This is a genomic window from Cohnella laeviribosi DSM 21336, assembly GCF_000378425.1.
In the GTDB taxonomy this organism is placed as follows: domain Bacteria; phylum Bacillota; class Bacilli; order Paenibacillales; family Paenibacillaceae; genus Cohnella; species Cohnella laeviribosi.
In genome coordinates, this window is record NZ_KB899837.1 from 1 (window position 1) to 52,305 (window position 52,305).

Sequence of the window (52,305 nt, forward strand, 5' to 3'; positions counted from 1 at the left end):
CGTCTTCTCACTTTTACATTTACAGTAAGATTTGTGGATGAAGTTTTTATTTGTCGACACTTTCGTTCCATGTCAGGTTTGAGCGAAGTGTTGTGCCGCTATAGCAATTAAAACGAAGGTTTGCGCGAAATCAAGCTTTGCAGTTGCCGTTGTAGCAACTACAGCGCCGGCTTTCCCCTCCGACGAGCCGGATTAAAAAACAAACCTCCAAACCCGCTTTTTGCAGCGGATTTTGGAGGTTTCATTGTTCTTGGGGCCGGCCGGGGATTACCCTTTGAGACAGCCCCTTAAGCGCAGCGAATTAAAGCTGGCTTTGGATTTTCGCTTTGAGCGATTCTTTGCTTTGCAGGCCGACCAGCTTGTCGACCGGTTGGCCGTCCTTGAACAGAATCAGCGTCGGAATGCTCATTACGCCGAATTTCGAAGCCAGTTCGGGCTCTTCGTCCACGTTTACCTTCGCGATCGTGGCTTGGCCTTTCAGTTCTTCGGACAGTTCCTCAACAATCGGAAGCTGCATTTTACAAGGGCCGCACCAAGGCGCCCAGAAGTCCAACAGGGATACGCCTTCAGCAACGGTAGCATCGAAGTTGTCTTTCGTGACCGCGATTGCCATTGATCTCCACTCCTCCTCGGAATAATGGGTGATGGTTAAATCAAGTATAGATAAACCGGAAGCTTGAGCTTCCGTTTCACCTCAAGCGTCGAAAGCGGGCCAAAGCTCGCTACGCCATCTGGCGTTCTTTGATGCGGGTCAGCATTTGCCCGATCGTGATTCCGGCAAAATAGTTCTCTAGCTGACGTTCCGCGCCGCAAAACACCGAATTCATGACATCCTGCATGTTCGATCCGACCATGCAGTCCATCTCCGGATTGCCGCTGCACCAGCTCGGCATGAGCGATCCGGCCGCCATAGCCCGGTAGACATCGGCAAGCGTCACCTCGGACGGCTCGCTGCATATCCGGTAACCGCCGCCGGAGCCTTCCCGCGTCGAAACGAACCCCGCCTTGCGCAGGCAGCCGAGCACCTTGCGAATCCGGGCCGGGTGCGTGCACACGTTCGCGGCAATCTCCTCGCTGGAAGCCATGCCATCCGGCCGATGCGCCAGCAGCACGAGACTGTGAACCGCTATAATAAATTCGCTGTTCATATTTAGCAGCCTCCCCGGTGATTACTGTAATAATATCAATTACAGTTGATGTTGTCAACAGGGTCCGCCGGAGCGCGGCCATGCCGACAAACCGTTCAGAACACAAAATGATCCGGGTCCTGTCCGTACCGCTTGTCCTCGTTCATGCCGTCGATGCGGAGCATGTCCTCGTGCGACAGCCTAAAGTCGAACACGTCGGCATTCTCGGCGATCCGCTCCGCCCGGACCGACTTCGGAATGGTAACCAGACCGAGCTGGAGATGCCAGCGGATGACGATTTGCGCCGGCGTCTTGCCGTACTTGTCCGCCAGCTCCTTCAAGAGCGGCGAATCCAGCCTGCCCTGCATGAGCGGACGCCACGATTCGACCTGAATCCCTTCCCGATTGCAGAAGGCAAGAAGCGGCTTTTGCGTAAGCTGGGGATGCAGCTCCACCTGATTGACCATCGGCTTGATTTTGCAGGAGCCCATAAGGTCCTCCAGATGGTGAATGTGGAAATTGCTGACCCCGATCGCCCGTACCTTCCCCATCTCGTACAACGTTTCCAGAGCGCGGTACGTTTCCTTGTATTTGTCCTTGACGGGCCAATGCACCAAATACAAATCGACATAATCCAAGCCCAGCCGGCTCAGGCTGTTTTCGAACGCCTCGAGCGTCCGGTCGTACCCTTGCTCGGTATTCCACACCTTGGTCGTGACAAAGATTTGCTCGCGCGGAATGCCCGAAGACCGGATGGCCCGGCCGACGTCGGCCTCGTTGCCGTACAGGGAAGCGGTGTCGATGCTGCGATAACCGGCCGCGAGCGCTGCCCGGACCGCCCGCTCCGTATCCTCGCCCGCAGGCGTCCTCCAAACGCCCAACCCGAGCCGCGGCATTTCAACGCCGTTAAGCAATTCCACGGTGGAGTCGACGGCTAGTTTCATGATGAACCTCCCTTTGCTCCCTTATGCATTGTATTTTACCATCGCGCAACCATCGCGCGCACGAAGCCGCACATTGTCATCCGGAATGCAGTCTGTCATACTGGGTGAAAAAACACTGCGATTGTCGGGGTGAGTCATGTGCATATTCAGATGTATTCCGATATGGTGTGCCCCTGGTGCCGTATCGGCAAAAAGAACTTGAAAGACGCCATCCTCGAGTGGTCGCAATCCCCGGGCGACGGCGTAACCGTCAGCTACCACGCCTTTCTGCTCGATCCGACGCTGCCGCCGGAAGGGCTTCCGTTCAAACCGTTGATGGAGAAAAAATTCGGCGGTCCCGATCGGCTCGCGCCGATGCTGGAACGAGTGACGCAAGCGGGCGCAGACGTCGGGGTCGCGTTCCGGTTCGACCGCGTCACCCGCATGCCGAACACGGTGCTGGCTCACCGCTTGACGTATCTTGTGCCCGAGAACCGGCGGGAAGAATGGATCGATGCGGTCATGACCGCCTATTTCGAATTCGGCAAGGACATCGCCGATCGGGACGTGCTGCTGGAAATCGCGGGGGATCTTGGCCTGGAAGCCGGCGATCTGGCCGGCAGACTGGCGAAAGGCGAAGGAGAGGCGGAAGTGAACGCCGATTTGCAGCGGGCGCAGAAGATGGGCATTACCGGCGTTCCGTTTTTTGTGATCGACGGCAAATATGCCTTGTCAGGCGCGTACCCCGCCGCCGACTTGGTGCGCGCCTTCGCCAAAATTTCCGGATCGGATTGAGCGTCCCGGCATTCCGTCCCGCCTTTCCAAAGCCGGAGCGGGCGCCGCCGCTACCGCTTGTCCGCACCGGCTTTGGAGACCGGGTACAGCCCCGCTTCCTTTGCCGTTCGCATATAGTTCCGCACCATCGCCAGCCTCCAGGGCAGTATCATCCCGAACGCCAGCAAGAAGAACAGCGCGCCCGTTTGCGGAATCGTGACGTAATGCTCCACGACGTCGTGAAGCAAAATCCGCACCGCAAGCAAAGCGACGATCAGGACGATGAACAACCGGGATCTTTTTAAATAGATCGCGCCGTTCGACACCTCGAAACGCGAAGTCGCGATCAGCGGGTACGAAAACAGCAGCGCCCCGGCCGCGAAGGCGGCAAATCCCCATGTCCACGGCACCCTCGCGGCGGGGAACAGAAACATGAGAAAACCGGTCGCCATCCCGAGCGGAGGCGCGATGATTTTTCGCAGCGTGGCCGGCTTGCGCGAAGAGCGCAGCCGGATGGCGATAATCGCGCAGCCTCCGATCAGCGAAGCCAGCAGAGACGCTCCCTGCATCCATGCGGCAGAATGCATTCGCTCGCACACTCCTTTCCGCCCGAACCCCATTTGTCTCTCTCCTATTGTAAAACGCAAACCGGAACGGAGCAAACGCGCAGCCCGGCCGCATGGACAAGGCACACAAAGAAAGCCGCCCGTTCATCCGGCTGTGGATGAGCGGACGGCGCCCGTTTTTTCTCAGTATGTGACCTGGTTGTTCAGCATAATCCAGATGGAGCCGACGACGATGATCAACACAATCATCAGGCCGAGCAGAAGCGTCATCAGGTTCCAGCGCGGCTTCGACTCTTCGCGAAGATGCATGAAGAAGAAGAGCTGCACGACGAACTGCAAGATGGCGGTGACGAACAGCAGCACGACCGCCGCGGTCCCCTCCACGATGTCGTTCAGGACGAAAACGATCGGGATAATCGTTAGAATAAGAGACAGCACATAACCGATGACGTAAGACTTCAGCGAGCCGTGCGCCTCGTGCGATTCGCCGTGCGCACCGTGGCTTCCGTGCGAATGCGGATGTTGCTGCGCCATCTTACATCACCTCCAGCATATATACGACGGTAAAGACGAAGATCCAGACGACGTCAAGGAAGTGCCAGTACAGGCCGATCACGTTGACCTTGCGCCGGGTGACGGGCGTGATGCCGTGCCGTCCCAGCTGGATCATGATCGCAATCATCCAGAACAGGCCGATCGTGACGTGAATTCCGTGCGTGCTGACCAGCGTATAGAACGCCGACCAGTAAGCGCTCGTCGAAATCGTGACGCCTTCGTGCACCAGGTGGACGAATTCGTTCAACTCAAGACCGATAAAGCAGGCGCCGAGCGCCGCCGTGACGGCCAGCCAGCCGATCAGGCCCTTTTTGTCGCCGCGGTTCATGGACAACAGCGCCAAGCCGCTCGTGAAGCTGCTGGTCAAAAGGATAAACGTCTCCGCGATAATGCCGGCCATCTCGAACATTTCGCTTCCGGTCGGACCGGCGGCCGTATTTTCCCGCAGCACGGCGAAAGTCGCAAACAGCGTGCCGAACAGGATACAGTCGGTGATCAGGAAAATCCAGAAGCCCATCAGGCGCAGGGATTCCAGATCGTGATGCCCGTCGTGCCCGTGATTTCCGGCGTGGGCATGCGCCGCTGCGTGATTGTTGTTGTTTGCCATCAGACTGCCCCCCTCGCCGCGGCTTCCGTACGTTCGATCTCTTCGACCGGAATGTAATAGTCCGTATCGTAGTTAAAGGAATGCGCCAGCATGCAGACCGCTACGCCGATGAAGCCCGGAATCGCCATCCACAGCCAGTCGAACACGAGGCCGAAGCCGGCCACGAACCAGCAGAACGACTTGATGAACGGGATGCCCGAATTTTTCGGCATGTGGATCGGTTCAAGCGGCGGAAGCGGCTTGGGTGCAACCCCGTTTTCTCTGCGTTTCTTTTGCTCCCACCAATCGTCCATTTCCTCCACATGCGGAATGCGCGCGAAGTTGTAAACCGGCGCAGGCGACGGAATCGACCATTCCAGCGTGCGGCCGTTCCAGGGATCGCCCGTCGTGTCGCGCTCCATGAATTTGATGCTGTGCAGAATTTGCCATACCTGCAGGAGGAAGCCGGCTCCCATCAGGAAGGCCCCGATCGTCGACACGAAGTTCAGTTCCCACCAGCCGGTATCCCAGCCGTACGTGCTGAGGCGCCGCGTCATGCCCATCAGGCCCACGACGTATTGCGGCATGAAGCAGACGTAAAAACCGATGTTCCAGAACCAGAACGACCATTTCCCCAGGCGTTCGTTGAGCTTGAAGCCGAATACTTTCGGCCACCAGTAAATCAGGCCCGCGATGTAGCCGAACACAACGCCGCCGATCAGCGTCTGGTGGAAGTGCGCGATCAGGAAGTAGCTGTTGTGGAACTGGAAGTCCGCAGGCGCGACGGACAGCATGACGCCGGTCATCCCGCCGACGACAAAGCAGGGAATAAAGCCCAGGACCGTCCACAGCATCGGGGTTTCAAACGATACTTTCCCCTTGTACATCGTAAATATCCAGTTGAACACCTTGACGCCCGTCGGGATCGCGATAATCATCGTCGAGATCGCGAAGAAGGCGTTGACGTCCCCGCCGGAACCCATCGTAAAGAAGTGGTGAGCCCAGGTGATAAAGGACACGACGCTGATGGCCATAATCGCGAATACCATCGATTTGTAGCCGAACAGCTTTTTCCTGGAGAATGTCGCGACAACCTCCGAGTAAATCCCGAATGCGGGGAGAATGACGATATAAACCTCGGGGTGTCCCCACATCCAGATCAGGTTGATATACATCATCGGATTGCCGCCGCCGTCGAGGGTAAAGAAGTGCGCCCCGAAGTAGCGGTCGACAAACAGCAGCGCGATCGTAACGGTCAAAATCGGGAAAGCCAGAATGATCGCCAGAGAGCTGCCGAGAACCGACCAGGTGAACATCGGCATCTTCATCAGCTTCATGCCGGGCGCGCGCATTTTCAGAATCGTCACGATAAAGTTGATCCCGGTCATCAAGCTGCCGATACCCGATATCTGAATGCCCCAAATGTAGAAATCTTGCCCGACGCCCGGATTGAACATCGTTCCCGACAGCGGCGGATAAGCGAGCCAGCCGGAATTCGGCGAACCGCCGATGACGAACGAGATGTTGAACAGCATCGCGCCCCAGAAGAACAGCCAGAAGCTAAGGGCGTTCAGGAACGGGAACGCGACGTCGCGCGCGCCGATCTGCAGCGGCACGACGAGGTTAAACAAGCCGAACATGAGCGGCATGGCCATAAACAGAATCATGATGACGCCGTGCGTCGTAAAAATTTCGTTATAGTGCTCCGGCGACAAAAACTCGTTGTTCGGAAACGCGAGCTGGGTCCGCATGAGCAGCGCGTCGACGCCGCCGCGGAACAGCATCAGCAGCGCGGCGATGACATACATGATCCCGATGCGCTTGTGGTCGACCGTCGTCAGCCACTCGGTCCACAGCCATTTCCACTTTTTGAAATACGTAAGCACGAACACGATCGCGGCCATCGTCAGCACAATGGCAACGTCGGCTCCGTAAATGAGCGGGTCCCCCGTCACGAAAAAGTCCGCGGCGAAGTCCTTAATATTTTGCCACATGGGATTCCCTCCTTTGCTTAGTCATGATGATGCGCATGTTCTTCGGAAGCCGTTGCCGTCCGGACCATCGCTTCCGAATGCTCCGAATGCCCGTGGCTTTCGCCCTTTTCGGACGAGGAGTCGGCGTGACCGCCGTGTCCGCCCGATCCGTACTTGACGACGATCCAATCGAACAGGCCGTCCGGGAACGAGGAGAAGAATTGCTTGTCGGAAACGCCCGGAAGCGCGAGCTTGTCGTAGCCTTCTTTGGTCAACGCGGGCGAGCTGTTTTTCACTTCTTGCACCCACTTGTCGAATTCGTCCTGCGAGGTCGCCTTCGCCACGAACCGCATCGCTCCGAAGTGCTCGCCGCTGAAGTTGGCGCCCGATCCGAAATATTCCCCGGGTTCGTCCGCGATCAGATGCAGCTTCATCTTCATGCCCGACATCGTATAAATTTGTCCGCCGAGCTGCGGAATCCAGAACGAGTTCATCGGCGCGTCGGACGTCAATTCGAAACGCACCGGCACGTTATCGGGAAACTGCAAATAGTTGACGGTAGCGATGCCCTGCTCCGGATAGAGGAACAGCCATTTCCAGTCGAGCGAAGCGACCTGGATCGTGATCGGCTCGGCCTCCGCCTTAAGCGGCTTGGAAGGCTCCAGCTTGTAAGTATAATGCGCGGTTATGCTTGCCAGCGCGATAATGACGACGAGCGGAATCCCCCACATGAACGCTTCGGCTTTCGTGTTGTGGGACCATTCCGGTTGGTAGTCGGTTTTTTGCTTGCGTTTGATCCGGTATTTCCAAGCGATCCAGAATGCCATGACGAGCGTAGGCACGACGACGATCAGGCACAGAACCGTTGAAATGATAATGAGATCAAGCTGTTCCTTGCCGACAGCCCCTTTCGGGTTGAGCACCCCCATCTTGTCGCCGCAGCCCGCCAGCATGAAAGCCATCGCAGCCAGCGATATCGTAGCGGCGAGGCGCCGATACCCTCTCTTCATATTAAACTCCCCTTTCCTCGCTGCCACTTTGACCGCCGACGGCAAAGATGGCCGTGTTTCTGATCGATCATCTCTGTTATACCAAAAAGTCTTGTGAAGTAGCGCACAGTTAACAAAGGCGTCATGGAACCGTCTCAATTTCGCAATAATTTGTTCACCGATTTGCCGTATGTCGAATTTTGGCCAAAAAAAGGGGTGAAGCCAGGCTTCAACCCCGATTGCCATGCCAATATATGCCGGTTTCCATCCGCCTTTTTTCACCGTTCAGCCGTTCGTCCTCCGTTCCGCGATTGCCTCCGCAAACCAAAAACGGCTCGCGCCGGGGGTTCTCCCGGCGCGAGCCGCCACTTCTCCGCCCAGGCGCAGCCGCGCCCGGCTTAAGCCAATTTCTTGGTCGGATCCGCGGAATTCTCCTTCGTCTCCTGCTTCTTCTGCATCAGAGGAGCCGCGACTCCGAAAATCAAAATCTGCAGGCCGCCGATCATAAAGCCGATCCCGATCATCAGGCCCAGATTCTTATCGTTGAATTCCGCAATGTTGATCGCAGAGCAAACGATGCCTAACGCAATGACCACCGCCGCAATCCATTTCAGCATTCTGGACATATCACGGTTATGCATGCGTATTCCTCCTCCCGTGCAAACGCTATCTGTGAATATTATATCACAAAAATGTGACAAAAACATGGAGTTGTGAATTTTTTTTGAACGGAAGGAGCCCGTTTTTTTGAATGCCGCAACTGGACGAATTCGAAGCCATCCGAGATTTCCCAGGCACCCCCTACTAAAGTCCAGGTCGCCTCTCCTTCCCCCGCAGGTTCGTGGAATGTCTTTTCTTGTGTACAATGGCAACATGAATACATGGATCGGGGGATTGGCACGTATGATGAAGAGAAGGTTGTACACCGCGTTCGGACTTATCCTGATCGCCATCGGCTGCGCGGCTTTATTTTATTTGTATTCCGGCACGACGTCGGAGGATTACCGCCACGAATGGAAGCTCGGCCCGGGCGAGCTCCGCGAACTTGCGATCCGAAGCCGGTCACAAGGCCTGAACGTGGAATTCGAAGCCGCCGGGCAAGGAGCCGACTCGATCGTGATGGAAGGCAAGGCCGAGCCGGAAACGGTTAAGCGGCTCTCCGAAGCGCAGATTCGGGACGGCCGGCTGGAACTCGACCTCGATCCGCGCGAGAGCTTTCGCTTCTTCGACTGGGGGAGTTGGAACGAGCGCCATCACGTAACCGTCCGGCTGTCCGATCCCGAAACGCTGGAAAAGCTTCAGCTGCGGGCCGATTCCGGCTCCATCCGGCTTACAGGCGCCTCCGCCGGCTCCGCAGAGCTTTCGACCGATTCCGGAAGCATCCGGATTCAAAATTACAAAGGCGGACGGCTCGTTCTGAAATCGGATTCGGGAAGCGTCGAGGCGGAACGGATCGAGGCGGAGCTTGCGGTCTCCTCCGATTCCGGCAGCATCCGCGTTCAGCAGCTGACAGGCGAAAGCACGCTGTCCTCCGATTCCGGCAGCATCCAGCTGCGCAAGGCGGACACGTCGAGCGCCGAAATCCATTCGGATTCGGGAAGCGTGAAAGTATACTTGCCTGCAGCCTTTGACGGCTTCTACGAGCTGCAGTCCGATACCGGCTCCATTCGCGCGCCGGAACAGAAGGGCATCAGCCCTGAAGTCATCAAGGTGAAAACCGATACCGGAAGCATTCGCATCGAGCAGACCTAAATCTTTGGCGAAATCGGACAAACATCCGGAGGGATTCGATCATGAGCTCAGCGTGGAGCTATGCAGGAAGCGTCTGGTTGGCGATCATCGCGCTGGCCGGCTGGCTGGCCGCTTCGGGCGCGGCCGGGCTGCGGCACGGCGGGAGCGCCGGGCGCTTGCGGCGCAAAGCCCGAAAACCGTTGACCTGGAGCTTTTGGCTGCTGTTTGCCGTCTTCGGCATGACCGTCACGGCGATTGGGACCTGGAGATCTTCCGGATGGTCCGAAGCGCGGGACGCGATCGCGCTGCAACTGCTGCCGGTGCTGCTTCCCGTCATGTTCATTCTCGCCTTTTCCCTTCCGCGCATCGCCGCCCTGCGAAACGGCCCGTTGAAAGCCGCGAAGCAGGCGGACCGCGAGGTACGGGAACCCAGCCCCCAATCGCCCGCGGTGCACTCTCTCATCGTCTTCCCTTATCAGGCAGCCGTATTGGGCGCTTTGGCCTCGCTTTTCAATTCCATCTTGGCGCGTTCCGGCATTCGGCCGGACTGGACCCCCGTACTTGCCGCCGCTTGCCTGGCCGCCGCGCTGTACGCGGTCCAGCTGCGCAAACCGTACCGGTTCAGGCTCTCCGAAGTCCGCCTTGCCGAGCTTACGCCGCCGCTCCGGCGCGCGCTCGGGATTTTAACCGTTGCCGGCGCCACGATCGCCATGTGCGTATTGTACGGAGCCCGGTCGAGCCTTCTCCCGCCGCATTCGGCCGTCTCGAACGGGAGCGCGAAAAATTCGGAAATTTCATCCTCTCATTCCCCAATAATTCGCGATTTTTCACGATTTTACTGGCGATAATGGGCAATATATGAGAAAATCGGGCTATATCGTCGAATTGGGGGCACAATCGTGGCAACGAGGCAGGAAGAAGTCATCGAGCTGTTCAACATGCTGCGGCGGTACAGCCGGATGTGGAAGCAGGAATGGTCTAAAGACAATCCGAAGGAGCTCTCTTTAAGCCAGGTTCAAACGTTGGACATTCTCGTTGCGGAAGGCCCGAAATCGAGCACCTATTTGTCCCAGACGCTGGGCGTGACTTCGGGCGGCATGACGGTGATTTCCGACAAGCTCGTCAAGATGGGCTTTGTAAGGCGGGTGGGCGACAGGAACGACCGCAGGGTCGTGCTGCTGGAAATTACCGAGGCGGGCGAAGCCGCGCTGAAAGAACTGCAGGAGAAAAGAGTCGCGCTGATGGAAAAGATGTTCGCTCCGCTGGACGCGGAGGAGATCCATCAGATGGTGGTGATTTACCGCAAGCTGTTGCGCACATGGGAAACGCGCGACAAATAAAAGAGGATTCGTCCCGGCGCGCCGGAACCGAATCCTCTTTATTTGCTTATAGGCTACCACATGACATATCCGGGCGATTCCGAGCCGCCCGCGATCATGCCGATCAACGGGACGGTGTACGCCACCACGATCAGCACGGCCGACACCGCGATCCACAGGCCCCAGCGCTCGAACAGTCTGGGCGTTTTTTCGGCGTTGTCGTACACTTCTCCGATCGGATACTCCGTTTTCCCCTTCGGCGATCTCAAAAGTCCGACGACGATCCGGATCAGCACCAGCAGACTGATGAACAAAATGATGCCGCCGACCGCCATCGCCGTATGATACGGCATCCACAGCACGGATTCCGGGCTGTCGTTGTACGTCGTATAATCCGTCCGCCGCGGGTTGCCAAGCAGGCCGGAGACGTGCATCGCACCGGACATGAACAGCATGCCGAGGCACCAAAGCACGGTTTGCGCGATGCCCAGCCGGTTCATGGCCGCCGTCAGGACGCGCCCCGTTACGGCCGGGATAAGCCAGTAGCCGATGCCGAAGAAGGTCAGCGCGACGCTTGTCGCCACCGTCAGGTGAAAATGGCCCGTCACCCATAGCGTATTGTGAACGACGGCGTTCATCTGGTTGCTGGCGTTGATGAGCCCGCCGGCTCCCGCCGGGATGAACACGAGCATGCCCATAAACGGGGCGAAGAAGCGGACGTCCTTCCAGGGCAGCTTGCGCACCCAGCCGAACAGGCCCCTCGCTCCCTTCGCCCGTCCGTTCAGCTCGAAGGTGGCGAACAGCGAGAACGCCGTAATGAGCGTCGGAACGACGACCATAAAGGTCAGCACCACCTGCAGGAATTTCCAGAAGGGCGAAATGCCCGGTTCCATGAGCTGATGGTGGAAGCCGACCGGAATCGAGAACAGCAGCAGCAGAATGAACGACAGCCGGGCAAGGGCGTCGCTGTAAATTTTGCCGCCGATGATTTTCGGAATGATCACATACCAGCACATGTAAGCCGGCATCAGCCAGAAGTAAACGAGCGGATGCCCGAAATACCAGAACAGCGTGCGGCTGAGCAAGACGTTGATCGTATCGGTCCATCCGAACGACCACGGAATGAATTGAAGCAGCACGGTCGCCGCCACGCCGAGCGTCGCGATCTGCCACATCAGCATCGTGACGACCGCCATGAAGCCGAGCAGCGGCGTCAGCTTGCCTCCGTTCTCCTTTCTCCATTTGCGGTACTGAGCGAATACCCCGTAGCCGCTGATCCAGCTGCCGACCACGAGGAGCACGAGCGCGATATAAAAATACGGCGAGGCTTTGAGCGGAGCGTAGAACGTATAAAGCACGGTCGCTTTGTTCAGCAAAATCAGGATCGTGCCGAGAACCGTTCCGGCCCCCATGAGCGCGAAGCCGATCCAGCCCATGCTCCGGGAGGCTTCGCCGAGCTTTCCGCCCATCGTCCGGCTGATTGCCGAATACAGAAAACCGATAATGAAAAACGTCGTAAAGACCAGCGCCATCAGCACGCCGTGCGCCGTCAGCAGCTGGTAGTAGCCGATGCCGCCCGGCAGCGTGATCGAGCCGCTCCTCACCATGCCCTGCAGCATGCCGCAGACGCCCCCGAGCAAAAGCGCTCCGTAGGCGAACAGCAAATGGGCAAGCACGAGTTTGCCGTCTTTCCGGTCAAATGTCGAGTGCATAGTTTTCGTCCTTTCGGCCTGTTAAGTGACGATCAGCTTCGCGAACATCGACTGATGTCCGACGCCGCAATATTCATTGCACAAGATTAGATACTCTCCCGGCTTGTCGAACGTGTAGGACAGATGGCTGACTTCCCCGGGAAGAACCATGAAGTTGACGGTCGTGCCCGGAATTTCGAAGCCGTGCACGACGTCGGAACTGGTCGCGGTGAATTTCACGGTCGAGCCGGCGGGAATCTCGATCTTATCCGGATTGAAGCCGAACCCGTACGCGATCAGGACGGCTTCATACTCTTTGTCCCCGGTTTGCGTCACGCCGGGCTTGTCGAAAGGCGCCGTTTCCTCGAGCCGGGTCGGATCGAGCGCATGCGCATGCGCGCTGCCCGGCGTTTGCATGCCCATCGCGAAAGCGGATACGCCGAGCATGATCAGAAACACCGCCAGCATCGACATGCCGAAAACAAGCCATATTTTTTCCAACCGATGTATGTGCATAGTGCGCTCCTCTCGCTTCCTCGCGATAGTCGGTTAACTTCTGTGAACGTACAGAATAAAAACGGACACCCAGGCCAGCGCGAGAAAGGCGCCGAGCAGCATGACGGAGACGAACGCTCCCTTGAGCGACGCCGGTTCCGGATTCGGAACGCCCGTCTCGGAACCGGCCGGTTGCGGTTTGTTGTCCGTTGTTGCAGGTTGCGCCATGTTCCTGCCTCCCTTCCCGATCGCGGATCATTCCACGATCAGCTTGCCGACCATGTCCGCATGGCCGGAACCGCACATCACGTCGCAATAAAACTTGAATTCTCCCGTCCGGTCGGCCGTGAACGTCACCGTCTTGCCGCCTTTGACGGTCTTGTCGTAGCCGTCGATTTTGAGCGAATGGTTGCCCTGCTCGTTCTCCAGCGTCAAAGCGATCGTTTCGCCCTTCGCGACCTTGATCTCCGTTTGGTCGAACTTGAAGTTGCTGGCCTTGACGGTGATCGCCTTCGTCGATCCGGCCGCGGCCGAAGACGCGGAAGACGCCGGTTGCGAGGAGGACGCCCCGCCCGTCTGGCCGCCTGCGTCACCTCCGCCGCAGGCGGTCAGCGCCAGCGCCGCCGCGATCATCCACCCTGTAAGCACACCCCAGCCTTTGGTCATTCCAATTCCCTCCAACATTGGATTGAATCGATTTCTGACCTCATCTTAAAAGCAACAAAGCCTCACCACTGTGACCGAAATCACAGCGGGAGGCCGGGAACGTGAACGTTTTGTGAAAAGCTGCACAAATTGGGTGTTGCCGTCCGGCTGCCGCAGGCCGCAACGGGGGATTTCAAAGCACGGGAGCGGCGTTGAAGCGCATTGTGAGCCCGCTTTTGAACAAATGCCGAACATGGCGCCGTAAAGCTTGATTTTCCTTGAAAAAACGGCCGCGAGCACCGAATCTTTCCCCTGATTCCGATATGGCTGCCGCAAGGCTCCTTTGACATTGCTCTCCAGGCGTCGCATAATGTTAATGCATGATTTCGGGAACGTAAACATTGGCGTTGAAAAAAGCAGGCGATTCACCCGTACGTCGGCCTGTTTTTTGGTTTGAGTTGGAATTGCCTTGCGGCTTACGCCCGATTCGGAAAGGAGAAAGGAAGGGTTTTTCATGTCGCTGCTTCCGCCTCACAAGCTGCTGCGGAACAAGCCGTTCGTTTTTTTTACGATTATCTTATTGCTGAAAAGCTGTTTGGCCTGGTTCGTCATCTTTGACGACGGCCCGTCCTGGCGGACGGTGCTTACCGAAATTCCGTTTTTCTGGATTCTGTTCTGCCTGATCGAATGGTTTTCCCGCAAGCATAAGCTGGCCTGGTATTTGCTGGTCAACCTGTTCATTACGGCGATCTTGTTTTCCGTCTTTATGTACTATAAATACTACGGCGTAATCGCCACCTACCACGCGCTCGAACAGGTCAACCAGGTGACGGCCGTCAGCAACAGCGTATTTTCCTTGATGGATCCTTATTACGTGCTGATTTTCATCGACGTCGTCATTTTGGGCATCATGCTGTTTTCCAGCAAAAAGGTTCAGAACTGGAAACGGATGAGCGCCCGCCGGGAAAACCGGAAAGTGATCGGCGCCTTGTTCACGCTGTCGGTCATTCTGTGCCTGTTCAACATTCTCCCGAACCGCGCCAGCATGAATGAACGGACGAAGGCCGAGGAGATGGGCATTCTTAACTACGAGCTGTACTCGATTCTCGACCAGTCCGAGGAAGAGATCGTGGACAAGAAGGAGATTACCCAAGCGGCCATCGATAAGCTGAAAGGCGTGCAGCCGGTTCAGCATCCGTCCTTCTGGCAGGCGGCCAAGGGCAAAAACCTGATTATCATCCAGCTGGAATCGTTCCAGAACTTCCTGATCGGCCTGAAGATCGACGGTCAGGAAGTTACGCCGAACATGAACAAGCTGGCGAAGGAAAACTTCTATTTCTCGAATTTCTATCAAATGGTCGGCCAGGGCAATACGTCCGATGCCGAATATGTCGTGAACACTTCACTTTATATTCCGCCGCACGGCGCGGCCACGATGAATTACGTGAAGAAGGCGCTGCCGAGCTTGCCGAAGCTGCTTGCCTCGCACGGTTACGATACGGCGACGTTCCATACCAACGTGGTGGAGTTCTGGAACCGCGGCGAACTGTACAAAGCGGTCGGCTTCGACCGGTACTACGACAAGGACTTTTTCGGAACGGAAGACGCCGTGTTCTTCGGCGCGTCGGATGAAGTGCTGTACCGGAAAACGGCTCCGGAGCTGAAGAAGATGGACGATGCGGACCGGCCGTTCTACGCCCACGTCATTTCCATGACCGCGCATCATCCGTTTACGATTCCGGAAGACAAATATTACATGAAGCTGCCCGAACGGTTCGAAGGAACGTTTGTCGGCGACTACATCCGGGCGCAAAACTATGCCGACCATGCACTGGGCGAATTTATCGACGAACTGAAGGCGAACGGCGTTTGGGACAACAGCGTAATCGTCATCTACGGGGACCATCTCGGTTTGCCGATTTACTCCCTGGACAACAACGAGAAGGCGCTGATGGAGGAAATTTACGGACGCCCTTACGGCTACACCGATATGATCAACATCCCGCTTATTGTGGCTTCGACGGGCATTACGTATCCGTCCGAATTCAAGCAAACGGGCGGTCAGGTCGACATTCTGCCGACGGTCGCCAACCTGCTGGGCGTCCCGCTGGACCAGCAAATTCACTTCGGCCAGGATCTGCTCAACTCGACGCAGAACCTGCTTCCGGAACGGTATTACTTGCCTTCCGGTTCGGTGATCGACGACAGCCACCTGTTCATTCCGGGCAGCGGCTACGACGACGGCGTGCACTACTCGCTTGAGGACAACTCCACCAGCGAAAGCGGCATTACCGAAGACCAGTTCGAGCGCGCGCTGGAGCTTCTGCGGCTGTCCGACAGCTACGTGAAGCAGTTGCCGGACAAAGATCCTCCGGAACAATAACTTGCGCAGATAAGAAAACGGTTGGTCAGAACGAACAATGCGTTCTGACCAACCGTTTTTGTTGCCTTTTGCTCCGTTTCGCACCGCCCGTCAAGCGTTGTAGAACGTCTCCAGCTCGCGCGCCACTTCTTCCAGGGACGCGTTGACGACCTTTTGACGCTGCGGCTTGTCGAACAGCTTCGCGATCGCGTCGGGGAACGTCTGCTCGATCCCGCACAGCCGGATCGCCTCGTCGAATTTCGCAGGGTGCGCGGTGGCCAGCGAGATGCATACGACGCCGTCGCCGCCGCAGCGCTCCGCCGCGGCGACGCCGCAGGACGAATGGGGATCAAGCAGGTAGCCTTGCCCTTGCGCGTAATACTTTTTGATCGTCGCCAGGCACTCGTCTCCGTCTACGCCATAGGCGTCGAACTCGCTTTGCGCCCGGGAGAGAATATCGGAGCCGACCTCGATTTTCCCTTCGCGTTTGAACCCTTCCATCAGTTCCGCCACTTTGGCCGGATTTTCGCCGAAAAGGTAATACAGGTAGCGTTCGAAGTTGCTGGCCACCTGAATGTCCATCGACGGGCTGTACGTGGTCTTGAAATCGCCCGGCTTGTAGAGGCCGCCGCGAATGAAGCGTTCCAGAATATTGTTCTCGTTGGTCGCGATAATCAGCTTGCGCACCGGCAGTCCCATCCGTTTGGCCAGATAGCCCGCGAAAATGTCGCCGAAGTTGCCCGTCGGCACGCTGAAATCGACCGTTTCCGCGCCCGTTTGTTTTTTCACTTGGAAATAAGCATAGAAATAATAGACCGTTTGGGCCAAAATCCGGACGAAATTGATCGAGTTGATCGCGCACAGGCGGTTTCTCGCTTTGAAGTCCAGGTCCGCAAACAGCTCCTTGATCAAGCCCTGGCAATCGTCGAAGTTACCGTGGACGGACAGGTTGAGCACATTGTCGTCCTGAACGGTCGTCATCTGCAGCTCCTGCACTTTGCTGACCTTCTGATGCGGATGCAAAATGCAGATTTTGATGCCTTCCTTGCCCCGCACGCCCTCGATGGCGGACGCCCCGGTGTCGCCCGAAGTCGCCCCGAGAATATGGATTTGCAAATTGCGCTTGGCCGCTACATATGCGTACAACTGGCCCATAAACTGCAGGGCGATGTCCTTGAACGCAAAGGTCGGACCGTGGAACAGCTCCAGCAGATACAAGCTGTCGCTCAGCTTGCGCACCGGCGTGACTTCCGGATCGCGGAACGTGGAGTAGCTTGCTTCCGCCATCGCCTTCAGGTCGTCCTGCGGAATTTCGTCATTCGTATAATAGGAAAAAATATTCAACATGAGTTCCTTATAGCTCAGCGTTTCCCATTCCTTCAGCTTCGCTGCGGGAACGACGGGGATTTCCTCCGGAACGAGCAGGCCTCCGTCATCGCCGAGCCCCATCAGAAACGCGTCGACGAACCCGATCTTCCCGACTTTGCCGCGGGTACTGATATAGCGCATGATTGGTCCTCCTTATATGCATAAACAAAGCCGGCTCTGCCGTTCGCTTTGCCGTAAAATCATGGGGGAATCCACTTTATTATCGCTTAACGGCGGGCTTGAATCAATGATTTTCAGCGCCATTGCGCAAGATATCCAGGCTGATGTCCGCCATCGTCACCTTGGCCAGTTCGCCTTCCATAGCGGCTTGCGCCCGGCGGAACGCGGTCTCCAGCGCGCCCTGGATATTGCGGCCGACCGGACATTCCGGGTTCGGATTCTCGTGCATGGCGAACAAGCCCTCCTGCTCCCCCTGGACGGCCCTGTAGACGTCGAGCAGCGTGATCTCGCTCATGGGCCGCGCCAGCTTCGCTCCCGCCACGCCCGCGCTCGTGCGGACCAGGCCGGCTTTGTTCAGCATGCCCATAATACGCCGGATCACCACCGGATTGGTGTTGACGCTGCCCGCGATCATCTCCGACGTCAGCCGGCTATCCTTGAACATATCGAGCAGCGACAAAATATGAGCCGCGACGGCAAAACGGCTGCTGATCGTCATCGTTGCCACCTCCAGTTGCCGCAGCTTTAGCGCGCCTTATGTCGCGTAAGCCGCGCTTCGGGTCGGTCAGGCTTCCTCGACCGACAGCTTTGCGTGCGCGGCGCCGGCGCGCTCGCGCGCTTTCTCCACCGTCTCCGCCGTCGCCAGCGCGACAGCCATGCGGCGGCCTGCTTTCGTGACGGGCTTGCCGAATATCCGAAGCTGCGTATCCTCAACCGCGAGCGCCTCTTCGGCTCCCGTGATCCGGTATTCGCCAAGCTCGCGCGCCGCCTTGAGCGGACGGCTCGCCCCGCAGGACACCAGCTTGATCTCCGGAATCGGCAGCCCGAGAATGGCCCGCACGTGCAGCGCAAATTCGGACAGGTTCTGGCTGACCAGCGTGACCAGCCCGGTATCGTGCGGACGCGGCGACACTTCGCTGAAATACACCTTATCCCCGGCCAGGAACAGCTCCACGCCGAACAGCCCCGCTCCGCCCAGCTCGTCCGTGACGGCGCGGGCGATGCGCTTGGCTTCCTCAAGCTGCCCTTCGGTCATGGCATGCCGCTGCCACGATTCGATATAGTCCCCGTCCTGCTGAATATGGCCGATCGGGGCGCAGAACTGCGTTCCGTTCACGGAACGGACGGTCAACAGCGTAATTTCCGAATCGAAGCGGATAAATTCCTCCACGATCACCCGGCCCTGCTGAACCCGGCCTCCCTCCATCGCGATGCGCCAGCTTTCCGCGATTTCGGCTTCGGAACGGCAGACGCTCTGGCCCTTGCCGGAGGAACTCATCAGCGGCTTGACGACGCACGGAAATCCCATCTCGCGCACGGCGGCGGCAAACTCCTCGTACGTGTCGGCAAAACGGTAACGGGCCGTCGGCAGCCCGAGCTTCTCCGCAGCCAGCCGCCGGATGCCCTCGCGGTCCATCGTCAGCCGGGCCGCGCGGGCGGTCGGAATCACGCGATAGCCCTCTTCCTCAAGCTTGACCAGCTCCGCCGTCGCAATCGCTTCGATCTCCGGCACGATCAAATCCGGCTTCTCCTTTTCCACCAGTTCGCGCAGCGCTTTCGCGTCCAGCATGTCGATGACGTAGCTGCGGTCCGCCACATGCATGGCCGGCGCCCCTTCGTAACGGTCTACCGCCACCGTCTCGACGCCCAACCTCTGCGCTTCGATGATCACTTCCTTGCCCAGTTCCCCCGAACCGAGCATAAGCAGCTTCTTTGTATGATACACCCCGCGTCAGCCCCCCGCTTTAGGTTTTGTCGAATCCATTATACACGAAAACGGGCCGGCGCTTGGGTGCGATCGGCAGCGGAAGAATTTTTCATGCCAAATAAGCCGGCCAACGCGGACCGGCTTCGCACGGGTATGAACACCCCGCATTTCACCCATCCTAAGAAGAGGATCGGAGGTGATCAACGATGGCCAAGGATGTGCTTTGCGAAGTGAATTCCTGCAAATATTGGGCAGCCGGCAACCAATGCGCCGCTTCCTCGATCTACGTCGTCAGCAATCGAGGGAAGGAAGCGCGCAATTCCGAAGAAACCGACTGCAAAACGTTCGAGCCGAAGCTTTAATTCCATGACGGCACGGGCCATGCGGCGCCGGCCTCGCAATCCGAAGCCCAGAAGCAGCCAAACCTGCTTTTGGGCTTTTCGGCTTCTTTTTGCATTATGCCCGTCGATGAGAATAATTATCACGAAAGGAATCAATCTTTTTGTCTCTGACAACATTTCTGACATAAAAATGATGTTTTTCGTTTTATGTCATCTATTTTTACATTATAATACAGACAAAAGGCATGCGTTACGTTCAAATGGGAGGGGAACCGGATGAGGCTGCTGCTGTTGAAACATTTCTCGTTCGACGACGAGAGCGCGATTGTCCGCTGGGCTGAAGCAAAACGCTTTCCGTATGCGGTCATGGACCCCTCGGGCGGAGGGCCTTTTCCCGACATGGCCGCATTCGATCTGCTGATCGTGATGGGCGGTCCGATGAGCGTATACGAGGAATCGGAGTATCCCTGGCTCCGACCGGAGAAGACGTTCATCCGCCAGGCCATCGCTTCGGGCAAAGCCATTCTCGGCATCTGCCTGGGCGGCCAAATGCTCGCCGAGCTGCTGGGCGGACGGGTATACCGCAACAAGCAAAAAGAAATCGGCTTTCACCCCATCGAGCGCACGGACAAGACGCATCCGCTTCTCGATGGGCTGCCGAACCGCTTTTATTCCTTTCAGTGGCACGGGGACGCGTTCGATTTGCCGGCGGGAGCCGTTCGGCTCGCCTTCAGCGAAGCCTGCGCGAACCAGGCCTTCGCTTTCGGCCCGCATATCCTCGGCCTGCAATTTCACCTGGAGACGACGGCCGCCTGCATGGAAGCGATGCTTAAGAGGTGGTCGGACCAAATCCGACCCGCTCCCTACATTCAAACCGCCGAACAAATCCGCGCGCAGGCCGAACGGATCGAAGCTTCGCACCGGATGCTGCACCGGATCCTGGACGCCTTTGACCGGTTGAACCGGCAGCGTCAGGCGAACTTGCCGTTGCGGTAATCCTCGTAGGCCTGAACGATTTCCTCGTACGTATTCATGACAAACGGACCTTGGGCGACGACCGGTTCGCGCAAAGGCTGGCCGGCGTACAGCAGCGCGCGAAGCTTCGTGACGGCCGCCAGTTCGATTTCGCTGCGTTCGTGGCCTTCGGCGGAATCGAGAAACAGCACGCTTCGCGTCTCGCCCTTTGTGCCGTCGCGGCCGAATCGCCCTTCTCCTTCCAGCACGAACAGAAAGCCGTTGTACGCCCCCGGCAGCTCCTGCTTTACCGCTGCTCCCGGCTCCAGCGTAAATTCGACCATCGTCACCGGGACAATATTCCGCGTACCCGCCTTCGCCTTGCCGGACGAACCGGAAAAGACGCGAATCGTCGCCCCCGGCTCGGAGCGGACCGCCATATCGGCGCTGCGCAAATTTTGATAATAGGGCTCCGTCATCTTATGCGCGCGCGGCAGGTTCACCCAAAGCTGCAGCGAATGCACCGTCTCTCCGGGCGCCGGGTCTTCCTTGTGAATCACGCCGCGGCCGGCCGTCATCCACTGGGCGTCGCCGGGCAGCAGATAGTCGATTTGATTCGTTTTGGTGTCGAAATGCTCCAGCTTGCCCTCCATCACATAGGTGACCGTCTCGATCCCCCGGTGGGGATGGAGATCGAAGGAACCGCGCCGGAACCAGTCCTCGGCCAAAAACAAGAACGGATCGTGCTCTTCCCAAAGGCCCGGCTCCAGGATATAGCTGTTGCGATGCCCCGGACCGACCTGCTGGATTGGCGCTGTCCGGACTTTGCGAATGCCGCGCGCGTACGCGCCTTGTTCGTGATGCTGAGCCATTTTGCGTTTCCCTCCCGCTTGAACGTCTTACCCGAAGTATAGTCCTTAAACTAACTTATTTCAAGTATATATATTTTTTAATGTTTGATTCGGCAAAAATAGCCCGCCCATCCGGGCAGGCTCAGCAGGCTCAGACTTTCTGCGCATCGCAGACCGGCGGCTTCTCGTCTTAGCCGATCACGTACAGCCGGCTCGTCTCTTCCCATAGCTCACCGGGCTCCAGGCCGATCAGGCCGATGTCCTCGGCCGGCAGATCGACGTTCGGCGCGTTGACCAGGTTCACTTGCGGCTCGGGGCAGAAAAAGCCGCCCTTCGCGCCGTCGTTCCAGATCATCCATTGCTTGTACGCGGTTCCCGCATCGTACACCAGCTTGACCCCGGCGCGCGTGTCCGTCAATTCCATCCGGTTGCGGCCGTTCTGGGGCTGCGCGGTGTAATGGTTGTCCATCGCCTCGAAGAACGGCGACTGCGCGCCTTCGCGCATCCGCTGCTCTCCCTCGGACAGCGGCAGCAGCCGGCCCGTCGGGAGCATGCGCTCGTCCATTTCCCAACGCTGGCCGATGGTCAGCTTCAGCCGCATATCCTCGCTCGTGCTTCCCGGAGCAAAAGGCGCATTGACGGCGGTATGGAACGCCAGAAGGCAGGGCATCCGCTCCGTCCCTTCGTTGCGCACCCACACCCGCTGGCGAAGCCCCTCGTCCGACAGCGCATATTCAAGCTTGACGGTAAAAACAAAGGGCAAGTACCGGTATATCGGGTGCGACGCGTCCACCTTCAGCGCCAGCGTCACGCGGCTTTCGGCATCGTCGGCGCCGAAGCGCTCGACGCGCCAGGACGCCGTGTGCAAAAAGCCGTGCAGATGGTTGCCCCGCTCCGTCTCGTTCACCGGAAACTGCAGCAGCTTGCCGTTCCACGGAAACTTGCCCCCGTCGTACCGGTTCGGCGGGAACAGGATCGGAATGCCGTGCACGCCCGGATTTTTCCGGAACGCTTCCATTCCGTCCGCCCCCGGCTCGCGAAGAAAGTTGTATCCCCGCTCCGTATCGCGGAAAGCGATCAGGTTGGCGCCGATGCCGGGCAGCACCGCCGCTTCGTACGGCCCCGACCGCAGCCAGACCGCAGGTTCGCCGTGATAGGTTCCTTCGTAAGCTTGATTCGCCATTGCTCAAACGTCCTCCCCGTAAGCTTATAGGCTTGTACGTACATCTTTTCCTAGAATAGCATATCGGCCGCGAAAAGAGGACGTTTACATTGGAAATTCCGTCAATTTCGAACGAGGGTCAAAGCCACTTGAATCCGTACCGCTCCAGCAGCCGGTTCGCCGCCTCCGGACCGTCGGTTCCCGCCGCGTAGACATGAAGCGGAACCCGGTCGTCCTCGAACGCCTCCAAAATCGGGGCGAGCCATCGCCACGACGCCTCGATCTCCGGCCATTTGGCAAAAAAGGAAGCATCGCCGCTGAGCGCGTCGTGCAGCAGCCGTTCGTAGGCTTCCGGCAATTCGCCTTCCGGAATGGAATAACGAAGCCGCGTCTCGGCCGCCCCGCCGTCCGCACCGGTCAGATTAAGCTGCAGTTCGACGCTTTCCTCCGGCTGTATCCGCACCGCCAAATAATTGCGCTTCGGCTCCCCATGCGAATATTTCTCCAATGGATCGCGGAACTCGACGATGATGCGGGTCGACTTTTCGCTCATTCTTTTGCCCGTGCGGATAAAAAAAGGCACGCCGCCCCATACCGGGTCGTCCAGCTCCAAGCGGGCCGCAAAAAACGTATCCGTGCGGGACCCGGCCGCGACCCCCGGCTCGTCCAGGTAGCCCGGCACCTTCCGTCCTTCCAGCTCGCCCGGCCCGTACTGCCCCCGCACGACGAAGTTAGCGGCGTCCTGGGCCTGGATCGGGATCGCCGATTCGAGTATGCGCTGTTTGTCATACACATCCGAGTGCATCGCGGTCATCATCAGAAGCTGAAGCATATGGTTCTGGAACATGTCGCGGACGGCGCCCGCGCGGTCGTAGTAGCCCGCCCGCTCCCCGACGCCGAGCGTTTCGCTGGCGGTGATCTGGACGTTGGCCACGTAGCGGTTGTTTAAGACCGCCTTCAGCACCGGGTTGGCCGAGATGAAGGCCTGCAAATTCTGCACCATCGGCTTGCCGAGATAATGGTCCACGTAGCGGATATCCTCCGCGGGAAAAGCCTCCAGCAGCGAACGGTTCAGCTCCCGGGCGGAGGCCAGGTCGCGCCCGAACGGCTTTTCGACCGCAAGCCGCTTCCAGCCGGGACCGCCGGTCAGCCCGCTTTCCTTCAGCAAACGCGCGATCGAGGCGAACCAGTCCGGCGAGACGGACAAGTAAAACAGCCGGTTCCCGGGAATGCCGGCTTGGCGCTCCAGCCCTTCGACCCGGTCGAGCAGCCGCTTGTAATCCTCCGCCCGGTCGGCCTCCAGGATTTGATAATGGACGAGCCGCAAAAATTCGGCTTGCGCCGCCGAATCGTCCGCGCCGCGCCGGGAAAAGCGCGCGAGCGCCTCCTTCACGCGGCCGCGGAATTGCTCTTCCGAAAACGGCTTGCGCCCCAGTCCCACGATGGCGAACCCGCACGGCAGCTTGCCTTCCAGATGAAGATTATATAAGGCGGGGAACAGCTTGCGGTGCGCCAAATCCCCCGTCGCTCCGAACAAAACGAAAACCGACGAATCCATGAATGGTTCCTCCCTTCGAACAAAAACGGTCCGGCAGGACCGCGGCCCATGCGGCTTCGCGCCCGCGGCCGCACTTGTCTATGCCGATCATATCAAGCTGCCGGATGTTTCGCATGAAGGGTTGATGAAGAACGGATGAAGAGTTCATGAACGCGGCAAGCGCTGCATATAAATACGGCGGGGAGCGCCGCCTAGCGGGCGTAGCGCTCCCCGTTTTTTTCAAGTATAACACGAAATCTCGACAAGGTTATCATCCGGGCCGCGAATGTAAACCGATTCGATCGGTCCCGGCGCGACGCTTCCATATCCTTAACGGTCAACACAAAATGATCCAACCGCTCGAGCTTTATGTTTTCGCCTCTTCTACTCATTTATGTTTTTCTTGTATGCCTGCTCCAACCCGTGCCAGATCCATAAGCCGAATAGGATTCCCCCCAAGGGGAACAGGACCAGGGAAGCGGTAAGCAACGAAAAAAAGGACTGGTCAAACCGAACGCTGGAATTCTCCAAAAACGAGCTGACAAAGGGGAACAAGACGCCGCACGGAAGGCCCCATCCTATGACGCCATGATGCAGGATGAATTTCTTTTTTCCTTTTTTCCGGATTTCCTCCCACTTCTTGAACTGGCGCGCTTTCATCCTTATCCTCCTCCGTATCCGGAAATTCCGAAGCCGGATGCACGATCAATCGCTCCTTAAACCGATGAATAGCGCCCGCTTTGCGGAAAGCGCGTCTCCGGAGCCCTAGGCCTCCGTCCCGCGCTCGATGACGCCGTACAGGTACAGGTCGTAAAATTTTTGGGCGAGATCTTTCATGCTCATGCTCTCCGGCAGCATCGGGGCGTCGGCGAACGATTTGCGGACGAGCATCGTATAGATGAGCAGCACGTCCGGATCGACGTCCACGCGGACAATGCCGTCGACTTTAGCCATGCGGATCAGATCGTGGAACAGCGGAACGATGACGCCTTGCCAGCGGTCGTCCATCCGGCGGACGAGGTCCGGATAATCCTGCATCAGCTCGCGGGCAAAATCGGATTGAAAAAAACGCTCGTACTCGTTCACGTCGAAGATGCGGAGAAAGTCTTCTTTGGTCAGCTTGTCCCGCTTGCCCTTTTCGAGAATGCCCCGGAGCAGCGCGATGACGTAATTGACGATCGTTTCCAGGCAGTGCTGAAGAAGGCTCTCTTTGTCGGCAAAATATTTATAGAACGTCGCTTTGCTCACTTGCGCTTCGCGCACGATCTCTTCGACGGTGACCTGGCGGATCCCTTTCTGCAAAAAAAGCCGCTCCGCCGCTTTAAGAAGATCTTCCTGCTTGGTGGTTTTTCTGCGGACACGTTCCCTGGGCATGGCGACACGACATCCTCCTCGGCCGTTATGCTTCTATTATAACAAAAGGAAAGCCGGCGAACGCTGCAAGCGCGCGCCGGCTTCCGCATTTAAGGCCGAAGGTCCCGCCGCCGCCAGCCGGACAGCCCCGCTGCGGCAAGCGCCGCCGACAGGAGCAGCATCCAGAGCAGCGGAGGGAAGGAGACGTCGCCTCCGGGCAGCCTCGGGATATGGGTGAAAGGCGAAAGGTCGAGCGCCCAGTCCGGCAGGCCGAGCAAGGCGCCGAGCTGGCCCAGCAGCAGGAACGCGGCCAGCATTGCCCAGCTCAGCGCGGCCAGCCGCGGCAGCAGGCCGAAGAGAAGCAGCGCGATGCCGGCCGGCACGTAGACCGCGGGAAGCTGAACGAGCGCGCCGGCCAGCACGCGCGGCAACTCGCGGCCTACGTCGCCCGCGCTGAGACCGTAGGCGAGCCCGGCCGCAAGCCCGCCCGCCGCCAGCGCGGCCGCCGGGCCCGCGAGCGCGAAGAGCAGGTGTCCAGCCGCCCACCTCAGGCGGCCGACCGACGTGGCAAGCAGCGGCTCGGCGCGCCCTTCGGTTTCTTCCGTCCGCAGCCGCAACACCGCTTGGATGGCGTAGGCGGATACCGCCAGGGCCAGAATATTCATCGTTGCGGCAAAATACGTATCCGCAAGCCCGGAGCTGCCTCCGAGCTTCTCCAAAATGTCGATCAGCTGCGGGCTTTCGGCCAATCCGTCGGCCGCGCTTTTCGCGACGCCGCCCAAGGCGAGCCCGAGCGCGGCGAAGCCGGCCGACCAGCCGTACAGCGCCCCCCGCTGCAAGCGCCAGGCCAGCGCGAGCGGACTGCGGAAGCCGGGCCCGGCGGCCGCCGGACCGGGACGCGGCGGAACGATGCCGGCTCCGATGTCGCGGCGCGCCGACAAGCGGTAAGCGGTTGCCGTCAGCACGGCGACGGCCCCGAGCGCCAGCGCGAACGGCCACCAGCGTTCGTCCGCATAGGGGCGAACGCGCTGCATCCAGCCGATCGGCGACAGCCACGTCAGCCAGCCCATACCGCCGCTTTCGCCGACATCGCCGACCGCCCGCAGCGCGAACACCAGCCCGAGCGCCGTCACGGTCATGCTTCGCGCCGTTCCGGCTCCTTCCGAAAGCTGCGCGGCAACGCCCGCAGCCGCCGCAAAGACCCAGCCGGCGGCCGCCATCGACAGCCCCAGGGCAAGCGAGCCTGCCGCCGGCAGACCGGTGCCGATCAGACCGGCGGCCATGAGCAGGCCCACGGCCAGATCGGCGGAGAAGACGACGATCAGCGCGGCGGTAAGCCCCGCATGATGGCCGACGGCGGTCGCGCCAAGCAGCTCGCGGCGTCCGGCTTCCTCGTCCGTCCGCGTGTGGCGGATCACGGTCAGCGCGCTGGCCAGCGCGACGAAGATCAGGTTCAGACTCGACCGCCAGGCCGCCAGGGCGCCGACGCTCGAGCCGAACACCGGGCCGTAAAAAGCGGCCATGGCCGGATTGCTTGCAATGGTGCCGACGAAGCGCGCCCGCATCTCCTCGGACGGATACAGCTCCGCGATGCTGGAGCCGTAGCCGAGCGGAAGAAGCGCCAAGACGATCACCCAAACCGGCAGGATCAAGCGGTCTTTCCGCAGGAAAAGACGAATAAGCGAGCCGGCGCCGGTCCAAATGTCCTTGTTCATCTCCGTTCTCCTCCCGCTTCGATCCCTTCTCCGTAATGCCGCATAAACAGCTCCTCCAGCGTCGGCGGGGCGCTGACCAGGCTTCGCACGCCGAACGGAGCGAGAAAGCGGACGACCCGGACCAGCTCGCCGGCGTCGACGGCAAAGCGCGCGCGAGTGCCGCCGTCTTCGACGACCGGATCGTGCACGCCGGGCAGTTCGGACAGCCCGGCGACCGGCAACGCGGTCTCGACGGAAATGGACGTGCGGGTCAAATGCCGCAGCTCGGCGAACGTCCCCGTCTCGACGATACGCCCCTGACGAATGATGCTGACGCGGTCGCACAGCGCTTCGACCTCGGCCAGGATGTGGCTGGAGAGCAGCACCGTTTTGCCCTCCGCTTTCACCTCTCTTACGCATTGCTGAAACACCGCCTCCATCAACGGGTCCAGCCCGGAGGTCGGCTCGTCGAGGATGAACAGCTCGGCATCCGAGGCAAAGGCGGCCACCAAGGCGACCTTTTGCCGGTTGCCCTTGGAATAGGTCCGGCACTTCTTGGTCGGGTCGAGCGCAAACCGCTCCAGATATTCGGCCCGGCGTTTCGGATTCATACCGCCGCGAAGCCGGCCGAGCAGGTCGATCACCTCGCCGCCGGACAGATTCGGCCACAGGCTGACATCCCCCGGCACGTAGGCCAGCCTGCGGTGGAGCGTCACCGCGTCGCGCCACGGATCGCCGCCGAGCACGCGCGCCTGCCCTCCGTCCTTGCGAAGAAGGCCGAGCAGAATGCGGATCGTCGTCGATTTGCCCGCGCCGTTCGGACCGATGAACCCGTACACTTCGCCCTGTTCCACGCGCAGATCCACTTGGTTTAACGCCAGATGCTTGCCGTAATACTTCGTCAGCTTGTTCAGTTCGATAGCCGGCATCCAAGCCACCTCCGATTGTGAACGAATAAAATTAAAATCGTTCAAATAATAAAAATCAAATGCCAATTACGTGAACTATTATAAATAAATTCGTTCACTTTTCACGAACGCCATATCGCGCGCCGAACGGGCAAAAAAGGCCCTTTGCGCCGAAATCGCGCAGCGGACCGGAATCGGGCATAACGGCAACACCATTTGCTCCCTCTCGCACAGCCGGACGGAAAACGTTCAAGAAACACCCCCCGTTCGCGCGCCGAAAGCGGCGTTCCCGCAGGACAACCGCCGAGGACCAGGCAATAAAGCGAGTCAAAAAAAATCGCCCCGAATCTCCAACATGGAGACTTCGGGGCGATTGCATTATCCCTTGACCGAACCGGCGGCGATTCCTTCCACGATCCGGTCGCTTAAGAACAGGTACGCGACGAGGATCGGCAGGATGCTGATCATCAGCGTAGCGCCGATTGCACCCCAGTCGGTCGTATATTGGCCGACGAAGTTCTGGACGCCGACCGTCAGCGTCTTGTTCGTGTCCGAACTGATGAACGTGTTGACGAAGATGAATTCGTTCCAGTTGTAGATCAGGTTGATGATCGTCGTTGTCGCGAGCACGGAAGCGGTCATGGGCAGGATGATCCGGAAAAACATCCGGTTGACCGAGCAGCCGTCGATGATCGCCGCCTCCTCCACTTCCCGCGGCAACGCATAATAGAAGCCGAGCAAAATCATGATCGTAATCGGCATATTAAACGCGACGTACGACAGGATGAGCGACAACGGGCGATCCGTAAGGCCGAGCTCGCTGAACATGCTGAACAACGGAATGAGGGTGGAATGGACCGGAATCATCATCGCGACCATGAAGAGGCCGAGCACGAAAGCGCGTCCTTTCCATTTCATCCGCGTCAGGGCGAACGTCACCAGGCTTCCCAGCAGGACGGTGATCACGGTCGCGACGACCGTAATCCAGACGCTGTTCAGGAAGTAGACGCCGATATTGCCCGCGTTCCATACTTTCGCGTAGTTTTCCCAATGCGGATTGAGAGGCGGCGACAGCGCCGGCTGATCGAATACTTCCTGGTTGTTTTTTAACGAGAAAAACAGCAGCCATACCAGCGGAAGCAACTGCAGCACGGCCACGGCGACCAGCACGACGTAGAGCAGCGCGTAACCGAACTTGCGTCCGATCTCCGGCCTTGCTGCGGGCATGCTGTTGTTTTGAAGGCGCCCCGCGTCTCCGATCGTCATGATGCGTTCCTCCTTACGAGTATTGAATCGTGTCTTTGGCGGCGGTCAGCTTGCGGATGACCCAGGTAACGAGGAGGCAGATGACGAGCAGGAAAAAGCTGATGGCACTTCCGTAGCCGAAATCGTAAGCTCTGAACGCCTCGTGATACATGTAAGAGGCCATCACTTCGCTCGCGCCGTTCGGACCGCCGTCCGTCATGACGAAGATCAGGTCGAAATATTTCAAGGACCCGACGGCCGCCAGGACGATCGTGACCTTCACGACCTCCATCACGAGCGGAAGCTTGATCTTCCAGGCGATTTGCAGCGCGTTCGCGCCGTCGATCTTCGCCGCTTCTTCCAGCGAAGACGGAATGTTTTTTAATGCGGCATAGTAAATGAGAATGTAAAACCCTGCGTACTGCCACAAGATCGGAATGAACAAGGCATACAGTACGATCGAAGGCTCGGCAAGCCATGCGGGCGGATTGTCGATTCCGATGGAAACAAGCAAGCTGTTCAGGATGCCGTTCGTCGGATGATAAACCCGAAGCCACAGCTGGGCGATGGCCACCGACGACAACAGCATCGGGATCAGGTAAATTTTGCGGAACAGGTTCGCCCCCTTGATCCGGGCGGCCAGCACCATCGCGACGATCAGATACAGAATCAGGCTAAGCACCGAGAAGATCGCCAGCAGGCAAGAATGCCCCGCGCTGCTCCAGAATGCCTTGTCTTGCATCAACGTTTTGTAATGGCCCAGACCGATGAACGTCATCGCGCCGATGCCGTTCCATTCGTGCAAGCCGTAAAAGGCGGTCAGGACGATCGGGATATAGACGATCGCCAATATCAGAAGCAGGGCAGGCAGCACATACAGCGCAATCATTTTCTTGTTCGACAATACTTTATCCAAAGCGGCTGCACCCTTTCCGAATGAATCAGGGGATGGCGGCCCGATCCGGTCGAATCGTCCGCCTCCCCTTTATCGATGCCAGAGAACCGTCAGTTTCCTTTGGAGATGGCCGCCGTATGCTCTTGGGCGAACTTCTCCGGCGTCACGGCTTTGCCGAAGAGCGCCTGAATCATGTTCAGATGGGTTTCGGCGGCATTCGGTTTCATTTGGACATCCGCGAACAACGTAATGCTGCTCGCCTTGTTCATCTCGTTAAACAGATCGATATACAGCTGCGGCAGATCCATCGTGGACGTATCGACCTTCGTCGCCGGGATGACGCCCGCGCCGGTGACGGATTGCTCGCCCCATTTGGTCACGAAGTATTCGACGAACTTTTTCGCTTCTTCTTTGACCTTCGAGTTTTCCGATACGAACAAGCCTACGCCCGGACCGCCGACCCAGCTGTTGATGTCGCCTTTCCCGCCTTCGACCGTCGGGAACTTGAAGAAGCCTACGCTGTCGCGGAACGATTTCGGAATCTCTTCGTTGGTCGTGAAATTCGGAAGCTCCCACGTGCCCATCAGGTACATCGCCGCTTTGCCGTTCAGGAATTCCGATTTCGCTTCTTCGTTGGACAGCCCGTTGAAGCCTTTCACAAACGCATTGCTGTCGACAAGCGCTTGCACTTCTTTGGCCGCTTTCACGAGGCCTTCGTCTTCGAACGAACCGGAACCGCTGATCGCGTCGGCCAGCACTTTTTGTCCCGCGATGCGGTCTGCCAGGTACATGTACCAGAGGGAACCGGTCCAGCGGTCCTTGTTGCCCAGCGCGATCGGCGCGATGCCTTTGTCGGACAGCGTTTTCACGATTTGCTTGAATTGTTCGTACGTTTGCGGAACCTGCAAGCCGTTTTGCTCGAAAATGGTCTTGTTGTAGTAGACCGGAGCGATGTTGAATTCCAGCGGAAGCGCATACGTTTTGCCGTTAATCGCGTAAGCTTCGGTGGTTCCCGCGACGAATTTGCCGTTCAGCTCGCCCGTCAGCAGGTCGTCAAGCGGCGTAAACAGCTTGCCGTCCACGTACGGCTGCAGGAATCCGGCCGCCCAAGTCACGCCTACATCCGGCAAATTGTTCGACGAGCCCAGCACTTTCAGCTTGTTTTTGTACTGCTCGTTGTCCAGCACTTCCTGCTTGATCGTGACGTTCGGATGCTCGTTTTGGTACGCTTCGATAATCTGGTTGACGATCTTGTTCTGCCCTGCGGAGACGCCTTCCGGCCACAGATGCATGAACTGAATCGTAACCTTGTCTCCGCCGGCATCCTTGCTGCCGCTGGGTTCCGCAGCGTTCTGGCCGGCATCGTTTTTTCCGCAGCCAGCGAGAACAAGACCCAGGGTAAGCGCCAAAGCCATCGTCGTTGTCCATTTCCGCTTGAACACGTTTACAACCCCTTTTCCGTTGAAGAATTTGTTTTTGTAATCGCTTTAATGACATGCTATCACCGGATCGGGTTTGGTTGAAGGTCACGGGGATTGGGACGATGACCACTTTTATTGGATTTTTTCCTCGGAATCGGCCAGGTTTTGACGATACTGCCCCGGGCTGACCGACTCCAGGGAACGGAAGACTTTCGCGAAATATTTTGCCGACTGATAGCCGACGCGCTCGGCGATCTCCTGAATCGGCAGACGGGTGCCCGCCAGCAGCTCCTTGGCCCGCTGCACCCGCCTGCGGGTCAAGTAATCGCTGAACGTAAGGCCGGTCTGTTCCTTGAACAGCACGCTGAAATAGCTGGCGTTCAGATGCAGGCGATCCGCCACTTCGCGCAGCGACACCGGCTCCGCCAGATGCTCGTCCAGATAGCGGATCGCTTCGCGCACGAAGGTGCCGTGCTTTAGCTCCTGTTCTCCCGCTTCGATCAGCTTCGGATCGACGAGCTTCTCCATCCGCTCGATCCGATGCAGCTCTTCCTGCCTTTTGAGCGCGCGCTCGATGGCCTGAACCAGCTTGGACTTGTCGATCGGTTTCAGCAAATATTCGACGACGCCAAGCTGAAGCGCTTTATGCGCGTAGTCGAATTCGGGATAGCCGGAGATGACGACGACGACCGGCGGATGCGGCATGCCGCTTAGCGTTTCCACCAGATCAAGACCGCCGATCTCCGGCATCCGAATGTCGGTGATGAGCAGATTAGCTTCGTTCTCCTTCAGCCAGGCAAGCGCCTCGACGCCGCTCGACGCCGTTTCGATCCGGTAACGGCCGAGCGACCATGCCTCCAGCGTCTTGCGGATGCCCTGTCTCGTTCTGGGCTCATCATCTACGATCAGAATCGTCTTCATGCGGCATTCCCCCCCGAGTTTCGTTTGGGATCTCGAAGCTGAACGTGGCGCCCTGGCCCTCCGTGCTGCAAATGTTCAGGCCGCTCGCCCGACCTTCGTAATAAAGCTGCAGTCTGCGCTGGACGTTGACAATGCCGACGCCCGCGCCCCTGCCGGAGACCGAGCGGCCCTGCTCCATCGCTTCGCGCAGCGAGCGAAGCGTCGCTTCGTCGATGCCGGGCCCGTCGTCGCTGACCGACACGACGGTATATCCCGGCCGGGACGAAGCGCAGGCGCGCAGAATGACCGTTCCCGGCCCGACGCGCTGCTCTACGCCGTGCAGAATCGCGTTTTCCACCAAAGGCTGGATGAGCAGCTTCGGGGTCGGCACCCGGCGGCTCTCCTCGTCGGCTTCGATCCGCCAGGACAAGCGATCGACCATGCGCATCTCCATGATCTGCAGATAACGCTCGGCATGATCGAGCTCGTCCCCGAGCGTCACCCACTCGTCCTCGTCCGGACGGCCGATCACGTAGCGGAACAGGCCGGACATGGCGACGACGATGCGCGCCAGTTCTTCCTCCCCTTTATCCTCCAGCGCCCAATAGAACGCTTCCAACGTATTGAACAGAAAGTGCGGATTGATCTGCGCCTGCAGCGCTTTCAGCTCGGTGCGGCTCTGGTTGATCTCTTTCTGGTAAACGACTTCGATCAGCTCGTTCAAATGCGCGACCATCTGATTGTACGTGTGATTGAGTTCGTTGATCTCAACCGTGGAAGACGTGCTCGGATTCGGCCTCAGCGTGCCGAGCCGGGCGCCGCGCATCGCCTTGATCAGGTTGAGGATCGGCCGCGTGATCATCGTCGACAGAATGAACGCGAGAATCAGAAACAGCAGGCCGCCTACGGCGCCGGACACGATAACGGCGGCGCGAAGCACGGAGATGCCTTCGGTCGTATAATCGACCGGCGTCAGGATGGCGAGCGTCCAGCCGGTCGTCTCCGACCGCTCCCGGACCGCGATATACTTCTCTCCGGCGACGGTGACGTATCGGCCCGTCCCGTTGCGAATCGCCTCCGCCCCTTCGGCGGACGGGAAATCGGACGAGATCGTGCGGCCCGCTTCGTCCAGCAGCATCATCGATTCCCGGGCGGAGGGATCGCGGTCCGCCGACGAATCGGCAAGGCCGAAATAACTCCGATCGATGCGAACGGTCAAATAGCCGCCATGCGAAAAAGAGCGTTCGACAAGCCGGACCCGGCGGATGGCGACGACGACGTCCGTATCGTTCGGATCGAGCCCAAGCCAGACCAGCCGTCCCTGCTCTTGATCCGCCCTGGCGATCCATTCGGCCGGCACCCGGCTGTTCAAGCTTGCGTCGTCGAGCGGGAACAGCCTTCGGTAATCGGTCGTGTACAGCTCGAGCGAACGGATGCCCGTCGCATACGCCTGATAGTTTCCGGCAACCTGCTGCAGCGACTGGCGCTCTTCGAAGCTCGCCCGCCTCCCCTCGGCCTCACGCGCGAGAAGCCGCTGCACGGACACATTCGTGGCCACCTGCGTCGTCAGCGTATCGATCTGTCCCAGCAGCGCCTCCAGCTTGCCCGTCGCCTGAACGGCGGTCTGCTGAATATGCCGTTCGGCGCTGTTGCGCAGCAGAACCGACACCCTGTCGTAAGTAAAAATTCCGGCCGTCGCCAGCACGATCAGCATCACGAGCATAAAGCCGGTAAAAATCTGATTCCGCAACGTATTGATCCGTCCGAGCTTCATCCAACTCTCCTACCTTTCGGCCAGCACCGGTATGCCTCATCCATCGTTTACCGTTCAAACCAAGACGGTAAGCGCTATCACTTTAACTTTGGCGGAATGCATCTTCGCATTTTTCTCGCAATCCAGTATTACTAAACCTCCGTCAGGGACCTTTTGTCAATCAGAAAATGATGTTAGCTTCGCGATAAAACGCAAAAACCGCATGAAGCGAAAAATGCTCGCATGCGGTTCAATCAATGGACTTAGACCGTTTATCGAACGGGACCGGTCGACTGCCGGACGGTCAGCTCCGGCCGAATGACGACCCGCTGCTTGGCGGCGTCCGCATTGTCCAGGTTGTGGATCAACAATTGAAAAGCCTGCTTGCCCATCTGTTCGATCGGTTGAGCGACCGTCGTCAGCGGCGGGTTCGTCACGCTGGCCAAAATGGTGTCGTCAAAACCGACGATCGACAGGTCGTCCGGCACTTTGACGCCAAGCTGTCTCGCTACCTGCATGGCGCCGATCGCGAGCAAATCGTTGCAGCAAAAAATCGCCGTCGGCTTGTCTGCGCGCGCCAGCAGTTCCTGAGCGCCCCGTCTCCCCTCCTCGATCCGGTATTCGCAAATGACGATGTCGGCGTCGTCAAACGGAACGCCCATATCGAGCAGCCCCTGCTTAAAACCCCGAATGCGCTCGCGGCTGCTGCTCACCTTCAAGTTCTCGGAGAGAATGGCCATGCGGCGGTGGCCCAGTTCGGCCAAATGCCGTGCGGCCAGCATCCCGCCCACAAAGTCGTCGGCGACGACCGTATCGGCGGCCAGCGCAAACGTCTCCCGCGAGATCATGACGAAGGGAACGCCTCTTTCTTGAAGTTGCGTCAAAATGTCCAGGTTGTCGATGCCCGTCCCGATGATGATGCCGTCGACGCTGTTCTGCTCAAGCACGGAAATATACCGTTCGACGCGCTCGTCCTTGTTGTCCGTGCTGCAAATGATGACGCTGTAGCCGGTCTGATGGGCATGATCCTCGATCGCGCGGGCGATTTCGCTGAAAAAAGGGTTCGAAATATCCGGAATGAGCAGCCCCAACGTATAGGTTCTCTTCCCGACGAGCGCGGATGCGATCCGGCTCGGCTGGTAGTTGAGCTTTTCCATGATTTTGAAAATTTGCTCGCGCCGCTTCTTGCTGATCTTGCCCTTCCCGTTAATCGCATTGGATACCGTGGCGATCGACACGCCGGCCTCTTTGGCCACGTCATAAATCGTCGCTTTCATTCGGGTCCCTCTTAAGAAAATAGTAAGGGATGGGCGCGCCATCCCCTCTCTTTATTACAATTATAGGAATCCGCCGGGACGGTTGCAACCGTTGAGCGCCCGCTTACGGCTTCGCGTTTGCCGACAGGATCCAAGCGTGGTCCGGATCGTTATGAAACTTCCAGGTGCGGCGCGGACCGGCCATTACGTTCAAGTAATAAACGTCGTAGCCTGGAGGAGCCGACACCGGATGATAGCCGCAAGGCACGAGAACCGCCTCGCCGTCCTTGACCGCCAGCGTCTCGTCCAGCGAGCGGTCGTCCGTGTAGATCCGCTGAAGGGCAAACCCCTGCTCGGGCCGGACGCGAAAATAATACGTTTCCTCCAGCAGCGATTCATCCGGCAGCGCGTCCCTGTCGTGCTTGTGCGGCGGGTAGCTGGACCAGTGCCCGCCCGGCGTGAACACCTCGACCACCAGCAAGCTGTCGGCCGGTTCTTGCTCGGGCAAGATGTTGTGAACGCGGCGCTCGATCGCGCCGCTGCCGCGGATTTCGATCCCGACTTGCTCGGGCGGGATCAGCCGGGCGGGATGACCGCCGCTTCCCGGAGCGGAGCAGACGGCCAGCTCCAGCGCCGTTTTGGCCTCCACCCGGTAGCGGTCCCCGCTCGGCACGTAAACGGAGTACGGCGGCGTCTGCTCGAACACGCTCATCCTGCCGCCGATTCCCCGCCACTGCTCGGTTGAAGTGGCGACATCCGCCACCCCGCTCAGCAGGACGAGGCACACTTCCCGCGCGCCCGTCTCTTGCGCGAGCGACTGTCCTTCGGACAGCTTGAACACCTCGAAGCCGACGTACGTCCAGCCGGCAGAAGCCGGCGTAATCGAAATCAACTTGCCGCTTGCGGCGTTGGAGTCCGGGGTAATCAGCAATTTGGACAACCGTCGCACCTCCCTTTCGTCAATTGGCCTGCAGGCTCCGCAACTCCGCAATTTCGTCAAGCTTGACGACGCGATTCAGCCGGAAAGACCATTTTGCGGCCAGCGCGATGCGCTCGGCCTGCAGTCCGTCTTCGCCGTCGACCGGCACCGGCGTGCCGTTGGCTAGACTGTCGATGAACTGCCTGGCTTCGTCCTCGTACGCTTGCGCATACCGTTCCAGGAAGAAATGAAGCGGTTTGTCGGATGAGATTCCCGCTTCCGTACTGACGACCGCCGAATTGGGAAAGTCGTTCGCCGCGGCCACCGCTCCTTTCGACCCGAACACTTCGACGCGCTGGTCGTACCCGTACGCCGCTTTGCGGCTGTTGTCGATGACGCCGAACGCCCCGTTCGCGAACTTCAGCGTAATGACCGCGGTATCGATATCGCCGCATTCGGCAAACACCGGATCGACGAGCACGCCTCCCTGTGCGAAAACTTCGACGACTTCGCTTCCGGACAGAAAACGGGCCATGTCGAAATCGTGAATCGCCATATCCATAAACAGGCCGCCCGAAGTCCGGATATACGCTTCCGGCGGCGGGCTCGGATCGCGGGACGTAATCTTGACGATGTGCGGGACGCCGATCGTTCCGCTTTCCACATGTTCTTTCACCCGTTTGAAATTATGGTCGAAGCGCCGGTTGAAGCCGACTTGCAGCTTGACTCCCGCCTTGCGGACCGCCTCCAGCGCTTCCTCCGTACGCTCGATCTCCATGCTGATCGGCTTTTCGCAGAAAATATGCTTGCCCGCCTGCGCCGCCTGCTTGATCAGAGGCACATGGGTATCCGTGGAAGAACAAATAAAGACCGCATCGATGTCCGGATGATGAATCAAGTCGGCGCTTTCTTTGGTCAACAAGCCGATTCCCCGCGCCGCCGCCCAAGCTTCCAGCTCGGGACCGGCGAACAGGTCGCTGACCGCGACGACTTCCGCATTCGGATGCCGCAGCAAATTGTCGGCATGGATTTTGCCGATTCGGCCGGCGCCGATAATGCCGATCTTTAAGGTAGCCATCTGCCGTTTCCTCCTATCCTCTTCCCGAGCTGCCGAACAACCGGATTTTGGCCCGAACCGCCGCTTGAACCGCTTCCTTCGCCGGGATGAAGTAATGTCTCGGGTCGTAAGCCTGGGGATGTTCCTGAAGATATGTCCGGATTGCCGCCGTGAAGGCCATCTGATTGTCCGTGTTCATATTGATTTTGGCGGTGCCCAGCGAAATGGCCTGCAGAATTTCCTCTTCCGGCAATCCGCTTCCGCCGTGCAAGACCAGCGGCAATCCCGTCAGCCGCTGAATTTCGCCCATCCGTTCGAAGCCGAGCCGAGGCTGGCCGCGGTACGGGCCGTGGACCGAGCCGAGCGCCGGGGCAAGGCAGTCGACGCCCGTCTCCCTCGCCAGCTTGGCGCACTCCTCGGGCACGGCATACATGGCTTCCGCTTCCTCCACGATCAGATCGTCTTCCCTGCCGGTAATCCGGCCCAGCTCGGCTTCGACGGAGGCGCCAAGCGCATGCGCCGCTTCCGTTACGCGCGAAGTCACCTCGATGTTGCGCGAAAGCTCCAGATGCGAGGCGTCGATCATGACGGACGTAAAGCCTGCGCGAAGCGCCCGGATGCATAATTCATACGTGGTGCCGTGATCGAGATGAAGCGCGACCGGAACCGAAATCCGCAAATGCTCCATGAGCGAGCGGACCATGCGCGAAATTGTCTTCAGGCCGCCCATGTACGGGACATAAGCTTCGCTGACGCCGAGAATGACCGGGGCCCGTTCGGCTTCCGCGGCCAGCAGAATCGCTTGCGCGAACTCGAGGTTCAGCAGATTGAACTGGCCGACGGCGTACCGCTCTTCCAGCGCCTTTCGGAGCATTTCGGTCATGGACACGAGTGCCATCTACGTTACCCCCCATCCGCCGTTACCAACGGGCCGTCACCATTTTCTTGCGGGTGTAAAATTCGACGCCGTCGTTGCCGTTCGCATGCAAATCGCCGTAAAAAGACTTCTTCCAACCGGAAAACGGGAAGAACGCCATCGGCGCCGGAACGCCCAGGTTGACGCCGAGCATGCCCGCGTCGATCGTCTCGCGGAATTGCCGCACCGCCGCTCCGCTTTTCGTGAAAATGCAGGCGCCGTTGGCGAATTCCGAACGATTGGCGATCTCGATCGCCTCTTCCAGCGAATCGGCGCGAACGATGGACAGAACGGGGGCAAAAATTTCGTCCTGCCAAATTTTCATCCCTGCCTGCACGTTGTCGAAGAGCGTCGGGCCGACGAAATAGCCTTGGCCGCTCGCGGCGGAGTCCTTGCGTCCGTCGCGCACCAGCAGCGCGCCTTCCTTTTCTCCGATCTCGATATATTTCAAGGTCCGCTCCTTGTGGGAATCGCGAATGACGGGGCCAAGGAATACGCCGGGCTCCAATCCGTTGCCGATCGTCAAGCCGTCCGCCGCTTCCACCAGCCTCCGGACAAGCTCGTCGCCGATTTCCCCGACCGCCACGACGACCGAGCAGGCCATGCAGCGCTCGCCGGCCGAACCGAAGGCGGCGTTGATAATCTCTTTGACGGCCAGGTTCAGGTCCGCATCCGGCATGACGATGGTGTGGTTTTTGGCGCCGGCCAGCGCCTGCACGCGCTTGCCGTGGGCGGAAGCCGTCTTGTAGACGTATTCGGCCACCGGCTGGGAGCCGACGAAGGACACGGCGGCAACGCCGGGATGCTCCAGAATGCCGTTCACCACGTCATGCGCGCCGTGAACGATATTCAACACGCCATCCGGCAATCCCGCTTCGCGAAACAGCTCGGCCAGGCGGTTGGCGAGCAGCGGCGTCCGCTCCGACGGCTTGAGCACAAACGTATTGCCGCACGCGATCGCCAGCGGAAACATCCAGCACGGCACCATCATCGGAAAATTGAACGGCGTGATGCCGCCGACGACGCCTACCGGATACCGGAACATGCCCGATTCCAGATTGGTGGCGATGTCGGGAAGCTGCTTGCCCATCATCAGGTTGGGCGCTCCCGCGGCGAATTCGACGCACTCGATGCCGCGCTGCACCTCTCCGTACGCCTCGTTGTAGCTTTTGCCGTTCTCCAGGGTCACAAGGCGCGCCAGCTCCTCCCAATGGTCCACCAGCAGCTGCTGGTACTTGAACAGCACTCTGGCGCGGCGCGGCACCGGCGTGCGGCTCCACGCCTTGAACGCTTCCTTGGCGGCCGCTACCGCCCGGTCGACATCTTCCTTCGTGGACAGCGGAACCGATGCCAGCACTTCTTCCGTCGCCGGATTGTACACGGGTTCGGTTCGGTCCGTTTGCGCATCGACCCAGCGGCCTGCAATCCAATTTTTCAACACTTGCGTCATGTTAGATGCCCTCCTCTTTGCCCGGTTCAACCGTTATCCGACAATTTCGCCCCGCTCGCAGCTGGCCATATACGATTCGACTTGATCCGCCGTAGGCATGGCGTCGGAACAGCTATGGCTGGAAATGACAATGCTGGCCGCCGAGCTCCCGAACGACATGCTCTTCTCCAGTGTCCACCCCTGCATCACGCCGTACAGGAAGCCGGCGGCGTAGGCGTCGCCGGCGCCGAACGTCTTGACGACTTTGGCCGGATACGACCGGGCCCGGTGGCTCGCTCCGTCTTTGGTATAGGCGATAGAGCCCGCTTTGCCGTGCTTGATGATGACGATCCGGGCGGCGTGATCAAACCATTTTTCCGCCGTCACCCGGTCGCTGCGGTCCGGGTTGCGCTCGAACCGCTCCATCATGTCGAACTCCTCGCGCGTCCCCAGAAGGATGTCGCACTTCTCCGCCGCCAGATTGTAATAGACGGCCGTCTCCTCCTCCGACTTCCACGTGTACGGGCGATAGTCGAGATCGAAGGCCACGACGGCGCCGTGCCTGCGCGCGTAGACCAGCGCCTGAAACACCGCTTCCCTCGACGGGCTTTGCGCCAAGGCGGTTCCCGAAATCAGCAGCATTTTGGTCCGCGCGATCAGCTCCTCGCTCACCTCGCCCGGCGTCAGCTTCAAATCGGCGACATTGTCGCGGTACATCAGGATGCTGCAATCGGTCGGACTCTTGATTTCCGTAAACGCCAGCCCGGTCACCGCGCCCGTCTTGTCGACGACCACGTTCGCGGTGTCGATGCCGTTGTCGTTCAAGTAACGGTGAATAAAACGCCCCATCTGATCGTCGGCGATTTTACCGATAAAAGCGGTCTTCATGCCCAGGCGCGACATGCCGATGGCAATGTTGGCGGGAGAGCCGCCGACATATTTCGTGAACGTGCGCGTCTCCTCCATCGGCCGGTTGATCTCGTTGGCGTTTAAGTCGATGCACAGCCTGCCGATGGCCGCAAAGTCCAGTTCCCGTCCGGCGGGAAAGTTCACATACGTCATTGCGGTTGCCCCTCTTTCTCCGATAAGATGAACTGCAAATATTGCAGCGCCTTGCTTGCGTACTCGTAGGCCGGATGGACCTTCGGATCCTGCTCGCCCTCCAGCATCACCCAGCCGCTGTAGCCGCGGGCGACGAGCTCCTCGACGATAGGCCGAAAGTCAAGGTCCCCGGTTCCCGGCACCGTAAACACGCCTTTGCGGATGCAAGAGAGGAAATCGGCCCGCTCCGCTCTCGCTTCTTCAAGCAGGGCCATGCGAACGTCCTTCAGATGCACGTACGCGATACGGCCGTAGTGCTTGCGAAGCAAGGCGAGCGGGTCCGCCCCGCCGTAAACGGCATGGCCCGTGTCATAGAGCAGGTAGACAAGGTCCGGATCGGTCATCTCCATCAGCCGGTCGATTTCCTCCGGGCGTTCCACGACCGTTCCCCCGTGGTGATGGTACGTCAGCTTGAGGCCGTATTCCCGGGCAATCGCGCCGGCCGCGTTCAACCCTTCGGCAAGGCTGCGCCAGCCTGCCTCGTCCAGTCTCACCACTTCCTGCTCGCAAGGCGAACGGCGGGGGTCGAAGTGGAGGGAGCCGCCGACCTCGCATGTGCTGATGACGGTGCTGCCCATTTGATGCAAAAACTCGGCGTGCGCCCGGTAGGCTTTCAGCTCTTCGTCTCTGCGGGCAGGGTCGGAAAACAAGACCGATTTCCATTGGGACACAAGCTGCAAGCCGCGAGCCGCCAATTCCCGCTTGAGCGTCGGAATATCTTTCGGGTATTTTCGGCCCATTTCCGTTCCTTCCAGCCCAAGCCGCTGCATGTCGTCGACGATCTGCTCGAAAGTCGTTTCCTCTCCGTGTTCCTTCACGTCTTCTCCGACCCAGTTGATGGGGTGCGCCCCCAGTCGAAACGGAAAATTGGCCATCGCTTATTTCTCCTCCAAAACGGCCCGCCGAAGCGATGCAAGGTGATTGCGGCCGGGCCGGCTCATTTTCAGTACGGTTTGGCCGCTCGGATCTTCCGCTTCATGTTCTCGTGCGCCTGAACCACTTTGTCGCTTACGGACACTTCCGCAACGCCGACATTCCACCACGACTCGTAGCCGCCCGTGTTCGTCCCGGGAACGACGGGAATATGAATCAGCGTCGATACCCGCTCCTTCTTCGCTTGTTCCAGCGCGGCTTTCAGTTCGTCCGCCGTAGCGGCGAAGAACGCTTTGGCGCCGAGACTGCGGGCGTGAGCGGCAAAATCGATCGGCAAGTAGCCGCCCGTCAGCCGGCCGGTCGCCTCCTCCCGATAGCGGAACTCGTTCCCGAAGCCGTCGCTGCCATGCTCCCGCTGCAAATTGTGAATGCATTGGAAGCCGTGGTTGTCGAACAGCAGAACGGTAATCTTCTTTCCTTCCTGCAGGCTGGTGACAAGCTCCGAATGCAGCATCAGATAGCTGCCGTCTCCGACCAGCGCATACACTTCCCGGTCCGGCTCGGCCAGCGAAACGCCGAACGCGCCGCTGACTTCGTAGCCCATGCAGGAAAAGCCGTATTCCATGTGGTACGTCTTCGGCCGGGACGGCCTCCACAGCCGGTGCAAATCGCCGGGAAGGCTGCCCGCCGCGCAGACGACGACGGCATCCGGGCCGATCGTCTCCTGAATGACGCCGAGCGCTCGCGTCTGCGATAAGCCCGCCTCGTGTTCCAGCCCGAACAGCCGGTCCGCTTCGGCATCCCAGCGTCGCTTCAAGCCCGCAATCTCGTCCGCTTCGTAGCCGCTCCGGTAACCGCGTTCGGCAAGAGCCGAACCGAGGGCCCGCAAGCCGAGCTTCGCGTCGCCTGTCAGCGCGGCGCCGCTCCATTTCGCGGCATCCAGCGCGCTGACGTTGAGGTTCACAAACTGGACGTCCGGATGCGCAAAAGCCGATTTGGACGACGTCGTGAAGTCGGAATACCGGGTGCCGACGCCGATCACGGCATCCGCTTCCTTCGCCAGCAAATTCGCCGCAAGCGAACCGGTGACCCCGATCGCGCCGACGTTCAGCGGATGGTCCCACGGCAGCGCGCTTTTGCCCGCCTGCGTCTCGGCCACCGGAATGCCGAACGCTTCGGCGAATTCGCGAAGCTCCTGAACCGCCTCCGCATACAGCACGCCGCCTCCGGCTACGATGAGCGGCCTGCGCTTGCCGGCGAGCAGCTCGGCCGCGCGCCGCACGGCTTCCGCCGCAGGCGGCCGGCGGTCGATATAATGAACCCGCCGGCGGAAAAACTCCTCCGGGTAATCGTGCGCTTCCGCTTGCACGTCCTGCGGCAGCGCCAGCGTGACCGCGCCGGTCTCCGCCGGATCGGTCAGCACGCGCATGGCCTGAAGGGCGGCCGACATCAATTGCTCGGGCCGCACGATCCGGTCCCAATATTTGCTGACCGCCTTAAACGGATCGGTAGCGGAAACGGTATAATCGCTCGCCACCTCAAGCTGCTGCAGCACAGGGTCCGGCTGGCGCGAAGCGAAATTGTCGCCGGGCAGAAGCAGAACGGGAATGCGGTTGACCGTCGCCGTCGCGGCCGCCGTTACCATGTTGAGCGCGCCCGGCCCGATGGAAGTGGTGCAGGCAAAAATCTGCTTGCGATTCTTCTGCTTCGCGTAAGCGACCGCCGCATGTACCATTCCCTGCTCGTTCTTGCCTTGAATCAGCGTCAGGCTGCCCGGGCTTCGTTCCAGCGCTTCGCCGATGCCGGTTACGTTGCCGTGACCGAAGATGCCCATAACGCCCCGAACGAATTTCGTTTCCTCGCCGTCGATCGAAACATATTGGGCGTCCAGAAAACGAAGCAATGCTTGTGCCATTGTCAAGCGCACGGTTGCCAACGCCATCCCTCCATTTCTGTATTCAGCATAGGGTCAGACATTTAGATTAAGCGCTTAATCTCCCGTCTCGACTTAAGCATACACGGAATTCTCTATCCGCACAACACATTTTTTGTTACGCTTTCACCGGCGGAAAATAAGACCGAACGACACGGGACGCCGTCTCGTAGCCGGTTCGGATCGCCCGCTCGATATCCCACTCCCAATACTCCGGCCGAAATAACTCGACGGACGCCATCTCGCCGTAGCCGATCTCCTTCAGCGTCCGCAAAATCGCATCCAAATCGATGCACCCTTGGCCCGGCCATACGCGGTGCCGGTCCCGCAGCGCGCCGGCGGGCAAATCCTCGCAGTCGTCGATGTGGAAGACGAAAATGTCGGCGGGATCGGCCTGCCGCAAATCCTCCAGCCTCGAATTCATCGCATGAAAATGGAAGCAGTCCAGCACGATGCCGACGTTGTCCCGGTCCGCCGCCCGGACGATGTCGTAAGCCTGGCCGAACGTATTGACCGAGCAGTTCGGATAGCCGACAAACTCGAACGCAAGGCGAAGGCCGTACGGCCGCGCCAAGTCCGCCAAATGGCGGAGCGCGCGCACCGTCTCGTCCTTAATCGCTTGCTTCGTATAATCGCCCACGTCAAAGGCGGGCACGACGATGACGGTACGGCAGCCGATGATGCCGCCGATCTCGCCCAAAAACTTGAGGTCGTTCACGATTTGCCGAAAGCTTTCTTCGTCCCGAAAGCTGATCTGCTCAAGCGCATTGAACGCAAGCGGCCGCAGGGCGCTCCGTTCGAAGAACGCCTTCAGCTCTTGCGGCCGATGACGCCGCAAATAGTCTTTCAATTTGTCCAGCCGAATTTCGATCCCGTCGTATCCGTGCTTCTCGCAATAGGCAAGATCAAGCTCAAGCGTGGAATGCTTCATGGTGGTCGCCTGGTTGAACGCGATTTTCATACCCCTCTCCTCCCTTTGCCTGCAAAAAAATCGGGTAATCGATTACCCTACTATGGCGCAGCTGCCATGAAGCGGCGGCTTTCAGACCGGTCCCGTCGAGCCGCGAACGACAAGCTTGGGAAACATGCGGACGGTCTGCTTCGTAGGTTCGTTCCGCTCCATCCGGTTGACGATCACTTCCATGACCTTCTTCCCCAACTCCGGGAGCGGCATCGCGACCGACGTTAGCTCGGGGAACAGGAGCGAACACCAATCGGTGTTGTCGAAGCCGACGATCGACAAGTCCTTGGGGACGTCCAGTCCAAGCTTTCTGGCCGCACGCATCGCGCCGGCGGCCATGACGTCGTTGCAGCCGAATACCGCGCTCGGCCTGTCGCGGCGGCCCAGCAACCGCCCGGCGGCTTCCTCCGCTTCTTGCAGCGTGATCGTTTGGCACTCGGCCACCAGCCCCTCTTCCGCGGCGATCCCCGCCGATTGAAGAGCGGCGTAATAGCCGCGCACCCGTTCGGCGCTGCTGTACGAGCCGTCCGCGATGACGCCGATGCGCCGATGCCCGAGGGAAACCAGATGCTCAACCGCCGCCACGCCGCCGAGATAATCGTCGACCGTCACGATATCGATGGAAAACGGCGGCTTCTCAAATGCGAACAGCACGACCGGCACGCCGTCTTCCAGAAGCTCCTTCAGCACCTCGTCGTTGCGGAACTTCGAAGCGATGATGAAGCCGTCGACCCGCTTCTGGCGCATGAAGGCGACTTGCTTCGCCTCCTTCTCGGCATCGTTGTCCGTGCTGCACATGACGATGCTGAAACCCGCTTGCTGCCCCGCTTCCTCAATGTGCTTCAAAAATTAGACGTATACGGGATTGTCAATGTCGGGGATCAGCAGCGCGATCTGATACGTGAATTTCCCCTTCATGGCCGAAGCCAGAACATTGGGCCGATAGTGCAGTTCGTCGACGATTTTCAATACTTTTTGCTTCGTTTTGTCGCTGATCCGGCCCCTGTCGTTCAGCACCTTCGACACGGTGGCCGCCGATACGCCGGCGATTCTTGCAATGTCGTAAATGGTAGGTTTCATGGTCACGATCCCGTTTTTTACCCCTATTCTACCTCAAGCGGCAGCGCAAAAACGATAGCGTCCGGCCGATGCCGACTAGCGGTTTCGATTCCTCCATTCCTGCAGCTCGATTCTGCGGCCCGCTTCAAAAGACGCCTGCGCGGCGGCGGCGATTTCTTGGGCGGCCAGGCCGTCTTCCTCCGTAACCGCGGGCGTCCTCCCCTCGCGCAGCGCTTCGATGAAATGGGCCATCTCCAATTGAAACGCATCCTTGAAGCGCTCCGGAAAGGCCGGCACAATCTCGTGCGTACGGCCTTTGGACGTCAGCAGCGCAACATCGCGGCGGCGAAGCGAGCCGATGACGAGCGTCCCTTCCGTACCGACGACTTCGGCTCGAATATCGTAGCCGTATCCCGCGTTCCGGCTGCTCTCGATATCGCCGGCGGCGCCGGAGTCGAACGTCACGTACGTAAGCGACTGGTCGACATCGCCGAGCGCTTGCATAAAATCGTTGGCCAGAACGCTGCCGTGGGCGGCCACGCTTGTCACCTCCGTTCCCATCAAATAGCGGGCCGCGTCGTAATCATGAATGGCCATATCCAAAAACATGCCGCCGCTATTTGCGATAAAGGCCGCAGGCGGCGACACCGGATCGCGCGAAACGGCTTTAAAATAAATCGGGGCGCCGATATCCCCCGCCGCAATCCGCCGCTTGGCTTCGGAATAGGCGGGATCGAACCGCCTCATGAACCCGACCTGGCAGCGAACGCGGTTGGCGCGAATCGCTTCGATGACCGCGCTGGTCTCCTCCAGGTGCCGGGTCAGCGGCTTTTCGACAAACAGGTGCTTGCCGTTGCGCGCGGCACGAATCGCCAGATCCGCATGGGCAACGGTCGGCGCCGCGATGACAACCGCATCGATTTCGGGATCTTCCAGCAGGCGGTCAGGGTCGTTCGTCCAACGGGAAACGCCCAGCTCCCGCGCGATCTTCTCCGCTTGCTCCGCAACCGTATCCGCCACGCAGACGAGCTTTGCCCCCTTGATGTTCGAAGCCAAATTCAGCGCATGCCAGCAGCCGAGCCTGCCCAGTCCGATGACCCCGCAGCGAATCGACTCTCTCACGTCCATTCCTCCCTTGGAATCTCAACGGTAAACCAGTTCCATAATTTTCTCCTGGCTGGCCTCGGCCCGCGTGAGCTCTCCTTTTTTCTCCCCTTCGTGCATGACGACGATCCGGTCGCTCATGCCGAGAATCTCCGGCAGCTCGGAGGACACCATCACGATCGCTTTGCCGGTCTTGGCCAGCCTGGACATCAATTTATGAATTTCCGCTTTGGCCCCGACGTCGATTCCCCTGGTCGGTTCGTCCAAAATGAGAACATCCGGATTGCTCAGCAGCCATCTGGCCAGCAGCACCTTCTGCTGATTGCCGCCGCTCAGCCTGCCGATCTGCTGGTTGAGGCTTGGCGTTTTGATGTTCAGCCGCTCCACGAACGCGCCGCACATGTCGTTGACCAACCTCCCTTTCAGCAATCCGGCTCTGTTCAAGTACCCGTCGATGCTCGACACGATCATATTGTCCTTGACGGAAAGAGGGAGAAAAGCGCCGGTCGCTTTCCGGTCTTCCGTCAGCAATCCCATCTTGTATCGGATCGCATCTTGCGGCGATCGAATGTGCGCGCGTTCGTTCTTGACGAAAATCTCGCCTTCGTCCGGAGGGACGATGCCGAACAGGCTTTCGACGACTTCCGTCCTGCCGGAGCCCATCAGCCCCGCAATGCCCAGAATTTCGCCGCTTCGCACTTCGAAGCTTACCTTTCGAAACTTGCCTTTGCGCGTCAAATTTTTGACGGACAGCAACACCTCGCCGATTGGCGCTTCGTCCTTATGGAACACCTGTTTGATCTCCCGGCCGACCATCATTTGAATCAGCGATTCCGGGTTCAGCTCGCCGGCCGGCTTCGAACCGACGAATTGTCCATCCCGAAACACGGTAATCTCGTCGCAAATGCGAAAGATCTCATCCATTTTGTGCGAGATGTAAATGATCGTAACGCCTTTGGCCTTCAGAGAAGCGATCATCCCGAACAACCGCTCGACTTCCCTTTCCGTGATGGCCGAAGTCGGTTCGTCCATAATGATCAGGTCGGCATTGCGCGAAACGGCGGCGGCGATTTCGACCATCTGCATATTCGCGATGCTGAGGTCGGCCATTCTGGCGTTGGGGTCAATGTCGATTTTCAGCGAATCAAACAGCTTACGCGCGTCCTCGACCATTTTTTTCTTGCGAATCCAGCCGAAGCTCTTCGTCGGTTCCCGTCCCAGAAAAAGATTCTCCGCCACCGTCATCTCCGGCACAGGCGTCAGCTCCTGATGGATCATCGAAATCCCGAGCCGCAAGGCGTCCTTGGATCCGGAAAGCTTGACTTCCTCGCCCTTGTACTTGATCGTTCCCCGGTCGGGCGTGTAGATGCCGAAAATGATCTTCATCAGCGTCGATTTGCCGGCCCCGTTCTCGCCCATTAAGGCGTGAACCGTTCCTTTTCGCACTTTCAGTTGAATATTGTCCAGCGCTTTCACGCCGGGAAACTCCTTGGTAATGTTCGTCAGCTCCAAAATATAGTCCGGGTTCATCCGGATCACCTCCCGCAGCGCCTTCTTCACGGCCGCTATTTTCGCCTGTTCTTCCGCGAATCGATCAGCACGGCGGTCGTGATAATCGCGCCTTTCAGAATCTGCTGCCAATACGAAGACACATTCAGCAAGTCCAATCCGTTGTTCATAACCCCGATAATGAGCGCGCCGATAATCGTCCCGCCAATGGTGCCGATGCCGCCGGCAAGGCTCGTGCCGCCGATGACCGCGGCCGCGATCGCGTCCAGCTCGTACATCGTGCCGGCGGTCGGCTGTCCGGAAGCGATGCGCGAGGTCAAAATAATGCCGGCGACGGACGACAGCAGACCCGCGTACGCATAGAGCATGATTTTGTACTTGTCGACGTTGATGCCGGCAATCCGCGCAGCCTGCTCGTTGCCTCCGATGGCGTAAATGTATTTGCCGAATTTGGTTTTATTGAGCAAAAGATAAGACACGACGCCGACGAAGAGAAAAATCAGAATCGGCACCGGAATGCCGAGCAAGCTGCCTTGGCCGATAAACCGGAACGAATCCGACAAATTCCCGATCGGCCTTCCGCCGGTATACAGCAGCGCAGCGCCTCTTGCGGCCGTCATCATGCCGAGCGTCACGATAAACGGGGCGATTTTGCCCTTCGCGATGATCGTTCCGTTGATCAGGCCCGTCAGCACTCCGATTCCCAGCCCCGCCAAAATCGTCAGCACGAGCGGATATTCGCCCGGATGGGCCAGCGTCGCGACAACGACCGAAACCAGCGCAATGACCGAGCCCGAGGACAGATCGATCCCCGTCGTAATGATGACGAACGTGACGCCGATCGCCACGATCCCGACCACCGACATCTGGCGGACAATGTTGAGCAGGTTGTCGGCGGTCAGAAAAGTAGGCGTCAGCAAGGACATCAAAATCATTAACGCGATGAGCACCAGCAGCATGCCGTAGCGGCTGAGCAACGAAGCGAGCGTAAACGGGCCGCTTCGGCCGCCAAGCTTTTGTTCCGTCACTACGGTGGATTCGTTCATCTTTAACCATCCCTCGCCATCTGTTCTGTCTTTTCGATCCGCGACGGGCTGCGAGCCGCAGCGCGTATTCCGTGCGCGATAAAAACATATCGCAAAGACATGCTCTTATCGCGCAGTCGCGCAGAATATCCGTCGGGCTTACTCCCACTTCTTCACGTACTCGTCGACATTGTCTTTCGTGACCAGCTCGTAAGGAACGTACACGTTCTTCTCCACTTGCTCACCTCTCGCCGCTTTAATCGCCGTCTCAAGACCGGATTTGCCCTGGCCGTCGGCATTTTGGAATACCGTTACTTGCAGCTTGCCGGACTTGACGTATTCGAGGGCATCCGGCGTCGCGTCGACGCCGGCGAATATCATGCCGTCGGCTTTGTTCGCCGCTTCCGCCGCCATGATGGCGCCGATCGCCATCTCGTCGTTGTTGGACACGACGGCATCGATTTTTTTGCCGGAATTCAGCCAGTTCTCCATGAGCGCCATCCCTTTCGCGCGATCCCAGGAGGCGGTGCCTTCCAGCACGATCGACATATCCGGGTACTTGCCGATCACCTGCTTGTTCCCTTCCGTGCGCTTGATTTGCGCCTCCTGGCCCAACTGCCCGGTCATAATCGCGATGTTGCCTTTGCCGCCAAGCAGCTTTGCGACTTCCTCCATCTGCATGACCCCGGCGGTAATGGACTCCGAGCCGACATACGACGCCGCTTTGTCGACCCCTTCGAACCAGCGGTTGACGACGACAATCGGAATATTCGCCTTGTTCGCTCTGTCGACGATATCGACGGCCGAGACCGTGTCCACGGGAACCATCACGATCGCATCCACTTTCTGCGAAATGAACGTTTCGATCTGGGCCAACTGCTTGCTGGCGTCGTTTTGCGCATCCACATAGGTCACGTTCACGCCGTCCTGCGTCTTCTGATATTTCTCCATTCCTTCTTGCAAATAGCTCAGCCACTTGTCGCTGAAGTCGGGAAGCGCCGCGCCGATGTGGATTTGGCCGCCGCCGGATTCGCTGCCGGAAGCTTGAGCGGGTGCCTGCGATTCGGCGTTGCCCCCTTTGGATGCGCATCCGGCGACAACCAGCGCCAGACAGATCAGACTCGCCAACAAGGCTGAAAACATCGTTTTCTTCATCGATCGGTTTCCCCCTCAATAAGGATGGACTTGCGGAATTGCAATTGCACAATCAGCGCAGGAATTCCCCGAGGCTTGAGTCTGTCCGCACTCGCCGCCTCACCTCCCCTCAAAGAAAATCAAATTAAGATTTTCTCACGAATTGTAATCGCTTTCATATTTATTAAGATAGGTGCTGCTTGTCGCTGCTCTAAACGCTGGGTAGTCTCGTCGGAAGTGGGGTCTATGGATCTTGTTGAAAGCGAGGGTAATCGATGAATTTAAATTGTTGGATTAAGCGATTCACTTATAAGCTGAAAGGGTTAGCATTAATAAGTCCGCTGACCAAAGGGTTCTTTAAGCCAAAACAGAGCAGATTCATGAGGAAAATTGAATTAAGCGCTTTACCTACGTAACATCATAATGGATTCGTTTTCAGAAATCAATATCTTTTTTGAAAATTTATGTTTTTGTCTGCTCCGTTCTCGCCATGCGCCGGGAAGTTCCGTCGGAACCGTTCCCGGATCCGCCGGCTCATCGCCAGGCAGATTTCCCACAAATCGGCGACAGGCTGCCCGGTGAACGGCATCGTATGCATGTATCCCGGCGGACCGAATTCGGGCGTAAAGACAGGAACGCTAAATTAATCGCTTAACCCTTATATGCATCATATTTTGAATGTTAAAAAAAACACAAGATGAAAATGGAATGGTAAATGGATTAATTTGAAAAAACGGGGAGGCTGGTATCATTTTTATCAATGCGAAATTTTTTTCGGCTGTCGTTTCTCCGTTGTCGTCGCTGAATGGATGGACGCAATTTCAACAGCGGAATCCGTAGCCGAGGGCGAAAAAAATAAAAATACCGGATTGCCTGATAACGATTCTTGGGGCTTCTCCAAAAGGACCTTCTAAATACGAACTAATAGTTTGGCTTCTCGATTTAAAGCAAAAAGAAAACCACATGGAGTTGTCACACTCGCATGTGGTCCAAAAGTTCAATCTTACCGAACCAAGCTATGCGCTATACAACTTAAGAAAAGCTGTTTTTTATCGGTTGCGTATAATCCCAACGGATTAATCGAATATTATATTCTTTTTGTAAAAGATCCGCTCGAATTACACTATCAGTAGTGAATCTACCATCTTTTTTTATAATTGAAGCATCAGGAAAATTATGTTTAAAATAAACTGATTCACTTAAATCTCCCATATAATACCTCGGACTTCCGGGGTTGTAATAGATTTCTGTAGTATCATCGACTTTGAGTAATGTAACTCTTTCTTTTCCGCTAGCTAATCGTTGCTTCCATTTACGATATTTTCCTTGGCCTTCGTCAACACCAACACCATCATACTCGCATATTAAAGTATCATTAATAACCATTCGTCGTCCATTAATCTCATATTCCAACCGAAACGGAAATTCCCCATATGTGATTGCCGGATGTGGCGGGTTTGGCTGGGTTTTAACTCCAATATACAAGAACAACCAAGGCCAAACAGAATAAATAATTATTGATATTGCTAACAGAAGTGTGAAAAAACCTACTATACTAACTAGTTTTCTTTTCACTAATATCCCGCCTCGTTATAGTCCCTAGTAGTGGTGTAAAATGGCACCGAACTTCTTGACAAGGGAAGCCACGGTATGATTTCTACTAAAGTGACGCGACTCTACTTTAGAAAGAGGATCAAACCGTGGCTTCTATAGATAGAATGTCACTTTTGGAGCTTTTACGCAAGTCCGGTTCTGACGGTGATGTGGATTTTTTAAAGGAAGCCTTGAATGTTCTTGTTCATTCCTTGATGGAGGCGGAAGTAGCGGCCCAGATCGGTGCCGAGCGTTATGAACGAAACACGGAAAGAACCAACCAGCGGAAACGGTTACCGGCAACGGGAGTGGCATACCCGGGTCGGCACGCTCGATCTGAGCATTCCGAAGCTTCGCAAAGGCAGCTATTTTCCCTCCCTGCTTGAACCCCGGAAGCGTGCGGAAAAGGCATTGCTTTCCGTTGTACAGG

At 58.4% G+C, this 52,305-nt stretch carries 52 protein-coding genes and 1 pseudogene; 8 read left to right on the forward strand and 45 right to left on the reverse strand.

The genetic code is table 11. The features are described from left to right. Nucleotides 1-301: 301 nt before the first annotated feature. The 3 genes from trxA to F560_RS0116575 form a co-directional block, all read right to left on the reverse strand. Entirely contained in the window at nt 302-613 is a 312-nt protein-coding gene (trxA, locus tag F560_RS0116565; RefSeq protein ID WP_019006878.1) for a thioredoxin, read from the reverse strand. A gap of 109 nt (nt 614-722) precedes the next feature. Continuing rightward, nucleotides 723-1,148 (reverse strand): RrF2 family transcriptional regulator, encoded by a 426-nt coding sequence (locus F560_RS0116570; protein WP_019006879.1) that lies wholly within the window; start codon nt 1,146-1,148, stop codon nt 723-725. A 95-nt stretch (nt 1,149-1,243) separates the two neighbouring features. Further along, complete coding sequence (locus F560_RS0116575) at nt 1,244-2,071, reverse strand: aldo/keto reductase (RefSeq protein ID WP_019006880.1); 828 nt, start codon at nt 2,069-2,071, stop codon at nt 1,244-1,246. Nucleotides 2,072-2,209: 138 nt separating this feature from the next. Here F560_RS0116575 and F560_RS0116580 point away from each other — a divergent pair, with 138 nt between their 5' ends. Next, entirely contained in the window at nt 2,210-2,845 is a 636-nt protein-coding gene (locus F560_RS0116580) for a DsbA family oxidoreductase (RefSeq protein ID WP_019006881.1), read from the forward strand. A gap of 50 nt (nt 2,846-2,895) precedes the next feature. Here the strand turns inward: F560_RS0116580 and F560_RS23515 are convergent, their stop codons facing one another. The 6 genes from F560_RS23515 to F560_RS0116610 all read right to left on the reverse strand — a co-directional run bounded on the left by F560_RS23515 (nt 2,896) and on the right by F560_RS0116610 (nt 8,134). Beyond that, entirely contained in the window at nt 2,896-3,411 is a 516-nt protein-coding gene (locus tag F560_RS23515; protein WP_051088353.1) for a CcdC family protein, read from the reverse strand. A gap of 162 nt (nt 3,412-3,573) precedes the next feature. After that, nucleotides 3,574-3,924: a cytochrome o ubiquinol oxidase subunit IV gene (gene cyoD, locus F560_RS0116590; protein WP_019006883.1), complete on the reverse strand. Its 351-nt coding sequence runs from the start codon at nt 3,922-3,924 to the stop codon at nt 3,574-3,576. 1 nt (nt 3,925) lies between these two features. Next, nucleotides 3,926-4,552: a cytochrome o ubiquinol oxidase subunit III gene (gene cyoC / locus F560_RS0116595; protein WP_019006884.1), complete on the reverse strand. Its 627-nt coding sequence runs from the start codon at nt 4,550-4,552 to the stop codon at nt 3,926-3,928. Next, complete coding sequence (locus tag F560_RS0116600; RefSeq protein WP_019006885.1) at nt 4,552-6,525, reverse strand: cbb3-type cytochrome c oxidase subunit I; 1,974 nt, start codon at nt 6,523-6,525, stop codon at nt 4,552-4,554. The genes cyoC and F560_RS0116600 overlap by 1 nt, the downstream gene beginning before the upstream one ends. A gap of 17 nt (nt 6,526-6,542) precedes the next feature. Then, nucleotides 6,543-7,514, reverse strand: coding sequence for a ubiquinol oxidase subunit II (gene cyoA, locus F560_RS0116605; protein WP_019006886.1), 972 nt, complete (start codon nt 7,512-7,514; stop codon nt 6,543-6,545). 377 nt (nt 7,515-7,891) lie between these two features. Continuing rightward, nucleotides 7,892-8,134: a hypothetical protein gene (locus F560_RS0116610; protein ID WP_019006887.1), complete on the reverse strand. Its 243-nt coding sequence runs from the start codon at nt 8,132-8,134 to the stop codon at nt 7,892-7,894. Between the two features lie 262 nt (nt 8,135-8,396). Here F560_RS0116610 and F560_RS0116615 point away from each other — a divergent pair, with 262 nt between their 5' ends. Genes F560_RS0116615 through F560_RS0116625 form a run of 3 tightly spaced genes read left to right on the forward strand, consistent with a single transcriptional unit; the run spans nt 8,397 to nt 10,564 of the window. Continuing rightward, nucleotides 8,397-9,245, forward strand: coding sequence for a DUF4097 family beta strand repeat-containing protein (locus F560_RS0116615; RefSeq protein WP_019006888.1), 849 nt, complete (start codon nt 8,397-8,399; stop codon nt 9,243-9,245). A gap of 41 nt (nt 9,246-9,286) precedes the next feature. Beyond that, on the forward strand, nt 9,287-10,072 hold the full coding sequence (locus F560_RS0116620) for a hypothetical protein (RefSeq protein WP_156829029.1): 786 nt from the start codon (nt 9,287-9,289) through the stop codon (nt 10,070-10,072). 51 nt (nt 10,073-10,123) lie between these two features. Further along, nucleotides 10,124-10,564 (forward strand): MarR family winged helix-turn-helix transcriptional regulator, encoded by a 441-nt coding sequence (locus F560_RS0116625; RefSeq protein ID WP_019006890.1) that lies wholly within the window; start codon nt 10,124-10,126, stop codon nt 10,562-10,564. Between the two features lie 53 nt (nt 10,565-10,617). Here F560_RS0116625 and F560_RS0116630 read toward each other — a convergent pair whose 3' ends face one another. From F560_RS0116630 to F560_RS25645, 5 genes are read right to left on the reverse strand one after another with little or no spacing between them, the layout of a single operon-like run. Further along, a complete protein-coding gene (locus F560_RS0116630; RefSeq protein WP_019006891.1) occupies nt 10,618-12,255 on the reverse strand; it encodes a b(o/a)3-type cytochrome-c oxidase subunit 1 in 1,638 nt (545 codons plus the stop codon). Nucleotides 12,256-12,276: 21 nt separating this feature from the next. Continuing rightward, nucleotides 12,277-12,750, reverse strand: a complete 474-nt coding sequence (locus tag F560_RS0116635) for a cytochrome c oxidase subunit II (RefSeq protein WP_026298347.1) — start codon at nt 12,748-12,750, stop codon at nt 12,277-12,279. Between the two features lie 33 nt (nt 12,751-12,783). Continuing rightward, complete coding sequence (locus tag F560_RS25640; RefSeq protein WP_019006893.1) at nt 12,784-12,957, reverse strand: hypothetical protein; 174 nt, start codon at nt 12,955-12,957, stop codon at nt 12,784-12,786. Nucleotides 12,958-12,984: 27 nt separating this feature from the next. Beyond that, nucleotides 12,985-13,395, reverse strand: coding sequence for a cupredoxin domain-containing protein (locus F560_RS0116645; RefSeq protein ID WP_019006894.1), 411 nt, complete (start codon nt 13,393-13,395; stop codon nt 12,985-12,987). Nucleotides 13,396-13,440: 45 nt separating this feature from the next. Next, nucleotides 13,441-13,890, reverse strand: a complete 450-nt coding sequence (locus F560_RS25645) for a hypothetical protein (RefSeq protein WP_156829030.1) — start codon at nt 13,888-13,890, stop codon at nt 13,441-13,443. On the opposite strand from F560_RS25645, the gene F560_RS0116650 reads away from it, so the two are divergent. Then, complete coding sequence (locus F560_RS0116650; RefSeq protein WP_019006895.1) at nt 13,889-15,757, forward strand: LTA synthase family protein; 1,869 nt, start codon at nt 13,889-13,891, stop codon at nt 15,755-15,757. The genes F560_RS25645 and F560_RS0116650 overlap by 2 nt on opposite strands. A 90-nt stretch (nt 15,758-15,847) precedes the next feature. Here F560_RS0116650 and thrC read toward each other — a convergent pair whose 3' ends face one another. From thrC to purT, 3 genes are all read right to left on the reverse strand, one after another. Continuing rightward, the gene (gene thrC, locus F560_RS0116655; protein WP_019006896.1) at nt 15,848-17,245 is read right to left on the reverse strand and encodes a threonine synthase; all 1,398 of its coding nucleotides are present in this window, start codon (nt 17,243-17,245) and stop codon (nt 15,848-15,850) included. 103 nt (nt 17,246-17,348) lie between these two features. After that, complete coding sequence (locus tag F560_RS0116660; protein ID WP_019006897.1) at nt 17,349-17,783, reverse strand: Rrf2 family transcriptional regulator; 435 nt, start codon at nt 17,781-17,783, stop codon at nt 17,349-17,351. A 66-nt stretch (nt 17,784-17,849) separates the two neighbouring features. Further along, entirely contained in the window at nt 17,850-19,010 is a 1,161-nt protein-coding gene (gene purT, locus F560_RS0116665; RefSeq protein ID WP_019006898.1) for a formate-dependent phosphoribosylglycinamide formyltransferase, read from the reverse strand. A 188-nt stretch (nt 19,011-19,198) separates the two neighbouring features. Here purT and F560_RS25120 point away from each other — a divergent pair, with 188 nt between their 5' ends. After that, nucleotides 19,199-19,354 carry a DUF1540 domain-containing protein gene (locus F560_RS25120; RefSeq protein ID WP_019006899.1) on the forward strand — a complete coding sequence of 52 codons (156 nt, stop codon included), beginning with the start codon at nt 19,199-19,201 and terminating at the stop codon, nt 19,352-19,354. A gap of 255 nt (nt 19,355-19,609) precedes the next feature. Then, nucleotides 19,610-20,329, forward strand: a complete 720-nt coding sequence (locus F560_RS0116675) for a type 1 glutamine amidotransferase (RefSeq protein WP_019006900.1) — start codon at nt 19,610-19,612, stop codon at nt 20,327-20,329. On the opposite strand, the gene F560_RS0116680 is transcribed toward F560_RS0116675, so the two are convergent. From F560_RS0116680 to F560_RS25130, 28 genes are all read right to left on the reverse strand, one after another. Further along, complete coding sequence (locus F560_RS0116680) at nt 20,305-21,159, reverse strand: pirin family protein (protein ID WP_019006901.1); 855 nt, start codon at nt 21,157-21,159, stop codon at nt 20,305-20,307. The two genes, F560_RS0116675 and F560_RS0116680, sit on opposite strands and share 25 nt — an antisense overlap. 169 nt (nt 21,160-21,328) lie before the next feature. Continuing rightward, the gene (locus F560_RS0116685) at nt 21,329-22,321 is read right to left on the reverse strand and encodes an aldose 1-epimerase (RefSeq protein ID WP_019006902.1); all 993 of its coding nucleotides are present in this window, start codon (nt 22,319-22,321) and stop codon (nt 21,329-21,331) included. 118 nt (nt 22,322-22,439) lie between these two features. Continuing rightward, entirely contained in the window at nt 22,440-23,858 is a 1,419-nt protein-coding gene (gene zwf, locus F560_RS0116690) for a glucose-6-phosphate dehydrogenase (protein WP_019006903.1), read from the reverse strand. Between the two features lie 484 nt (nt 23,859-24,342). After that, a complete protein-coding gene (locus tag F560_RS25650) occupies nt 24,343-24,540 on the reverse strand; it encodes a hypothetical protein (protein WP_156829031.1) in 198 nt (65 codons plus the stop codon). 62 nt (nt 24,541-24,602) lie between these two features. Further along, a complete protein-coding gene (locus F560_RS0116705; protein WP_019006906.1) occupies nt 24,603-25,211 on the reverse strand; it encodes a TetR/AcrR family transcriptional regulator in 609 nt (202 codons plus the stop codon). A gap of 89 nt (nt 25,212-25,300) precedes the next feature. Continuing rightward, nucleotides 25,301-26,905, reverse strand: a complete 1,605-nt coding sequence (locus tag F560_RS0116710; protein WP_019006907.1) for an ABC transporter permease — start codon at nt 26,903-26,905, stop codon at nt 25,301-25,303. Beyond that, entirely contained in the window at nt 26,902-27,813 is a 912-nt protein-coding gene (locus F560_RS0116715) for an ABC transporter ATP-binding protein (RefSeq protein ID WP_019006908.1), read from the reverse strand. The genes F560_RS0116710 and F560_RS0116715 overlap by 4 nt, the downstream gene beginning before the upstream one ends. A 357-nt stretch (nt 27,814-28,170) precedes the next feature. Beyond that, nucleotides 28,171-29,058 carry a carbohydrate ABC transporter permease gene (locus F560_RS0116725; RefSeq protein WP_019006910.1) on the reverse strand — a complete coding sequence of 296 codons (888 nt, stop codon included), beginning with the start codon at nt 29,056-29,058 and terminating at the stop codon, nt 28,171-28,173. Nucleotides 29,059-29,071: 13 nt separating this feature from the next. Continuing rightward, nucleotides 29,072-29,953, reverse strand: coding sequence for a carbohydrate ABC transporter permease (locus F560_RS0116730; protein ID WP_019006911.1), 882 nt, complete (start codon nt 29,951-29,953; stop codon nt 29,072-29,074). An 89-nt stretch (nt 29,954-30,042) separates the two neighbouring features. Beyond that, nucleotides 30,043-31,374, reverse strand: coding sequence for an extracellular solute-binding protein (locus F560_RS0116735; RefSeq protein WP_019006912.1), 1,332 nt, complete (start codon nt 31,372-31,374; stop codon nt 30,043-30,045). 111 nt (nt 31,375-31,485) lie between these two features. Beyond that, nucleotides 31,486-32,274 (reverse strand): response regulator transcription factor, encoded by a 789-nt coding sequence (locus F560_RS0116740; RefSeq protein ID WP_019006913.1) that lies wholly within the window; start codon nt 32,272-32,274, stop codon nt 31,486-31,488. Next, a complete protein-coding gene (locus tag F560_RS0116745) occupies nt 32,249-34,027 on the reverse strand; it encodes a cache domain-containing sensor histidine kinase (protein ID WP_019006914.1) in 1,779 nt (592 codons plus the stop codon). The genes F560_RS0116740 and F560_RS0116745 overlap by 26 nt, the downstream gene beginning before the upstream one ends. Nucleotides 34,028-34,278: 251 nt before the next feature. Further along, on the reverse strand, nt 34,279-35,283 hold the full coding sequence (locus tag F560_RS0116750) for a LacI family DNA-binding transcriptional regulator (RefSeq protein ID WP_019006915.1): 1,005 nt from the start codon (nt 35,281-35,283) through the stop codon (nt 34,279-34,281). Between the two features lie 103 nt (nt 35,284-35,386). Beyond that, a complete protein-coding gene (gene iolB, locus F560_RS0116755) occupies nt 35,387-36,202 on the reverse strand; it encodes a 5-deoxy-glucuronate isomerase (RefSeq protein WP_019006916.1) in 816 nt (271 codons plus the stop codon). Between the two features lie 19 nt (nt 36,203-36,221). Then, nucleotides 36,222-37,259, reverse strand: coding sequence for an inositol 2-dehydrogenase (iolG, locus tag F560_RS0116760; RefSeq protein ID WP_019006917.1), 1,038 nt, complete (start codon nt 37,257-37,259; stop codon nt 36,222-36,224). A 13-nt stretch (nt 37,260-37,272) separates the two neighbouring features. Next, nucleotides 37,273-38,136 carry a class II fructose-1,6-bisphosphate aldolase gene (fba, locus tag F560_RS0116765; RefSeq protein WP_019006918.1) on the reverse strand — a complete coding sequence of 288 codons (864 nt, stop codon included), beginning with the start codon at nt 38,134-38,136 and terminating at the stop codon, nt 37,273-37,275. A gap of 22 nt (nt 38,137-38,158) precedes the next feature. Further along, nucleotides 38,159-39,604 carry a CoA-acylating methylmalonate-semialdehyde dehydrogenase gene (locus F560_RS0116770; RefSeq protein ID WP_019006919.1) on the reverse strand — a complete coding sequence of 482 codons (1,446 nt, stop codon included), beginning with the start codon at nt 39,602-39,604 and terminating at the stop codon, nt 38,159-38,161. A 33-nt stretch (nt 39,605-39,637) separates the two neighbouring features. Then, complete coding sequence (gene iolC, locus F560_RS0116775) at nt 39,638-40,645, reverse strand: 5-dehydro-2-deoxygluconokinase (protein WP_019006920.1); 1,008 nt, start codon at nt 40,643-40,645, stop codon at nt 39,638-39,640. Beyond that, complete coding sequence (gene iolE / locus F560_RS0116780) at nt 40,642-41,559, reverse strand: myo-inosose-2 dehydratase (RefSeq protein ID WP_019006921.1); 918 nt, start codon at nt 41,557-41,559, stop codon at nt 40,642-40,644. The genes iolC and iolE overlap by 4 nt, the downstream gene beginning before the upstream one ends. Before the next feature lie 68 nt (nt 41,560-41,627). After that, entirely contained in the window at nt 41,628-43,493 is a 1,866-nt protein-coding gene (iolD, locus tag F560_RS0116785; protein ID WP_020621291.1) for a 3D-(3,5/4)-trihydroxycyclohexane-1,2-dione acylhydrolase (decyclizing), read from the reverse strand. 115 nt (nt 43,494-43,608) lie between these two features. After that, entirely contained in the window at nt 43,609-44,451 is an 843-nt protein-coding gene (locus F560_RS0116790) for a sugar phosphate isomerase/epimerase family protein (RefSeq protein WP_019006923.1), read from the reverse strand. A gap of 81 nt (nt 44,452-44,532) precedes the next feature. Then, nucleotides 44,533-45,297, reverse strand: a complete 765-nt coding sequence (locus F560_RS24265) for a LacI family DNA-binding transcriptional regulator (RefSeq protein ID WP_156829032.1) — start codon at nt 45,295-45,297, stop codon at nt 44,533-44,535. A gap of 3 nt (nt 45,298-45,300) precedes the next feature. Next, nucleotides 45,301-45,531, reverse strand: a complete 231-nt coding sequence (locus tag F560_RS25125) for a LacI family DNA-binding transcriptional regulator (RefSeq protein WP_019006925.1) — start codon at nt 45,529-45,531, stop codon at nt 45,301-45,303. A gap of 75 nt (nt 45,532-45,606) precedes the next feature. After that, nucleotides 45,607-46,632, reverse strand: coding sequence for an inositol 2-dehydrogenase (gene iolG, locus F560_RS0116800; RefSeq protein ID WP_019006926.1), 1,026 nt, complete (start codon nt 46,630-46,632; stop codon nt 45,607-45,609). A gap of 21 nt (nt 46,633-46,653) precedes the next feature. Next, entirely contained in the window at nt 46,654-48,144 is a 1,491-nt protein-coding gene (locus F560_RS0116805; protein WP_026298348.1) for a sugar ABC transporter ATP-binding protein, read from the reverse strand. Nucleotides 48,145-48,179: 35 nt separating this feature from the next. Continuing rightward, a complete protein-coding gene (locus F560_RS0116810) occupies nt 48,180-49,169 on the reverse strand; it encodes an ABC transporter permease (RefSeq protein WP_019006928.1) in 990 nt (329 codons plus the stop codon). Nucleotides 49,170-49,307: 138 nt separating this feature from the next. After that, a complete protein-coding gene (locus F560_RS0116815) occupies nt 49,308-50,303 on the reverse strand; it encodes a sugar ABC transporter substrate-binding protein (protein WP_019006929.1) in 996 nt (331 codons plus the stop codon). Nucleotides 50,304-51,314: 1,011 nt separating this feature from the next. Further along, complete coding sequence (locus F560_RS25130; protein WP_083932108.1) at nt 51,315-51,857, reverse strand: hypothetical protein; 543 nt, start codon at nt 51,855-51,857, stop codon at nt 51,315-51,317. Between the two features lie 125 nt (nt 51,858-51,982). Here F560_RS25130 and F560_RS25135 point away from each other — a divergent pair. Then, nucleotides 51,983-52,305: pseudogene (locus F560_RS25135) on the forward strand (transposase); the annotation flags it as partial.

Coding starts and splice junctions, on each gene's coding strand:
- F560_RS0116705 (WP_019006906.1), bottom strand. CDS start 25,211: ATGCCCAGGGAACGTGTCCGCAGAAAAACCACCAAGCAGGAAGATCTT.
- F560_RS0116615 (WP_019006888.1), top strand. CDS start 8,397: ATGATGAAGAGAAGGTTGTACACCGCGTTCGGACTTATCCTGATCGCC.
- F560_RS0116635 (WP_026298347.1), bottom strand. CDS start 12,750: ATGCACATACATCGGTTGGAAAAAATATGGCTTGTTTTCGGCATGTCG.
- F560_RS25645 (WP_156829030.1), bottom strand. CDS start 13,890: ATGAAAAACCCTTCCTTTCTCCTTTCCGAATCGGGCGTAAGCCGCAAG.
- F560_RS23515 (WP_051088353.1), bottom strand. CDS start 3,411: ATGCATTCTGCCGCATGGATGCAGGGAGCGTCTCTGCTGGCTTCGCTG.
- F560_RS0116610 (WP_019006887.1), bottom strand. CDS start 8,134: ATGCATAACCGTGATATGTCCAGAATGCTGAAATGGATTGCGGCGGTG.
- F560_RS0116650 (WP_019006895.1), top strand. CDS start 13,889: ATGTCGCTGCTTCCGCCTCACAAGCTGCTGCGGAACAAGCCGTTCGTT.
- cyoD (WP_019006883.1), bottom strand. CDS start 3,924: ATGGCGCAGCAACATCCGCATTCGCACGGAAGCCACGGTGCGCACGGC.
- F560_RS0116680 (WP_019006901.1), bottom strand. CDS start 21,159: ATGGCTCAGCATCACGAACAAGGCGCGTACGCGCGCGGCATTCGCAAA.
- F560_RS0116790 (WP_019006923.1), bottom strand. CDS start 44,451: ATGAAAATCGCGTTCAACCAGGCGACCACCATGAAGCATTCCACGCTT.
- cyoA (WP_019006886.1), bottom strand. CDS start 7,514: ATGAAGAGAGGGTATCGGCGCCTCGCCGCTACGATATCGCTGGCTGCG.
- F560_RS0116660 (WP_019006897.1), bottom strand. CDS start 17,783: ATGACGATCAGCAGCCGTTTTGCCGTCGCGGCTCATATTTTGTCGCTG.
- zwf (WP_019006903.1), bottom strand. CDS start 23,858: ATGGATTCGTCGGTTTTCGTTTTGTTCGGAGCGACGGGGGATTTGGCG.
- iolE (WP_019006921.1), bottom strand. CDS start 41,559: ATGGCCAATTTTCCGTTTCGACTGGGGGCGCACCCCATCAACTGGGTC.
- F560_RS0116725 (WP_019006910.1), bottom strand. CDS start 29,058: ATGACGATCGGAGACGCGGGGCGCCTTCAAAACAACAGCATGCCCGCA.
- F560_RS0116620 (WP_156829029.1), top strand. CDS start 9,287: ATGAGCTCAGCGTGGAGCTATGCAGGAAGCGTCTGGTTGGCGATCATC.
- F560_RS0116630 (WP_019006891.1), bottom strand. CDS start 12,255: ATGCACTCGACATTTGACCGGAAAGACGGCAAACTCGTGCTTGCCCAT.
- F560_RS0116600 (WP_019006885.1), bottom strand. CDS start 6,525: ATGTGGCAAAATATTAAGGACTTCGCCGCGGACTTTTTCGTGACGGGG.
- F560_RS0116575 (WP_019006880.1), bottom strand. CDS start 2,071: ATGAAACTAGCCGTCGACTCCACCGTGGAATTGCTTAACGGCGTTGAA.
- F560_RS0116805 (WP_026298348.1), bottom strand. CDS start 48,144: ATGAACCCGGACTATATTTTGGAGCTGACGAACATTACCAAGGAGTTT.
- F560_RS0116750 (WP_019006915.1), bottom strand. CDS start 35,283: ATGAAAGCGACGATTTATGACGTGGCCAAAGAGGCCGGCGTGTCGATC.
- F560_RS25120 (WP_019006899.1), top strand. CDS start 19,199: ATGGCCAAGGATGTGCTTTGCGAAGTGAATTCCTGCAAATATTGGGCA.
- F560_RS0116745 (WP_019006914.1), bottom strand. CDS start 34,027: ATGAAGCTCGGACGGATCAATACGTTGCGGAATCAGATTTTTACCGGC.
- F560_RS0116685 (WP_019006902.1), bottom strand. CDS start 22,321: ATGGCGAATCAAGCTTACGAAGGAACCTATCACGGCGAACCTGCGGTC.
- F560_RS0116810 (WP_019006928.1), bottom strand. CDS start 49,169: ATGAACGAATCCACCGTAGTGACGGAACAAAAGCTTGGCGGCCGAAGC.
- F560_RS0116715 (WP_019006908.1), bottom strand. CDS start 27,813: ATGCCGGCTATCGAACTGAACAAGCTGACGAAGTATTACGGCAAGCAT.
- thrC (WP_019006896.1), bottom strand. CDS start 17,245: ATGCGCTATATCAGTACCCGCGGCAAAGTCGGGAAGATCGGGTTCGTC.
- iolC (WP_019006920.1), bottom strand. CDS start 40,645: ATGACGTATGTGAACTTTCCCGCCGGACGGGAACTGGACTTTGCGGCC.
- F560_RS0116710 (WP_019006907.1), bottom strand. CDS start 26,905: ATGAACAAGGACATTTGGACCGGCGCCGGCTCGCTTATTCGTCTTTTC.
- F560_RS0116770 (WP_019006919.1), bottom strand. CDS start 39,604: ATGACGCAAGTGTTGAAAAATTGGATTGCAGGCCGCTGGGTCGATGCG.
- F560_RS0116645 (WP_019006894.1), bottom strand. CDS start 13,395: ATGACCAAAGGCTGGGGTGTGCTTACAGGGTGGATGATCGCGGCGGCG.
- F560_RS0116815 (WP_019006929.1), bottom strand. CDS start 50,303: ATGAAGAAAACGATGTTTTCAGCCTTGTTGGCGAGTCTGATCTGTCTG.
- F560_RS0116570 (WP_019006879.1), bottom strand. CDS start 1,148: ATGAACAGCGAATTTATTATAGCGGTTCACAGTCTCGTGCTGCTGGCG.
- F560_RS0116675 (WP_019006900.1), top strand. CDS start 19,610: ATGAGGCTGCTGCTGTTGAAACATTTCTCGTTCGACGACGAGAGCGCG.
- cyoC (WP_019006884.1), bottom strand. CDS start 4,552: ATGGCAAACAACAACAATCACGCAGCGGCGCATGCCCACGCCGGAAAT.
- F560_RS0116740 (WP_019006913.1), bottom strand. CDS start 32,274: ATGAAGACGATTCTGATCGTAGATGATGAGCCCAGAACGAGACAGGGC.
- iolG (WP_019006917.1), bottom strand. CDS start 37,259: ATGGCTACCTTAAAGATCGGCATTATCGGCGCCGGCCGAATCGGCAAA.
- fba (WP_019006918.1), bottom strand. CDS start 38,136: ATGGCACTCGTGTCCATGACCGAAATGCTCCGAAAGGCGCTGGAAGAG.
- trxA (WP_019006878.1), bottom strand. CDS start 613: ATGGCAATCGCGGTCACGAAAGACAACTTCGATGCTACCGTTGCTGAA.
- F560_RS25640 (WP_019006893.1), bottom strand. CDS start 12,957: ATGGCGCAACCTGCAACAACGGACAACAAACCGCAACCGGCCGGTTCC.
- F560_RS25125 (WP_019006925.1), bottom strand. CDS start 45,531: ATGAAACCTACCATTTACGACATTGCAAGAATCGCCGGCGTATCGGCG.